The organism is Corynebacterium sp. HMSC077G07 (assembly GCF_001809225.1).
Taxonomy (GTDB): domain Bacteria; phylum Actinomycetota; class Actinomycetes; order Mycobacteriales; family Mycobacteriaceae; genus Corynebacterium; species Corynebacterium jeikeium_D.
Genome location: NZ_KV796527.1, coordinates 1 through 57,671, shown reverse-complemented (window position 1 = coordinate 57,671; position 57,671 = coordinate 1). Strand labels below are relative to the sequence as shown.

Sequence of the window (57,671 nt, the reverse complement as noted above, 5' to 3'; positions counted from 1 at the left end):
ATGAAGCCCGAGGTAGGCCCAAGGCGATGACCGGTAATAAGCAAAATAGCCGGGGTCTTCTTCTCACCTTTCTGGCTTCAAGGTAGACTACACGGACGAAACCGCTATCCACAGCGTTAATCCCTATAGCACCAATTTTGGAAGGACCAATTCGCAGTGCTTCGTACGCATCTTGCCGGAGACCTCCGCGCTGACCTCGCCGGCAGCACAGTAACCCTGACCGGTTGGGTAGGACGCCGCCGTGACCATGGTGGCGTGATCTTCATCGACATGCGTGACCGCTCCGGTTACGCCCAGGTTGTGTTCCGCAACAGCGAAGTTGCTGAGCGTGCACACCACCTGCGCAGCGAATACTGCATTCAGGTCACCGGTGTCGTTGAGAAGCGCCCGGAGGGCTCCGAAAACCCGAACCTGGCATCGGGTGAAATTGAGGTCAATGTTACGGAGCTGACCATCCTCAACGAGTCGGCGGCATTGCCGTTCCAGCTCGAGGATGTTGGAACTTCTGGCACTGTCGGCGAGGAAGCCCGCCTGAAGTACCGCTACCTAGACCTACGCCGTGAAGGCCCGGCCAAGATTATGCGTCTCCGTGCGGCTGTCAACCGCGCAGCCCGTAAGGTGCTGGACAGCCACGACTTCACCGAAATCGAGACCCCGACGTTGACTCGCTCTACGCCGGAAGGTGCTCGTGACTTCGTGGTGCCGGCTCGTTTGAAGCCGGGCACTTTCTACGCACTGCCGCAGTCCCCTCAGTTGTTCAAGCAGCTGCTTATGGTCGCTGGCATGGAGCGCTACTACCAGATCGCCCGCTGCTACCGAGATGAGGACTTCCGCGCTGACCGCCAGCCGGAGTTCACTCAGCTCGACGTTGAGATGAGCTTCGCCGAGCAGGACGATGTCATTGCGCTGGCAGAAGAGATTCTGGTTGCTATCTTCGCCGAGGCCGGTGTCACTGTTCAGACCCCGATTCCACGCATGACCTTCAAGGAGGCCATGGAGAAGTACGGTTCTGACAAGCCGGACCTGCGCTTCGACATTCCGCTGGTGGAGTGCACCGAGTTCTTCAAGGACACCACTTTCCGTGTCTTCCAGAACGATTACGTCGGTGCAGTTGTTATGGACGGTGGCGCATCGCAGCCTCGTCGTCAGCTCGACGCTTGGCAGGATTGGGCCCGCCAGCGCGGCGCAAAGGGCTTGGCCTACATCCTTGTTGGGGAGGACGGCACTCTGGGCGGCCCGGTTGCCAAGAACATTACTGACGCAGAGCGTGAAGGCATCGCGGCGCACGTAGGCGCGAAGCCGGGTGACTGCATCTTCTTCGCTGCAGGTGACGCTAAGAGCTCCCGTGCACTGCTGGGTGCTGCTCGTGGAGAGATTGCCAAGAAGCTCGGCCTTATCAAGGAAGGCGACTGGGCATTCACCTGGGTCGTCGACGCACCGTTGTTCGAGCCGGCTGCCGACGCTACCGCTTCCGGTGACGTTGCCCTGGGCCACTCGCAGTGGACTGCTGTGCACCACGCCTTCACCTCGCCGAAGCCAGAGCACATGGATACCTTCGACAAGGATCCTGGCAACGCACTGGCTTACGCCTACGACATCGTCTGCAACGGTAACGAAATTGGTGGCGGCTCCATTCGTATTCACCGCCCAGATGTCCAGAAGCGCGTCTTCGATGTTATGGGCATCGGCGAGGAAGAGGCACAGGAGCAGTTCGGCTTCCTGCTGGATGCCTTCCAGTACGGCGCTCCGCCGCACGGTGGTATCGCATTCGGTTGGGACCGTATCGTTTCCCTGCTGGCCGGCGTTGACTCCATTCGCGAAGTTATCGCCTTCCCGAAGTCCGGTGGCGGCGTTGATCCGTTGACTGACGCCCCGACTCCGATTACCGCTCAGCAGCGCAAGGAGACCGGTATCGACTTCAAGCCGAAGCCAAAGCAGAAGGCAGACGGCGTTAAGGCAGCAGCCGACGCAGGCGACAGCAAGTAAACAAAGAAATCACATTGCGAGGAATGTGATCTGCCACTCCAGCGTGAACAGCGCGAGTGGCGCCAATTCCTCCTAACCAAGGCGGTACTGGCCACAACGCAACATCCGTATCGCCTGACTGAAACTGGCTCATTGAAAGGGCATTCAATGGAGTACTCGGACGACGCTGCAGCAGAAGTTGACAGCGTAGTTAAAGATGCAGAGACACTGCTTTCCGCACGATTCGGCGGCACTCCAGTGTTGTCGGATCCAGAAGTACTTACAGGTCAGTCAAACGCTCTTGTTGTCCGCGTACGGGTCGCCACAAATCCCTTTATGCAGGAACGCACGGTCGTCGTAAAGCAAATTCCTACGACGACTGAAGGCGTCGATCCCGCCGTTTTACGGGAAGTCGTGGCGTACCAGTTCATCAATACACTGCCTGACGACGTCCGCCCGGGGCCTCAGCTTCTTGCTTACGATGTTTCAAAGCAGCTATTGGTTCTCAGCGACGTCGGTGTCGTGGACACTCTTGCGGACGTACTCTTTCGTGGCGATGAAGAGCGACGATTGCGCGCATTCCGCAGCCTCGGCGCTTCGCTGGGTCGGATGCATATTCACACGCATACTCGTGAAGAGGGATTTGAGACCCTGCGTCGTCGTATGTGGGTGAAGAACAAGGTCGATCGCGAGGCTCTCGAGGCGCGTGACCACGGCATTGTGTCGGGGATTCGCTTTGGTATGCGAGCTGTCGAGGGGTCCGGCATTCCTGTTCCCGACGCTGTGCGCTCTTTCGGTGAGGATGCTGCTCGTCGAATTGAGAAGGGCACGCATAGGGCGTTTACTCCGTTTGACCTCGCCCCGGACAACATTCTGCTGGCGGATAAGGTCCAGTTCCTCGACTATGAGTGGGCTGGTTACCGCGATGTCATCTTCGACGTGGCCAGCGTCGTCGCAGGCTTCCCGCTGCACGTTTTCGTGGAGCGTCCATCGGAGGCAGAGGTCGACGTGTTTGTCCGTGCCTGGATGGAAGAGATTCGTGACCATTGGTATCGCGGCACGAGCGACCGCCGTTTGATGGCGTTCATCGCTGCGGCGTTGCTCGGTTGGTTTTTCATCTCCGCAACGGTTTCCTTCTTCGGTTCTCCAAAACAAGCGCTGTGGGTGGGGCATGAAGGACGCACGGACCTGAAGCCGGAAGTTGGCGGCTCAGCACTGGAGCGGCGCGACATGGCTAACACGGCTCGCGCGATTGCACAGTTCGCCCATAAGTGTGAGGACGATCGTGCCGACGAGCTGGAACAGTTCGCGCATGCAGTCATCGATTTCTTAGAGCAAGAGGAAGGCTAGGGCACACGTGGCGGATCCGAATAAGCTGCCGTCAGGCGGTGCAAACGGCTCCGCCGATGACGCTCCAGGGCTTTTCGACGAGCCTTCGGTCGCCGGACCTACAGCGGCCAAGAGCCAAGGTCGGAGTGCGGGGCCAGCAAGCACTGGCCTGAACTCCGATGCGAGCGCCTATTTTCACCCAGGTGCACACGCGCCGTTGGCGGTTCGGATGCGACCGCGAAACCTCGATGAAGTCGTTGGTCAAGACCACCTGTTAGCCCCCGGAGCACCGTTGCGCCGTCTGGTCGAAGGTGGCGGCGACACCTCCGTTATTTTGTTTGGCCCTCCCGGAACTGGCAAGACCACTCTCGCCAGTTTGATTTCCGCGGCGACTGGACGACACTTTGAAGCGCTTTCCGCGCTTAATGCCGGGGTAAAGGAAGTGCGTGCGGTTATCGACACTGCTCGTCGCACGCTCGTTAACCAGGGCATTCAAACGGTGCTCTTCATCGACGAGGTGCACCGTTTTTCCAAGACCCAGCAGGATGCCCTGTTGGGTGCCGTGGAAAACCGGATTGTCCTTCTCGTCGCGGCAACGACGGAAAACCCATCCTTCTCAGTGGTGTCCCCGCTGCTCAGTCGGTCACTGCTGTTGCAGTTGCAGTCACTGGACGACGAAGCCGTCGGCACGCTCATTGATCGAGCACTTACCGATGAGCGCGGCCTGAATGGTCGCGTCAGTATGACAGACGATGCACGTAAACAGCTCATTGCGCTGGCAGCTGGTGATGCTCGTCGTTCCCTCACGTACCTCGAGGCAGCCGCAGAAGCCGTCGCCGATGGTGAGCAGATTACCGCTGAGTCGCTTGCCAATTCGATCAACAGAGCCGTGGTTCGCTATGACCGCGACGGCGACCAGCATTACGACGTCACCAGCGCGTTTATTAAGTCCGTTCGCGGATCTGATGTCGATGCTGCCCTGCATTACCTGGCGCGGATGATTGAGGGTGGGGAAGACCCTCGGTTTATTGCCCGCCGAATCGTTATTCTGGCCAGCGAAGACATCGGTATGGCCGACCCGACAGCTCTGCAAACCGCCGTCGCCGCGGCGCAGGCAGTTGCCTTGATAGGGATGCCGGAAGCCCGGCTGACGCTGGCGCAGGCCACGATTCACTTGGCAACAGCACCGAAGTCGAATTCGGTCATAAGCGCAATCGACGGGGCATTGAAGGATGTTCGTTCCGGGAAGACCGGACCGGTGCCACCACATTTGCGGGACGGACATTACAGCGGGGCTAAGGACCTTGGTCACGCGGTGGACTATATCTACCCGCACAATGACCCCATGGGTGTCGTCGCCCAACAGTATCCACCAGATCAGTTGGTGGGCACTGATTATTTCGTCCCATCCAATCACGGTCGTGAAAACGGCATGGCTGAATACCTCGGACGCATTCGCCGAATTATCCGGGGGAGCCGCCGGAAATCGAAGTAGGCGAGATCGGTCGGAATCTACGGGGTGCCGGTGGGGTGGTTTTAAAGTTGCTCGAACCGAGCGGGTAGACTGCTAGTTTTGTATTAAACATCTCGGACGCTCGACGTGAAACGAGGAAGTAGAACACCGTGCAGACTCATGAAATTCGAAATCGCTTCATCCAGCATTTCGTAAAGGCGGGACACACCGAGGTCCCCAGTGCCTCCCTGGTTTTGGATGACCCGAACCTGCTGTTCGTTAATGCCGGCATGGTGCCGTTCAAGCCCTACTTCCTCGGCAATGAGACTCCGGACTTCTCCACCGCGACCTCAATTCAGAAGTGCGTGCGCACACTGGACATTGAAGAGGTGGGTATCACCACCCGCCACAACACCTTCTTCCAGATGGCGGGTAACTTCTCCTTCGGAAATTACTTCAAGGAAGGTGCCATCACTCATGCATGGAGCCTTCTGACTGGTGCTGTTGAGGACGGCGGCTTTGGCATCCCGGCTGAGAAGCTGTGGGTGACGGTTTTCCTCGATGACGATGAGGCCCATGACATCTGGCACGAGAAGGTTGGTGTGCCGGAAGAGCGCATTCAGCGCCGAGGCATGGCGGACAACTACTGGTCCATGGGTGTGCCTGGCCCGTGTGGCCCGTGTTCAGAGATTTTCTACGACCGCGGCCCGGAGTACGGTGCTGACGGTGGCCCAGAGGCGGACGAGGATCGCTACATCGAGATTTGGAACCTCGTCTTCATGGAAAACGAGCGTGGCGAAGGAACAGGCAAGGACTCTTTCGAGATTCTTGGCCCACTGCCGAAGAAGAACATCGATACCGGTATGGGCATCGAGCGCGTTGCTTTCCTGCTACAGGGTGTCGACAACGTCTACGAAACCGATCTGCTGCGTCCGGTTATCGACGAAGCTGAGCGGCTCACCGGTTCGAAGTACAGCTCCAACCACCAGGACAACATCCGTTTCCGCGTCATCGCCGACCACAGCCGCACCGGCTTGATGCTGATGCTCGACGGTGTCACCCCCTCGAACTCCGATCGTGGCTATATCCTGCGTCGCCTGCTGCGCCGCATCATCCGCTCTGCGCGTCTGCTCGGCGCTAACGGTCCAGTGCTGGAGAAGCTGATTGGTATTGCGGCCGAGACCATGACCCCGTCGTACCCAGAGATCGCGGAGAACTGGAACCGTATTCGCCGCGTCGCCGTCGCCGAGGAAAAGACCTTCACCAAGACTCTGTCCGCCGGTGAGGAGCTGTTCGAACGTGCTGCCACCAAGGCCAAGGCAGAGGGTAAAACCGTTCTATCCGGTCACGACGCCTTCACCCTGCATGACACCCACGGCTTCCCAATCGACCTGACCATCGAGATGGCCGAAGAGGCCGGCCTGACCATCGACCGCGAGGAATTCGATCGCGAGATGGCTGAGCAGCGTGCGCGCGCAAAGGCCGACAGCCAGGCAAAGAAGCAGTCTCACACCGACCTGCATGTCTACCGCGAGTTCATCGATGAACACCCGACGTCCTTCACTGGTTACGATCGGCTTGCCGACGAATCCACGATTCTTGGCATCATTGCCGATGGCCAGAAGCAGTCGTTTGCCGCAGAGGGCGATGAGATTGAGGTTATCCTCGATCGCACTCCGCTCTACGCCGAGGCCGGCGGTCAGCTGGCTGACCGTGGTCGTATCGTGACTGATTCCGGCGCTGTGGTCCACATCAACGATGTTCAAAAGGTGGGCAAGAAGCTGTGGCTGCACAAAGGCATTGTCACCGCTGGTGAATTCACTCCGGGTGTCTCCGCTGAAGCTTTGGTCGACGAGCAGTGGCGTCACGGTGCTCGTCAGGCGCACACTGCAACTCACTTGATTCACGGTGCTCTGCGTCAGGTACTGGGGGATACTGCAACTCAGGCTGGTTCCATGAATAAGCCGGGCTACCTCCGTTTCGACTTCAAGTACGGTGAGCAGCTCACACCGGAACAGCTCCGTGAGATTGAGCAGATCACCAATGAGGCTGTCGACAACGACTGGGCTGTCAATACTGCCGAGATGCCTTTGGAAGAGGCCAAGGCAGCTGGTGCCATGGCATTGTTCAACGAGAACTACGGCGACATCGTCCGCGTTGTCGAGGTCGGTGGCCCGTTCTCAATTGAGCTGTGTGGCGGTACCCACGTTTCGCATTCTTCGCAGATTGGTCCGGTAGCTGTGCTGGGCGAGTCCTCGGTCGGATCGGGCGTGCGCCGTATTGAGGCTTACTCGGGTATGGATTCCTTCCGCTACCTGTCCACCGAGCGTCTCCTGGCTGAACGACTGGCCACTGAATTCAAGGCTCCTTCTGCTGAGCTGCCAGACCGCATTGCAGCACTGGCTGAAAAGCTCAAGGCTGCAGAGAAGCAGCTCGCTGATTTCAAGGCCGGACAGCTGCTGGCCAATGCCGCGTCTCACCTGGAGTCCGCTCGCACCATCGGCGATGTCACCTACCTCGGCCTTAAGCTTCCCGACGGTACGGAGATGAAGGACATCCGTTCGCTGGCTAATGACTTGGCGAAGCGCCTTGCGGATCGCCCAAGCGTCATTGCGTTGATTTCCAACGCTGGCGGCAAGGTTCCGTTTGTGGCCTCGGTTTCGGATGAAGCCGTCAATCGCGGTATTAAGGCCGGCGATTTGGTGAAGCTGATGGGCGCTGAGGTCGGCGGCAAGGGCGGCGGTAAACCGGCAATGGCACAGGGCTCCGGCTCTGATGCTTCCGGAATCGACGCAGCATTGGCCGCGGTTGAGGCCGAACTGTCCAAGTAGCCAATTAACGGCTGTGCTATCGGAAGAGCAGTAAACAATGGCTAAGCCCCGTATTGATACCCCCGGTCAGGATGATCCCGGTCGGGGTCGACGGCTCGGAATCGACGTCGGCGATGTCCGCGTTGGCGTCGCGGTCTCTGACCCCGACTGTATCCTGGCGACCCCGGTTGAAACAGTCACTCGAGCAACGGGGCGAAAAGATCCTGACGGGCCGGATATTGACCGGCTCGTGGAACTTGCCACTGAACTTGAGGTCGTCGAGATTGTTCTCGGCATGCCCCTCATGCTCGACGGCTCGTTCGGGACTTCTGCGCGGAAAGCTACTGACGTTGGATTCCGGCTGCAGCGCCGACTCGGTGACCGAGTCGTAGTGCATTACGCCGACGAGCGGATGACGACGGTAATGGCCCAATCACGGCTGCACGCAGCAGGTATTGATGTTAAGTCCGGGCGGAAGATTATTGACCAGGTTGCGGCAGTAGAAATTCTGCAGTCCTGGTTGGACAGACGGGCAAAAGCTTTGGACGGAAATACCGACTAAGGGGGCACACAAAAGTTACCGAAAGGTGACAATTCACCCACCTTTGCGCAATTATTAAGTGTGTAATACCTAAGCACGTTTGTCGCGTGCATAGGATTTGAAAAGTTGAAGTGGCGATTCACACCTACAATGCAACCTAGTGCTACGACTTCGTCGTAAAGCTATGTCGCACCAGTCGTTATCAGTCGCGTGTCGTACCCGAACGGGAAGACTCCTTGCTGATACCGATGGGAGAGTGAGCTGCATTCGAGGAGATTATTGATGAGTAAAGACGCGCAGACTGCGCGCCGCACTGATAGCGGCGGTGCCGACCGGGACCGCGCTGGTGCTCGCAGCGGTGGGACAAAGTCTCGAGTTCGTCACCGCCAAACGGCAGTGGCAATCAATGTGACTTCTGTCCTGTTATGCGTGTTGGTCCTCGGAGTGATTGGCCTCGTCTGGAACCGTGGCGGCATTGTTGACGATTACGATGGCAAAGCTGAGGGTCCATTGACGATTGTTGAGGTCAGTGAAGGCACGTCACTTACTGATTTGTCCAACCAGTTGGTGGAAAGCGGCGTCGTCAAGTCTTCCCGTGCGTTCATCCAGGCCGCGAATGAGAACTCTCATTCAAGTGAATTGCAGCCTGGTTTCTACCGACTCCATCAGCGGATGAAGGCCGACGAGACCGTCGAGGCTCTTCTGGATGTCGAAAATCAGGTCGGTACCGTTGACATTCCGACTGGCGCCCGTTTCGCCGATACCCGCATTGTGTCCTCATCGGATGTACGTAAGGGAATTTTCTCGCTTATTTCTGAGGCCACTTGTGTTGAAGACAATGACTGCGTATCCAAGGCCGATCTCGAACGTGCTGCTGGCGAGGCCGATTTGGCCGCGCTGGGTGTTCCAGAATGGGCACGGGACGCGGTAGCTGCGCGTGGCAACGACCCTCGTCGTCTTGAGGGACTCATTACGCCGGGTATTCATCACCTTGACCCGCAGCAGACGCCCGAACAGATGCTTGCAAAATTGGTCAAGGAATCGGTGAAGAATTATGAGGACACGGGTCTCATGGCTTCAGCGGACATGGTTGGTCTTACTCCATACGAGCTGATTACCGCAGCTTCTTTGATCCAGATGGAGGCGCCAGATGGCGACTTCGATAAGGTCGCTCGCGTTATTCTCAACCGTCTCGACGAACCGATGCAGCTGCAGTTCGACTCGACAGTCAACTACGACCTGCCAGATCAGGAAATCGCAACCACGGATGAGGACCGCGCGCGAAAGACCGCGTGGAACACCTACGCCAAGGAGGGGCTGCCGGAAACCCCCATTGCTTCGCCCTCCATCGAGGCGATTCGTGCCATGGAAAATCCGGCTGACGGCACCTGGCTGTACTTTGTCACGGTGGACAAGGAAGGAAATACTGTCTTTAGCACGACCTTCGAAGAGCACGAGGCCGCTATCGACGAGTCACGCAACAATGGCGTGCTGGATTCCAACCGCTAAGAGGTAGAACTCCTATGCCTATAACTCATCGCGCAGCCGTGCTGGGAGATCCGATTGATCACTCGTACTCGCCGGCTATTCACAACGCCGGTTACCGCGCTGCGGGAATGAATGACTGGCACTATGACCGCATCCGATGCAACGCCGAAGAGCTTGCCGACGTCGTTGGTGGCGCAGACCCCAGTTTCCAGGGGTTTTCCGTCACGATGCCCGGCAAGTTTGCCGCGCTGGACTTCGCCGATGAAGTCAGTGAGCGCGCGAGGCTCATTGGTTCAGCGAACACTCTGGTCCGTCGCGATTCGGATTGGTTTGCCGACAACACCGATGGCGACGGCGTACTGGGAGCACTGCGCGAGATAGACTGCACGAACGCACCACGTGGCCGCGCCGTTGTTGTTGGTGCCGGTGGCACAGCACGGCCGGCACTTTGGGCGCTGTCGCAGCTGGGGGTCAATCATGTGACCGTGGTAGCGCGCTCCGAGCGCGCATATGACATTGAACCATTAGCTGCCGCGCTGGGGATGGAATTTGTTTGGGTGACTTTTGATGTTCCAAACCTGGCAGATATTGCTGGTAATGCCGACGTGCTGGTCTCTACGGTGCCGTCAGCCGCAATTGAGTCGGTTGCTGGCTACCTCGCTCGAGCACCGAAGATTCTCGACGTCATTTACAATCCCTGGCCAACCCCACTTGTGAAAGCAGCGGAACGCGGAGGGACACAGGCGGTCGGTGGATTGTCCATGTTGCTACATCAAGCGGTGGGACAGTTTGAGCAGTTTACTGGACGCACTCCCGATGTCGAGGCGATGCGTGCAGCGCTGCCGAACTAGCTCACAACCGTTACAATCCCAAAGTTATGGGGTGGGGAATAACTGAGATAGGGCTGTCTCCGATTGGACAGCACAGGATTGCCCCGGTCTACCTTGACCGGGTTTTCTATTTCCTAGTCGTGATGCTTGTACTCGGCTGGGGCGGTATTGGCTGCTGGTTGGATGTGACTCGGCGAAGACTACCGAACTGGTGGTTAGTGCTAGGGGCAGTGGGTCTGATAGCAACCACTGGAATGGTGCTCCAGCAAAAGAGCACCTTGGCTGACAATCTCGCCAGTGCAGTCGCAGCCATAGGAACAGGAATAGGCCTCTGGTTTGGCCTCTATGTAGCAGTCTTCATCTTCAACCCACGCTCTATGGGGGCTGGAGATGTGAAGCTCGCAGCAATTCTCGGGGGCGGTGTCGGTCTGGTATCGGGCGAGCCAGTGGCGACAGCAATTTGGATTGCAGTGGCAATTCTGTTGGCTGCCGGACTCACTCTCCTCATGGCAGGAGTCACCGCGGGAAAGCGGGGCTGGGGTGACCGTCGTAAAGCAAAAACAGCGCCTGTACCGGCGAGCGTGCCTCATGGGCCTGCGATGCTTGCAGCAACCGCCATTGTGTGGGGGATAAGCGGAGGGTACCTACAAGTCCCCTGAAGCGGTAGACCAGGGGCGATGAAATGGGGCATATTTGAAACTTGTATGCCCCCAAATGCACAAGAAGTACGGCAAACGTGACATTATGATACCTATGCTTCGTTGGACTACCGCGGGTGAATCTCACGGCAAAGCGCTTATCGCTCTCGTAGAAGGCGCGCCAGCCGGACTTCCCCTGACTACAGATGACGTATCACGCCACCTCGCACGCCGCCGCCTCGGCTATGGTCGCGGGGCGCGAATGAAGTTTGAGGCTGATGAGGTCACCCTGCTGACTGGCATTCGACATGGTGAGACGCTGGGATCGCCGATTGGCATTATGGTCGGCAACTCCGAATGGCCCAAGTGGACTGAGGTCATGAGCCCGGATCCAGTTGACCCAGTTGTTTTGGATACAGCTCGTGGCGCCACCTTAACCCGCCCGCGCCCGGGGCATGCCGATTTCAACGGCATGCTGAAGTACAACCACACCGATGCTCGAAACATCCTGGAGCGTTCATCGGCTCGCGAGACTGCAGCACGTGTGGCGGCATCGGTTGTGGCACGCTTAATTCTGCGTGAGACTCTCGGTGTGGAAGTTGTCAGCCACGTTATTTCCATCGGTCGTTCGGAGCCCTACGAGGGGCCACTGCCGACCTTCGCTGATCAGGACAAGATTGACGAGTCGCCAGTGCGTGCATTCTCCGCAGCTGCGGAGGAGTCGATGATTGACGAAATCAAGGCCGCCAAGAAGCAGGGCGACACCCTCGGTGGCATCGTCGAGGTCGTTGTCCACGGTCTGCCGGTGGGTCTGGGATCGCACATTTCCGGTGATGCCCGTCTGGATTCGCAGCTTGCGGCTGCCTTGATGGGAATTCAGTCCGTCAAGGGCGTGGAGATCGGCGACGGTTTTGAGGAAGCCCGTCGCCGTGGCACCGAGGCTCACGATGAAATGGTGCGTACCGACGACGGCGTGGATCGGGAAACTAACCGCGCCGGTGGCCTGGAGGGTGGCATGACTAATGCTCAACCTCTCGTTGTGCGTGCTGCGATGAAACCAATTTCGACCGTTCCGCGTGCGCTGAAGACCGTCGATATGGCCAGCGGCGATGCAGCTACCGCAATCCACCAGCGCTCTGATGTCTGCGCGGTCCCGGCCGGCGGTGTTGTCGCAGAGGCAATGGTCGCGCTGGTACTGGCGCGTGCAGTGATGGAAAAGTTCGGCGGCGATAGCCTGGAGGAAACCAAGCGTAACGTTGAGGGCTACTTGGAGCAGACTCGACGTCGCCTTGATTGGAAATAGCGCCACAGTCGCGCACACGAAGAAGGGTAAAACGAGGGGAATGTCCGTTCCTACTATTGTCCTTGTCGGACCGCCCGGATCGGGAAAGTCCACCATCGGTCGTCGACTGTCTCGTGCATTGAGCACAAGACTCACCGATACCGATGAGATGATTGAACAGCGCATGGGCAAGACTTGTGGGGAAGTCTTTTCCGAGCTGGGAGAGCCGGAATTCCGCCGTATCGAGGAACAAATCGTGGCGGAGGCTCTGACCCACGACGGAATCGTCTCACTTGGCGGTGGTGCCGTGATTTCGCAGGCGACCCGTGACCTGCTGGCAGACCATAACGTCGTCTACCTCGAGATCAGCATTGCAGAGGGGGTCCGTCGTACAGCGGGTAACAATTCGCGCCCGGTGCTCCAGGCGGATGCCCCTGAGGCTCATTACCGCGCGCTCTATGAGGCTCGCCGAGCTTTTTACGAAGATGCAGCCACTTTCAAGGTGCGTTCCGACGAACGTTCCCCGCAGCGCGTTGTGGCCGAGATCCTCAGCTACCTCGATGAAACCTGCGACGAGGCTTAACTGGCGACTCTTAAAAGGCGGCAGCTAATCACTGCCGTATAACCAGCAACTCCATACATTTCTTACGCTAACGACTAGGGACTGACAATGAACTCAACCCGCACAATCCGTGTTGAAGGCCCATCCCCGTACACGGTGACCATGGGGCATGGACTCACCGAGCAGATTGCGGAGGCCGCTACCTTTGCCTCCCAGGTTGCGGTAATTCACCAGGGGAGCGTTCAAGAGCTGAGCTTCGGCGTCATCAAGGCACTGGCGGACAAGGGAGTCGACGCTTTCAGCATCCAGATTCCGGATGCGGAGGAGGGCAAGACGCTCGCAGTTGCTGAAACAGTTTGGGACACTTTTGGTGAACGCGGTCTGGGCCGGCGTGACGCGGTAATCGCGATTGGCGGCGGTGCAGCCACAGACTTCGGTGGATTCGTCGCCGCCGCGTGGATGCGTGGAGTGAAGGTTATCCAGGTCCCGACGACGCTGCTCGGCATGGTCGACGCGGCTGTCGGCGGTAAGACCGGTATCAACACTGCAGCCGGCAAGAACCTGGTCGGCGCTTTCCACGAGCCTGCCGCGGTGTTTTGTGACCTTGACGTCCTGCGCACCTTGCCGAAGGCCGAGCTGATTGCGGGCTCGGCAGAGATTATCAAGGCTGGATTTATCGCGGACACGAAGATTCTCGATCTTTACGAGGCAAACCCGCAGGCCTGCCTCGATGTTGACGGTGACCTGCCAGAACTGGTCGAGCGCGCGATTGCTGTCAAGGCACGCGTTGTCGTTGAGGATCTGAAGGAATCTGGCCTCCGTGAGATCCTGAACTATGGCCACACTTTCGGTCATGCCGTTGAGCACTTTGAAAACTACCGCTGGCGCCATGGCCACGCCGTAGCTGTAGGCATGGTTTATGTTGCTGAGCTGGCCAAGATCACCGGACATATTGATCAGGAACTCGTAGACCGCCACCGTCGCATCCTAGAGTGCATTGGGCTGCCAACGACCTACCAGGCAGGTCGTTTTACCGAGCTCTACGATGCTATGACCAGGGATAAGAAGAACCGCGATGGTGCGATCCGATTCGTTATTCTGGACAACCCCGGTGAAACAGCCCGTCTTGAAGGCCCGGGAATGGATGACCTCGAGCGTGCATACGAACTGCTCTGCAACAATGGGCACGCCGCATCGGAGGAGTCAGCCCGCTCATGACCTCTCTTCGCGCAGCAACTGATGCCACAACGGCGATTCCGACCGTGCTTGTTCTGAACGGCCCGAACCTCGATCGTCTAGGCAAGCGTCAGCCAGAAATTTACGGTGCCACTACTTTGGCCGATGTCGAATCTGAACTTCGCACCCTAGCCAAGGAGCTTGGCGTCGTAGTGGATTGCCGCCAATCCAACTATGAAGGTCAACTCATCGAGTGGGTTCACGAAGCTGCCGACTACGGTTGGCCAGTCATTATCAATCCAGGGGGGTTGACACACACCTCCGTCGCCCTACGTGACGCGCTTGCCGAAATTGCCGACGGCGCGGGCTTCCACGAGGTCCATATTTCAAACATTCACGCCCGGGAGGAGTTTCGGCACCACTCGTACCTGTCGGCGCTTGCCGCGGGCGTTATCGTCGGATGCGGAACTGATGGGTATTCCATGGCACTGAGAAGGGTGAGTACGAAACTATGACAGATATCTCCACGAACTACGCCGCCCGCCGAGCCGCTCTTATCGACGCATTGTCCGACAACGACTGCGACGGTTTCCTCACAGTCGATCCGACGCATGTTGGTTGGCTTACAGGTTTCCACGGCTCGAATGCTGGTTTGATTGTTGCGGCCAGTGGGGAAGCGCTGCTTTCCACCGACGGCCGCTATACGGTTCAGGCTGGCAAACAGGCACCGGACGTGGAGTTACTCACCGCCCGCAACACCGGCGTGGCACTCGTCGGTCAATGCCGAAAGCTGGATATCTCGCGTCTTGGTGTTGAATCTGAGTTCCTCACTATGGCCGCTTATCAAGAGCTAGAGGATGCCCGGCCACAGGCACTCGAGCTGGTATCGACTACGGGCGTCGTCTCTAAACTGCGGGAGGTCAAGTCCGATACAGAACTCGTCGCTCTGCGCCACGTCGCTGACATCGCGGTCCGCGCATTCGAGGACTTGCTTCACGACGGCATCGTGGTCGCCGGCCGCACGGAGCGCGAAGTCGCCGCAGAGTTGGAGTACCGCATGCGCATGCATGGCGCCGATCGGCCTAGCTTCGACACGATTGTCGCGAGCGGCCCGAATTCCGCCAAGCCACACCACGGAGCGGAAGATCGCGTAATCGAGGCAGGTGACCTGGTCACTATTGACTTTGGCGCCTTTGCCGGGGGCTACAACTCAGATATGACACGTACCCTCTTTGCCGGTGAGGCGGGAACGTCGTCAAGCGAAAGCGATTCGAACAATACGTCGTCAGATTTGGACGGCGCGATTGTTGCCGGGGTGGAGTTCGCAGACGAGAAGGCCCGAGAGATTTACAATGTCGTGCTGGAAGCCCAGCTGGCTGGCGTAAAAGCGGCCGTGCCAGGGGCTGATGTTGTGGCTGTAGACGCAGCATGCCGGGACATTATTGAAAAGGCTGGTTATGGGGAGCACTTCGTTCATTCCACCGGCCACGGAATCGGTATTGAGGTGCATGAGGCTCCATTTGCTGGTCGCACCGGCAAGGGGAAGTTGGCAGCTGGCATGACGTTGACCATCGAGCCTGGTATTTATGTGCCGGGGTTCGGCGGTGTGCGCATCGAAGATACGTTGATTATCACCGACACCGAGCCGGAAATTATTACGCAGCTGTCGAAACCGCGAGCCTAACATCACGGCGTTTTATTTTTCTCTCGATGAGATACGGAGTATCGTGGTTTCGTCAGAGAGCTTTTTAACAATTTCAGGAGAGTTTAGTTGGCTACCACCGCAGATTTTAAAAACGGTCTAGTTATCAAGCACGACAACAAGCTTCAGCAGATCGTGGAGTTCCAGCACGTCAAGCCAGGTAAGGGTCCGGCATTCGTCCGCACCAAGCTGAAGGACGTTCTGACCGGCAAGGTTGTTGACAAGACTTTCAACGCTGGCGTCAAGATTGAGACTGCTACCGTCGACCGTCGCGACATGACGTACCTGTACCACGACGGTGAAGGATACGTCTTCATGGACGACAAGACCTACGACCAGATTTCCATCCTGGACGCTCAGATGCCGGAGGGTGCTAAGTTCCTGCTTCCGGAAACCACCTGCCAGGTGTCCTTCCATGAGGGCAACGTTCTTTTCGCTGAAATGCCTGTTTCGGTTGAACTGAAGGTTGAGCAGACCGACCCGGGTCTGCAGGGCGACCGCTCCACCGGTGGCACCAAGCCGGCAACTTTGGAGACTGGCGCTGAGATTCAGGTGCCGCTGTTCATCGAAACCGGCGACGTACTGAAGGTCGACACCCGTGACGGCTCCTACCTGTCCCGCGTCAACCACTAATTCCCTCATCTAGTTCACCCTTTTGTTGAGAGCGATACATACACATCCATGACTGAAAAGGATCACAAGTCCGTCGAGACCCCGGATGCGCAGGAGTCCGCGAAAGTTCGCGAACCTAACTACAAGCGCCACGGCGCGCGCTACCGTGCGCGCCGTCGTGCGGTAGATCTGCTATTTGAGGCCGAGCAGCGAGGCGTCGACGTCGTCAAGCTTCTTGAAGAGCGGCTGGAAATGGTCCGTAATCCAGATCTGGATGTGAATCCAATTGCGGAGTACACCGAGCAGATCGTGCGCGGTGTAGCTGCGGAAATTATCGGTATCGACTCGACGATTTCCTCGTACCTGACGGAGGAGTGGCCGCTGCGTCGCCTACCGGCAGTCGACCGTGCTATCTTGCGTCTTTCCACCTGGGAGCTGTTCTACAACTCCGACGTGCCTCCGCGTGTGGCCGTGGTGGAAGGCGTTGAGCTGGCATCGGAATACTCCACTGATGTGGCGGCACCGTACATCAACGCAGTTCTCGATGCCGAGGCCAAGATTGCCGACCAGGCACGCCTGGCAGCAGCAGCTGTTAGCACTTCGGTGGGCGAGTCCCAGTTCGACGAGGCTATTCAGGCACAGGCTGCTGCAAATGAGGAAGCTGACAAGGCACTGGCTGACTCCGATGAGATGGCTAAGATTACCGGCCTGGACATGAGCGATATTGCCAAGCTGGTGGCTGAAGACGTGGCTAAGAGCGAGAACGGGTCCTAGCCAATCAAAGCGGCCGGGCTCACTGCGAGCCGATCACAGTCGGTTCTCGCGGATTGTCTGAAACTCCAAGTCCCTTTTTTGGGGGCTTGGAGTTTTGTTGCATTTAGAGGCAATTTAAGTGTGAGTGCTATTCTGGTCAGCGGAAGTTTGCACCGCGCCCGTAGTTGCGAGTCATGCAAACTGATAATTAAATATCCACAATCAAGACATCCTTTAACGGACCGCACTGAGAGGCGGGGAAGGAGGTCACGATGAGCGAAGGAACGCCGCAAACAACCGAGCTGCTCAATGCAGACGAAGTTGCACGTACCATCGCGCGCATCGCGCACCAAATTATTGAAAAAACTGCGCTGGATAGCCCAAATGCTGGGCGCGTAGTTCTCCTCGGCATTCCATCTGGTGGCGTACCGCTGGCGGAGAAGCTAGCCGATTTGATTGAACAGTTCTCCGGCATTCGCCCGGAAACTGGATCGCTTGATATCACCCTGTACAGGGATGACTTGCGCAAGGGCCCGCACCGCGCCCTGCAGCCCACGAACATTCCAAACTCCGGAATCGACGGCACCACCGTTGTTCTCGTAGACGATGTCCTCTTCTCAGGTCGCACGATTCGCGCCGCACTCGACGCTATTGCTGACATCGGTCGCCCGCGAGTAATTCAGCTTGCAGTGCTGGTTGATCGTGGTCATCGTCAACTACCAATTCGCGCCGATTACGTCGGTAAGAATCTGCCAACTTCCCGCGACGAAGACGTCGATGTGCTGGTAGAGGCACTTGACGGCCGTGACGCGGTTATTCTCACCCGGGCGGAGGAACAGTGAAACACCTGATTAGCATTGCGGATTTGACCAAGGATGAAATTGTCGGCCTGATGGATGAGGCCGATCGTTTCAAGGAGGTCATCCGCGGTCGGGAAATTAAGAAGCTGCCGACCCTGCGCGGCCGCACTATTTACAACCTCTTTTACGAGAACTCCACGCGTACCCGCTCTTCTTTTGAGACTGCGGGTAAGTGGATGAGCGCCGATGTTATTAATATCTCGGCTTCCTCTTCCTCTGTGAAGAAAGGCGAAAGTCTGAAAGACACCGCGCTGACTTTGGATGCTATCGGCGGCGATGCCATCGTCGTTAGGCACCCATCGTCGGGCGCGGCACAGCTGATCGCCAAGTGGACTGAGGAATTTGGCAACGGCCCATCGATCATCAACGCGGGTGACGGAAAGCACCAGCACCCGACGCAGGCTCTCCTGGACGCAGTGACGTTGCGTCAGCGCCTCGGTGGAATTGAGGGGCGCAAGGTCGTCATCGTTGGCGATATTTTGCATTCTCGCGTCGCTCGCTCTAACGCCGATCTGCTGAGCAAGCTCGGCGCCGAGGTCGTGTTCGTCGCGCCACCGACGCTGCTGCCGTTTGGCATCGAGACCTGGCCGGTGCGTGTTGCCTACCGCATGGAAGACGAGATCCGCGATGCTGATGCCGTGATGATGCTCCGCGTTCAGCAGGAGCGCATGAACGGAGGCTTCTTCCCATCCCATCGCGAATACGCCACTCGCTACGGGCTGTCGAAGGCTCGCGAGAAGATGCTTCGCGACGACTGCATCGTGATGCACCCAGGTCCGATGCTTCGTGGCATGGAAATTAACGACGCCGTCGCTGATCTGCCGCGCACCGCCGTGCTGCAGCAGGTAGCCAACGGTGTCCACGTCCGCATGGCAGTTCTTTTCACACTGCTGACCTCAGGTGTTTCCGCCAACTTGGAAGGGCAGGCATAAATGTCGAATCGCAATGAGTATGACGAAGCCTCGTACCCCGAGGTAGGACCATTGGCAGCACCCGCACGGGGACAGCTGCTGCTGAAGGGTGTGCGTCCCTACGGTGAAGGCGAAGACGTCGACGTCTTGATTGAAGATGGCGTCATCGCTGAGATTGGCGAAAACCTCACGGTTGAGGACGGGGTAGAGGTCCTGGAGTTCGACTCCCTCGTTCTCTTGCCAGGCCTGGTTGACATCCATGTGCACCTGCGGGAGCCGGGCCGTGAAGATACGGAAACCCTGGCCACTGGTTCCGCTGCCGCAGCACGCGGTGGTTTCACCGCAGTGTTCACTATGGCCAATACCGCGCCGGTAACCGATGACCCCTCGATTGCTGAGTCGGTGTGGCTCAAGGGCCAGGCGCTGAACCTCTGCGACGTTCACCCGGTCGGATCCATTACTAAGGGGCTGAAGGGCGAGACGCTGACTGAGTTCGGCATGATGGCAGACTCGCAGGCGAAGGTACGCATGTTCTCCGATGACGGTAAGTGCGTTGACAATCCGCTGATTATGCGCCGCGCGATTGAATACGCCCGCGGCGAAGACGTATTGCTGGCGCAGCACTGCGAAGATCCGCGTCTGACCGCAGATGCATCGGCTCACGAAGGTCCGACCGCCGCACGACTCGGCCTGACCGGGTGGCCGCGCGTAGCTGAGGAGTCCATCGTGGCCCGAGATGCCATTATGGCTCGCGACTACGGCGGACGCATGCACATCTGCCACGCTTCCACCGAAGGCACGGTTGAGCTGGTCAAGTGGGCAAAGGAGCATGATATTCCGCTGACCGCCGAGGTTACCCCGCATCACCTGATTCTCACCGATGAGAAGTTGGAGACCTACGACGGCGTCTACCGCGTCAATCCGCCGCTGCGTGAGCAGCGCGACACCCTGGCTCTGCGTCAGGCTCTGATTGACGGGATCATTGACTGTGTCGCTACCGACCACGCTCCGCACGGCTCTGAAGAAAAGTGCTGCGAGTTCGAGCACGCTAAGCCCGGCATGCTTGGTCTGGAGACCTCGATGCCAATCATCGCCGAAGAGTTCGTTTTGAAGGGCGATTGTGATTGGCGCTGGCTGGCCAAGGTCATGAGTGAGCGTCCCGCTCAAATCGTGAAGCTACCGGGGCACGGCCGTCCGATTGCTGTCGGTGAGCCTGCCAACCTGACCGTTGTTGACCCGGGCAAAAAGTGGACGGTCCGCGGCGAAGACCTGGCGTCGAAGTCTGAGAACACTCCATATGAGGAAATGGAGATGCCCGTGTCCGTGGCAGCTACCGTGCTGCGCGGTAAGGTGACCGCTCTTAACGGAGAGGTCGCTGGATAATATTCATGTCAACGCATAAACATTCACATGCGTCCCGTATGATTAATGTAAATTCCTCGCACGCTACCCAACTGAAAGGCAATAACGTGAGCAACGAGTCGCAGGCCGCGGCCGCTACAGCGGCAGTCCTGGTATTGGCAGATGGCCGAGTGTTCCGCGGACGCGGTTTCGGCGCCACCGGTACAACCCTGGGTGAGGCAGTTTTTACCACCGCTATGACGGGCTACCAGGAAACCCTGACGGACCCGTCCTACCACCGCCAGCTGATTGTGGCTACCGCACCACAGATCGGCAACACCGGTTGGAACGATGAGGACTACGAGTCCCGCGGAAACCAGATTTGGGCAGCTGGCTTTATTATCCGCGATTTGTCGCGCATTCCCTCCAACTGGCGCTCGGAGCGCAGCTTGGAAGATGAACTGAAGGCACAGGGCATCATCGGTATCCGCCAGATTGATACCCGCGCGCTGGTTCGCCATTTGCGCGACAATGGCTCGATTGCCGCTGGTATTTTCTCCGGTGAGGACGCACAGCAGCCCGTCGATAAGCTGGTGGAAATCGTTCGCGCTCAGCCTGCGATGAAGGGCGCGGACCTGGCTCGCGAGGTCAGCACCGATGAGGCCTATGTCGTGGAACCACAGGGGGAGAAGAAGGCACGTGTTGTGGCCTACGACCTGGGCATCAAGTCCAACACCCCGCGTGAGCTGGCTAAGCGTGGCCTGGAAGTCGTAGTTGTTCCGGCTAACACTCCGTACGAAGATATTAAGAAGGAATACCAGCCGGACGGTGTCTTCTTGTCCAACGGCCCGGGTGACCCGGCAACCGCTGATGAGATGGTTGCGGTCGCCAAGGCTGCCCTCGATGACGGTATGCCGCTATTCGGTATCTGCTTCGGTAACCAGATTCTTGGCCGCGCACTCGGCCTGAGTACCTACAAGCTGGTCTTCGGTCACCGCGGCGTCAATGTTCCGGTGAAGGACCACCACACTGGCCGTATTTTTATCACCGCTCAGAACCACGGCTTCGCACTTGAAGGCAAGGCCGGCGAGAGTTTCGATACCCCGTGGGGCGAGGCAGAGGTTACGCACACCTGCCTTAACGACGACGTCGTGGAAGGTGTCGCACTGAAGAACGGCATGGCCTTTTCTGTGCAGTACCACCCGGAGTCCGCAGCCGGCCCGCACGATGCGCACTCTCTCTTTGATGACTTCCTGGCGCTGATCCAGAAGGTCGATTTCAACAAGTCCGCAACCGGAAACTCGAACAAGTAGGAAAGGGCTAAGGGACCTAACACCATGCCACGTCGTACAGACATCAACCACGTACTGGTTATCGGCTCCGGCCCGATTGTTATCGGTCAGGCCTGCGAGTTCGACTACTCCGGCACCCAGGCTTGCCGCGTGCTACGCGAAGAAGGCCTGCGAGTCACGCTGGTCAACTCCAACCCGGCAACGATTATGACTGACCCGGAGTTCGCAGACTCCACCTATATCGAGCCGATTGAAACCAAGTACATCGAAAAGATCCTGGCCAAGGAAGCTGCAGAGGGCAACCCGATTGACGCTGTCCTGGCAACTCTCGGTGGCCAGACTGCTCTGAACGCAGCTATTCAGCTGGACCGCGAGGGCATTCTGGAGAAGTACAATGTCGAGCTGATTGGTGCTGATATTCCGGCCATTCAGCGCGGTGAGGATCGCCAGATGTTCAAGGACATCGTCGCCAAGATTGGTGGCGAGTCCGCTCGTTCCCGCGTCTGCCACAACATGGAAGAAGTCCATGAGACTGTTGCAGAGCTCGGTCTTCCGGTCGTTGTTCGCCCTTCGTTCACCATGGGCGGTCTGGGTTCCGGTCTGGCCTTCAACCAGGAAGACCTCGACCGTATTGCAGGTGGCGGCCTGGCCGCATCGCCCGAGGCCAATGTTCTGATCGAGGAGTCCATCCTCGGCTGGAAGGAATTTGAGCTCGAGCTCATGCGCGATGGCGACGACAACGTCGTCGTGGTCTGCTCCATTGAAAACGTTGATGCCCTCGGTGTCCACACTGGTGACTCGGTGACTGTCGCCCCGTCGATGACTCTGACCGACCGCGAGTTCCAGACCATGCGTGACCAAGGCATCGCAATTCTGCGTGAGGTCGGCGTTGACACCGGTGGCTGTAACATCCAGTTCGCCATCAACCCGAATGACGGCCGCATCATCACCATTGAGATGAACCCGCGTGTCTCCCGCTCGTCGGCGCTTGCTTCCAAGGCAACTGGTTTCCCGATTGCAAAGATTGCTGCCAAGCTGGCTATCGGCTACACCCTTGATGAGATCACCAACGACATCACCGGTGAAACCCCGGCAGCGTTTGAGCCGGTGCAGGACTACGTGATTGTCAAGGCTCCACGCTTTGCTTTCGAGAAGTTCCCAGGTGCTGACGATACGCTGACCACCACCATGAAGTCCGTCGGTGAGGCCATGGCTATCGGCCGTAACTACATCGGCGCGCTCGGTAAGGTCATGCGCTCGCTGGAGAACAAGCCAGCTGGTTTCTGGACTGTTCCGGATGAGGACTTCGCAGGTGAGCGCGCAAACGATGTCAACGCTGTCCTTGAAGATCTGAAGCGTCCGACTGAAGGCCGTATCTACGACGTTGAGCTGGCTCAGCGTTTGGGTGCTTCCATCGAGCAGATCCACGAAGCTTCCGGCCTGGATCCGTGGTTTATCGCCGAGATGGAAAACCTGCAGGATATCCGCAAGGAGCTTATCGACGCTCCGGTGCTGACCTCCGACCTGCTGCGTGAGGCTAAGTATTGGGGCCTGTCCGACGCTCAGATTGCTGCGCTGCGTCCGGAGTTGGCCGGGGAAGACGGCGTGCGCGAGCTGCGCTGGCGCCTGAACATCCACCCGGTATTCAAGACTGTCGATACCTGCTCCGCCGAGTTCGAAGCACAGACTCCGTACCACTACTCGGCATACGAGCTGGACCCGGCTGCTGAGTCCGAGGTCGCCCCGCAGACCGAGAAGGAAAAGGTCATCATCCTCGGTTCTGGTCCGAACCGTATCGGCCAGGGCATTGAGTTCGACTACTCCTGTGTCCACGCGGCCCTCGAGCTTTCCCGCGTTGGCTACGAGACCGTCATGGTCAACTGCAACCCGGAAACGGTTTCCACCGACTACGACACCGCAGATCGCCTCTATTTCGAGCCATTGACCTTCGAGGATGTCCTCGAGGTCTACCACGCTGAGAGCCAGTCCGGAAAGGTCGCAGGCGTCATTGTTCAGCTCGGTGGCCAGACCCCGCTGGGCCTGGCGGAGCGTCTGCAGGCCGCAGGCGTTCCGATTGTCGGCACTAGCCCAGAGGCAATCGACCTGGCTGAGGACCGCGGTGAGTTCGGCAAGGTGCTGGCTGAGGCCAAGCTGCCGGCGCCGGAGTTCGGTACCGCCACCTCCTTCGCAGAAGCTCGCCAGGTTGCCGCTGGTATCGGTTACCCGGTGCTGGTCCGTCCGTCCTACGTCCTCGGCGGCCGTGGCATGGAAATCGTCTACGATGAGGCCACTCTGGAGGACTACATCAACCGCGCTACCGAGCTGTCCAATGAGCACCCGGTACTGGTTGACCGCTTCCTGGACAGCGCCATCGAGATTGATGTTGATGCACTGTGTGATGGGGAAGAGGTCTACCTCGGCGGCGTTATGGAGCACATCGAGGAAGCCGGTATTCACTCCGGTGACTCCGCGTGTGCGCTGCCTCCGATGACTCTGTCGGCAGGCATCATCGACAAGGTGCGTGAATCCACCAAGGCACTGGCACATGGCATCGGTGTCAAGGGCCTGATGAACGTTCAGTACGCACTCAAGGACGAGACCCTCTACGTCATCGAGGCCAACCCGCGTGCATCTCGCACCGTACCGTTTGTCTCCAAGGCAACCTCGGTTCCGCTGGCTAAGGCCGCGTCCCGCGTCATGATGGGCGCTACTATCGCGGAACTGCGCGAAGAGGGCATGATCCCGTCCAACTTCGACGGTGGCTCCCTGCCTGCTGACGCTCCGATTGCGGTTAAGGAAGCGGTCCTGCCGTTCAACCGCTTCCGCGACTTCGAGGGCCGCGCTCTCGACAGCCTGCTGAGCCCGGAGATGAAGTCCACCGGTGAAGTCATGGGCCTGGCCGACAACTTTGGTGCCGCTTTCGCCAAGGGCGAGCTGGCCGGTTTCGGTGAGCTGCCGACCGAGGGCACGATCTTCGTCTCGCTGGCCAACCGCGATAAGCGCACTCTGGTCTTCCCGATCCTCACGCTGGCGGATATGGGATTCCGCATCCTGGCAACGGAGGGTACGGCCGGTATGCTGCGCCGCAACGGTGTTGAGTGTGAGGTCGTCGCAAAGCGTACGACTGATTCCGAAGCACCGACGGACGAGCGCGACATCGTCGACATGATTCGCGACGGTGAGGTTGACATCATTATCAACACCCCGTCCGGTTCTGCTGGCGCACGCTCTGACGGATATGAGATTCGCGCTGCTGCTGTGAGCCAGGGCGTAACTTGTGTGACCACCGCTCAGGGGGCCGTCGCCGCACTGCAGGGCATTCTGGCACTGCGCAACGGTGAGATGAGCGTTAAGGCTCTGCAGGAACTCCACCCGGCAGAGTTGGCTGCTCAGGAGCAGGCCTAACATGACCGCGAAGGCTGAAGGTTCCGCAGTGCGGACAGTCAAAGGTTTCGGCGATCGCCTCAGCGAGGTTGTCGCCGAGCGCGGTCGGCTCTGCGTGGGCATCGACCCGCACCCGGGGCTGCTGGATGCCTGGCAGTTGCCGCATTCGGCTGACGGTCTAGAGCGTTTTGCCGCCACATGCGTCGAGGCGTTCGGTGACATCGTTGCCGTCGTCAAGCCCCAGGTGGCGTTCTTTGAAGCCTACGGTTCCAAGGGCTTTGCCGTCCTGGAGCGGACGTTGGCAGATCTGAAGGACGCCGGTGCGCTGTCGATTGCAGATGCCAAGCGTGGCGATATCGGTTCGACGATGGCTGCATACGCTGATGCCTGGCTATCGGATGGCTCGCCGCTGGCAGCCGACGCTCTGACGGTTTCTCCGTACCTCGGGTTCGGTGCTCTTGATCCGGCGGTTTCGTTGGCGTTGGAGAACGGACGCGGCCTGTTCGTGTTGGCCGCAACGTCCAATCCGGAAGGTGCGTCCGTACAAAAGGCGACCGTTTCGGGTGAGAGTCTGGCTCAGACCATGGTCAACCAGGCAGCCGCTATTAATGCCCGCCAGATTGACGCTGGTGCAAAGGCGGGCAGCATCGGCGTTGTTGTTGGCGCAACGCTTGACGACGCCCCGGTGCTCAGTGACCTGCGCGGTCCCATTCTCATGCCCGGTGTGGGAGCTCAGGGTGGAACCCCGGCCGATGTAGATCGTCTGGCAGGGGAATCCAAGGGGCTTGCACTGCCAAATATTTCGCGTGCAATTCTCTCCGCTGGGCCTGATCCTGCTGCGCTGCGGCGCGCAACTATTGAAGCTGCGGCTCCGTTCCTATCCGAGAGTTAGCAGCGAATCGACGATTTGGCAGAGGCCCGCAGGGCGCACCTCATAGAACAGGTGCCCCTGCGGGCTTCTTCCGTACCTAGCTGCCGAGATTTTCCTAATGAGCCTCAGGTGGCGGCGGAGTAGGTATGGGCAAGTTACTGTGACGATTCCTGGGAGATTTCGTACAAAAACCGTGGTCAATTTCCATTCTCCTGGGCAAACGGTGCTACAATCGCCGGAGTTGGTTGACCACGACCGAAAGGTGGGGCGGATAAAGCCCTGGTGTCATTTTTATCGACACCCCGTCAGCATTTGCCTCAACAACCGGTAAGTGCGGTACGGTCTCCAATCGTTAAGCACGGTGTCGTTGCCTGCCCTTGGTGGACGCGAGGCTCGTGCAAGTAAATAAGAAGCTAACCAATCTATTTTTACGGAGGAACACGTGGCCCTTCCGCAGTTGACCCCGGAGCAGCGTGCAGCAGCACTCGAGAAGGCAGCTCAGGCCCGCAAGGTACGCGCAGAGCTCAAGGACAAGCTGAAGCGTGGCGCTATCGACCTGCCAGAGGTTCTCAAGCAGGCTGACGAGAACGAGATCATCGGCAAGATGAAAGTCTCCGCTCTGCTCGAGGCTCTGCCGAAGGTCGGCAAGGTCAAGGCACAGGACATCATGAATGACCTGGAGATTGCTCAGACCCGCCGCCTGCGTGGCCTGGGTGACCGTCAGCGTCGCGCTCTGCTGGAGCGCTTCGGCTACGCAGTGGAGGACTAGTCGCAGTGGCCGGGAATGAAAACGGTCAGCTGGTAGTCCTTGCCGGCCCTGCCGGTGTGGGAAAATCCACTGTTGTCAGTCGGCTCCGTGCCGAGGTTCCCGGACTGTACTTCAGCGTTTCCATGACCACCCGCGCCGCACGGCCGGGTGAGGTCGATGGCCGCGACTATTTCTTCGTGACCCCGGAGAAGTTCCAACAGCATATTGATGCAGGAGAGATGCTCGAGTGGGCTGAAATCCACGGTGGTCTGCAGCGTTCTGGAACGCCGCGTGGCCCGGTGGATAAAGCTCTCGCCGAGGGACGTCCGGTACTCGTTGAGGTGGATCTGGCGGGAGCCCGCTCCATCCGTAAGGTAGCGCCGAATGCTCACCTGCTGTTCTTGGCTCCGCCAAGCTGGGAGATTCTCGTCAGCAGGCTCACTGGTCGTGGCACGGAAACCGAGGCGCAAGTCAAGCGTCGCCTGGAAACCGCGCGAGTGGAAATGGATGCTCAGCACGAATTCGATGAGGTTGTTGTCAACGACAATGTCGATGATGCTGTGGCGGCCATCGCTCAGGCGCTGACTACTGGCAAGTAACAGGGCGACTCCACATCATCGATAGTAGAAATCGTTTCCAAGCAATGGTGTTTCTATTGCTCCGACGGTTTCTATTGTCACCCCAGTAACTCACGTTCTATTGAGGAAAGATTTCTCGTGACCCAGGAAAATACCGCCACCGAGGCAGTGTTCGACCCGCCAATTGGTATTACCAATCCGCCGATCGATGAGCTGCTTGGTAAGGCTTCTTCGAAGTACGCTCTGGCTATCTTCGCTGCCAAGCGTGCACGCCAGATTAATGACTACTACCAGCAGATTGACGAAGGCATGCTGGAGTACGTTGGCCCGCTGGTTACTCCGGGGGTCGCTGAGAAGCCTCTGTCCATCGCTCTTCGTGAAATCAACGCTGGTCTGCTGGACCACACTGAGGGCTAGAGCATTTCCTTAAGGGGAGATATCTGTATGCATGCCGCCGGTAATGCTGACGTATCCGAATGTTTAAAGGTTGTCGTCGGGGTTGCCGGCGGCATCGCTGCATATAAGGCCGCACACGTTGTTCGTGGCTTCAAGGAACTCGGTCACGATGTTCGCGTCGTTCCCACCGAGTCCGCATTGAATTTTGTAGGTGCGGCTACTTTCGAGGCGCTGTCGGGGAACCCGGTGTCGACTACGGTTTTTGACGCAGTCGATGAAGTTCAGCATGTCCGCGTGGGGCAGGAGGCCGACCTCGTCGTCGTGGTTCCCGCGACTGCCGACTTTATGGCGCGTGCCGCACACGGGCGTGCCGACGACCTTCTCACCGCAACTTTGCTTGTGGCGACCTGCCCGGTGGTTCTGGCTCCTGCCATGCACACTGAGATGTGGAACCATCCAGCTACGCGCGATAATGTCGCGATTCTTCGTCGCCATGGCACTATTGTCCTCGATCCGGCCCATGGCCGTTTGACTGGTAAGGACACTGGTCCAGGTCGTCTGCCGGAGCCAGAGCAGATAGTTTCGCTGGCATTAGCGGCAGTCGAGAATCCGCGCCACTTCCGCCGCGACTTCGAGGGCGTGCGCTTCATGATTACTGCCGGTGGCACCCGTGAGGCTATCGACCCGGTACGTTTTATCGGCAACCACTCCTCAGGGCGTCAGGGCTTCGCGCTAGCTGAGATGGCAGCACAGCGTGGCGCTCAGGTCACTGTGGTGGCAGGACATACAGATCAGTTGCCGACACCGCTGGGCGCGAATGTTGTAAAGGTTGATTCCACTTTGGAGATGGCCAAGGCCGCCCACGAACACTCCAAGTTGGCCGATGTCTGCATTTTTGCCGCTGCCGTCGCCGACTTCCGTCCGGCATCGACCGCTGGGGCCAAGATGAAGAAGGGCGTCGCAGACGACGCTTTGAGCAACATCCAGCTCGTAGAAAACCCTGACATTCTGGCTACCACTGTGGAGCGGCGTAAAGCGGGCGAGATTCCGGCAACCACGACGATGGTGGGCTTTGCGGCTGAGACCGGCGACGAGACGACGACGCCACTCGAGCTTGCGAAGCAGAAAATTGTGCGCAAGGGCTGCGATTTGCTCATGTGTAACGACGTCTCAGGTGGGCAAACTTTCGGTGCGACGGACAATGTCGGATGGTTGTTGTCTCTCGATGGCGAGCAGTGGGACGTGCCGCGGGGCTCAAAATTCTCGGTGGCCGGTTCGATTTTGGATGCAGTTTCCGAGCTGCGACAGGAACCTCAGCCAGCGGAGTAGCGGAGGCCTACTACGGCGACTGAACCGCTTGGTCTATAATTATCGAATCAAACGAAAACCCACGCCGCAGCGACACCGCAGGCGTGGGGAAATGATCTAGAAGAAAGTTGTACTGCTCGTGGCCTCTAATCTTCGGCTGTTTTCCAGTGAATCTGTTACCGAGGGGCACCCAGATAAGATTTGCGACTCGATTTCGGACTCCATCCTTGACGCTATGCTCGCGCAGGATTCTGCATCGATGGTCGCCGTTGAGACTGTGGTGACTACCGGTTTAGTCCATGTTGTTGGCGAAGTTCGCACGAAGAGCTACGTTGACATCCCCGGTATTGTCCGGAGTCGACTGAAGGAGATCGGTTTCGATTCTTCTGAAAAGGGCTTTGACGGCAAGACCTGCGGCGTCTCCGTTTCGATCGGTGAGCAGTCCTCAGATATTCACGACGGTGTGCACACTTCTCTGGAAGCACGCAGCTCTGATGGCGAAGTCGAAGCAGAAGATCTCAAGGGCGCTGGCGACCAGGGGCTGATGTTCGGCTACGCTACCAACGAAACTCCGGAGTACATGCCGCTACCGATTGCGCTGGCACACCGCCTGGCTCGCCGCTTGACGCAGGTACGCAAGGAAGGCATCGTCCCATCGCTTCGACCGGATGGTAAGACTCAGGTCACCTTCGCTTACGACGAAGACAATAACCCGGTGTACTTGGACACTGTTGTGGTGTCCACGCAGCACGACCCGGATGTGACCCAGGAGTGGATTACCGAGCAGATTAAGACTCACGTAGTCGATTGGGTGCTCGACGACGCTAACTTGCGCGAGCGCTTTGTTACCGATGAATTGAAGCTGCTGGTCAACCCGTCTGGCCAATTTATTATCGGTGGGCCGATGGGCGATGCCGGCCTGACCGGCCGCAAGATTATCGTCGACACCTACGGCGGTATGGCTCGCCACGGTGGCGGCGCATTCTCGGGTAAGGACCCGTCAAAGGTGGACCGCTCCGGCGCTTATGCCACCCGTTGGGTTGCGAAGAATGCCGTGGCTGCGGGTCTGGCTGACCGCCTGGAGATTCAGGTCGCCTACGCTATCGGCCGCGCTCGCCCGGTAGGCCTTTACGTCGACTCTTTCGGCACCGGTCACGTTTCAGACGACGCCATCCGCGAGGCTATCAACAAGGTCTTCGACCTTCGTCCGGCCGCTATTATTCGTGACCTGGACTTGCTGCGCCCGATTTATGCGCAGACCTCCACCTACGGTCACTTCGGCCGAACTGACTTGGACCTGCCGTGGGAGCAACTCAACCGTGTTGAAGAGCTCCGCGCAGCCGCTGGCCTGGGATAAACACCACCCGCCAGCATGACCCTGGGGTGGGGAAGTAGAGTAAGACTCTATGACCGACGCCCCCTTCGCACCCGCCGCCGCAGCTGAGAAGCTGCCAGTCGCGCGGGTGCTTCCACTTTTGGGGCTGCCGCAGTTGGATCGCCCCTTCGATTACCTGGTTCCGCGCGCGCTAGCGGAGGAAGCGGTTGTCGGTTGCCGGGTGCGGATTCGATTCCACGGCCAATTGGTCAATGCGCTGGTGCTGGAGCGCTGTGCCACGCCCACTCACGACGGCAAACTGTCCTATCTCAAGGATGTCATCAGCACTGAGGTTGTCTATCCGCCACAGCTTCGACGGTTGGTGGATTCTCTGGCGGAGTATTACGGCGCAACACGCTCAAACATCATTCGCTCCGCCATCCCAACCCGCCATGCACGGGCCGAACGTGCCCGCAAGGAGAACATGCCCCCGACGTGGGAGGAATTGGGAAAGCTTGCCACCGAGGATCCGGATCTTTCCGCTTGGGGCAACTATGTCTTCGGCGAATCCTTTGTCGATTCCGTCCGCAAGGGCGCCCCGGCACGCGCAGCGTGGCAGCCAGTTCCAGGGGAACAGGTGGCAGCCATGCTCGCCGCGCTCAGCGTTTCGGTCGCCCGCGATGGTGGCGGTGTTCTCATCATTGTGCCGGACGCACGCATGCAGGCGCGCTTCGAGAGCGCTTTTCGCGAGCTCATTTCTGCCCGTCAGCTCACTCTTCTCGGGGCTGGTCTCGGGCCCGAGTCCCGCTATCGCCGGTACCTGGATATCCTGCACGGCCAGGGGCGCATAGTCGTCGGCACGCGTTCGGCAGCGTACGCCCCAGTGCAGAATCTGCGTTTAGCAGTGATTGTCGATGATGGCGATGACAACCTCGTAGACCCCCGCGCACCCTACGTCCACTCTCGCGAGGTGCTGGTCACGCGAAGTGCGCAGGAGGGATGCGCTCTTATTTTTGCATCGTATAGCCGTACAGCAGAGGTGCAGCTGCTGGTCTCCTCAGGTTGGGCGCACAATCTGGTTGCAGGCGCCGACGCCCTCGCTGAATCCATGCCGGAGATGATTGCCTCCACGGACACTTCCGAAGACCCGGATGACGTCAGTAGGGGACGCCTTCCTGCCATCGCTTTTCGACGGGCAAAAGCCGCGCTGCGCGAAGAGCTTCCGATTCTGGTCCAGGTACCCCGCAAGGGATATGTACCGACATTGTCGTGTCGTTCCTGTGGTGCTCCTGCGCGCTGTCGCTGGTGTAACGGTCCACTGGGAATTCCACCGTCCGATAACCCGGACGATCCGGCGCCGCCGACCTGTCGGTGGTGTGGCCGCATCGACATCCACCACCGTTGCCATAGCTGCGGTTCCACCAAGATTCGGCCAGTCGTGGTCGGCAGTGAACGTACGGCGGAAGAGTTTGGTCGTATTTTCAGTCCATTCCCAGTCGTCGCTTCCTCTGGCGAACGGATTGTTGACGACATTCCCGAAGGCCCGAGGGTCGTGGTGGCCACGCCGGGAGCCGAGCCTTATGCGCCGGAGGGCTACGGTGCAGTGATGCTGCTGGACACTTGGGCGATGCTCGGCCGGCAGGACTTGCGCGCTCATGAAGAGGCCTATGCGCATTGGTCTCGAGCTGTCACGCTTGCGCGACCGCGGGAGCGAGGAGGGGCAGTGGTTATCGATGCGGATGCTGCAGTCCCGACTGTGGCCGATCTTCTGGCATGGGACGCGGTAGGCGCTGCGAACAGGGAATTGGCCGACCGTACAGCCGCCACTCTGCCTCCGGCCTTTCACGTGGCAGCGGTGGACGGGACTGAAGAGGGCCTGCGTAACTTCATGGAGTCCCTGGAGGTTCCATCGGGCGCGGAAATCCTGGGGCCGGTAGACCTTCCCCGCAACGCCAGACCACCAGCAGGCGTGGAACCGGGTACACCTATTCAGCGGATGTTGGTGCGCTGTGACCGTCGGCAAGCACGGGCGGTGGGAGCGGCGTTGAAGGCAGCACAGGTCGTTCGAGCGACCAGGAAGGACCCGACGCCGGTGCGCGTTGTCGTCGATCCGATTAATTTCGGCTAGCTGCTAAAATGAGCGCGTTATCGCTTGATTCACACCAGTTTTCTTGGAGGCTCTAAGTTCATGGCAGTTCGTGAGGTACGTCTTTTCGGCGATCCGGTGTTGCTGTCCAAGGCGGATACCGTCACTGATTTCGACGCGACGCTGTCGCACCTGATTGATGACATGTTCGACACGATGGACGAGCAACAGGGCGTCGGGCTCGCGGCAAACCAGGTCGGCGTGCTGCAGCGCGTTTTCGTCTACGACTGCAACGGCACCCGCGGGCACATCGTCAATCCGGAATGGGAAGCCATCGGCGACGAGACTGTCCACGAAATCGAAGGATGCCTATCTATCCCGGGTATTAATGGACCCGTGACTCGACACGCACGTGTGCGCGTTACTGGCCAGGATCGCCACGGCACACCGGTGAGCTTCGAAGCTGATGATTTGCTGGCTCGCTGTGTGCAGCATGAAAGCGACCACCTGGATGGTGTGCTGTTTTTGAAGCGTCTCGAGGGCGACGAGCGCAAGACCGCGATGCGTTCTCTGCGTGAGCAGGACTGGTTCCTCAACCGCGGTTAACTCACCTGCGCCTAGACCCCTGGGTGTGGCGCCCCGAGTTTCATCACTAGATTAACTAGAACAACTAGGTCCACCAGGAAGGAATCCACTTACTGTGCGCCTGATTTTTGCCGGAACCCCGGAACCTGCTGTCGTTGCACTGAAGAAGTTGCTAGAAGACTCCCGTCATGAAATCGTCGCTGTTCTCACTCGCCCCGATGCCCGCCGTGGCCGCGGTAAGTCGCTTTCGCCCTCGCCGGTGAAGGCTCTGGCCTTGGAACACGACATTCCCGTGCTCACCCCGACGACCCTGCGCGATGAAGAGATCCAGCAGCAGATCCGCGAGTTAAACGCCGACTGCATCCCGGTGGTCGCCTACGGCAATCTCGTGCCGGAGGAATTGCTCGATGTACCGACGCACGGCTGGGTCAATCTGCATTTCTCACTGCTTCCTGCTTGGCGAGGTGCCGCGCCGGTGCAGGCAGCTATCGCTGCCGGCGATGAAGTCACGGGTGCCAGTACCTTCCGGATTGAAAAGGGCCTGGATACCGGACCAGTTTTCGGTACCGTCACCGAAGCGATTCGCCCGACCGATAATGCCGACGGCCTTTTGACCCGCCTCGCATACTCCGGCGCGGATCTTCTAGCCGCCACCATGGACGGCATCGAAGCCGGTGCGTTGCGTCCGACCGCTCAGCCGGAACAGGACGTCAGCTACGCCGCTAAGTTCGGGCCGGAGGATGCCCGAATCGTTTGGACTCAGCCGCGACATCTTCTCGACCGCCGCGCTCGCGCGTTCACGCCTGCCCCAGGTGCGTGGACGACCCTCGACGGCGCACGTTTGAAGGTCGGAGAGCTCACCCCGCTTTCCGACGAGGACAGCGCCGCGGTCGACGAGGTGCGAAAGGCAGCTGCTCCGGAGGCTGCAGCCGCCACACCGGGTGAGTTGGTAGTGGAGAAGCACCGGGTATCCGTGCGTTGTGCCGATGGCTATGTGCAGCTGGTGAAGGTGCAGCCACAGGGTAAGAAGATGATGGATGCGTCCGACTGGGCGCGAGGTAGCCAACCCGGCGGAAAGGTCTGCGAGTAAATGGGCAACGACAAACCCCGCCACACCGGTGGCGGACGGCAGCGCAGCAACCGCGGCGGACAGAACCGCAATGACCGCAACCGTAACCGTGACATCCGAGGTGGGGATAATCGCGGTGGCATTGACCAGCCGCGCAAGGTCGCACTGAAGGTACTAGCCGACGTTCGCGAGAAGGATGCTTACGCAAACCTCCTGCTGCCCAAGTTGCTGAAGACACACAAGCTCAAGGGGCGGGATGCTGCTTTTGCAACGGAGCTGACGTACGGCACACTGCGGGCGGAAGGCCTGTTGGACGCCGTGATTGAGGCATCGTCGTCACGCCCGTTAAGCGATATTGCTGGACCGGTGATGGACGTGCTACGCCTGGGCACGTACCAGCTGCTGCGTACGCGCGTCGACGCCTACGCGGCGGTCGATACCTCGGTGCGGGCAGTGGCGAAGGTGGCGGGACCTGGCGCGCGCGGCTTTGTCAATGCCATTTTGAGGAAGGTCTCCTCGAAGACCGAAAGCGAATGGGTGGCTGAGATTGCGCCGGATCCTGCGACCGATCCGATTGGCTACGTGGCAATGAAGCATGCCCACCCGCGCTGGATTGCGATGGAGTTTGCCCGCGCACTCGGTGCACAAGCCGGTGAATTGCAGCAGGCACTCGCTGCTGACGATGCCCGCCCGCTGGTGCACTTGGTCGCTCGTCCGGGCGAGATCACCGCTGAGGAATTGGCACTGATCACCGGCGGTGAAGAGGGACCGTGGTCGCCGTACTGCGTGCGCTTGGACTCCGGTGCCCCAGGAGAGTTGGAGCCGGTACGACAGGGCTTGGCTGCGGTGCAGGACGAGGGTTCTCAGCTCATTGCGCGTGCCGTCACCATGGCACCCGTTGCCGGTGAAGACAGCGGCCGCTGGTTAGATCTGTGTTCCGGCCCCGGTGGTAAGTCAGCTTTCATCGGCGGCATTGCAGCTATTGAGGGCGCGGAGCTCGATGCTGTTGAGGTATCGGCGACTCGCGCAGAACTGGTGAAAAAAGCCACGGCCGGGCTGCCAGTGACTGTAACGGTTGCGGATGGTCGTGATACCGGGCTCGAGGCAGGCTTTGACCGCATTTTGGTAGACGCGCCCTGCTCTGGCTTGGGCTCGCTCCGCCGTCGCCCGGAATCGCGCTGGCGGAAGTCGCCGTCCGATCTCAACTCCTTGACTACGCTGCAGTTTGAACTGCTCAGCGAAGCTGTGCGTCTGGCACGGCCGGGTGGCATCATCGTCTACTCCACGTGTTCGCCGCATCTGCGGGAAACCAGGGGCATAGTCGATAGAGCAGTGGCGGAATTGCCGGTGACTGAGCTGAATGCACACGAGTTGGTAGCGCCGATGACTGATGTCGGGCCGTATCCATCTGTGCAGATGTGGCCACACCGCCACGGGACCGATGCGATGTTCTTCTCAGTTTTGCGCAAGAACGACTAGGCTCAGAGGTTATGAGCGCACCAATTATTGCCCCGTCCATTCTCGCTGCTGACTTCGCTCGCCTCGACCGCGAGGTTGCGGCTGTAGCCAATGCAGATTGGCTGCATATCGACGTTATGGATGGCCACTTCGTTCCCAACCTGTCCTTCGGCGCTCCGGTGCTGGAGGCCGTAGCTGCGGTGACGGACAAGTACTTGGATGTCCATCTCATGATTGAAAACCCGGAGAAGTGGGCCGACACCTACATCAAAGCGGGGGCGAGCTCCGTTATTTTCCATGTTGAAGCCGCCGACGACGCCATCGCACTGGCCCGCCACATTCGTTCCCAGGGCGTGAAGGCCGGGTTCTCGCTGCGCCCGGGTACCCCAATTGAGCCGTGGCTGGATCACCTCGCCGAATTCGACGAGGTGCTGGTCATGAGTGTCGAACCCGGTTTCGGGGGCCAGTCCTTTATGCCGGATCAGCTGGCCAAGGTCGAGAAGCTGCGTCAGCGTATTGATGCCGATGGTCTGGATACTCTGATCGAGATTGACGGTGGTATCTCCGCCAAGACCATCGAATCCGCTGCCGCCGCTGGTTGCGATGCCTTTGTCGCAGGCTCGGCCGTATTCGGCGCTGAGGATCGTGCCGCGGCTGTCGATGAGCTGCGCGCATTGGCAACCGCTGCTGCAACAAAGTAGACGGCGGTGAGAAACGGTGGCACAGTTTCCGGATCTCGTCTCCGCACAGCCGCTGACTGACGCCCAAGCTATGGCATTGGCCATAGAAGCCGGCCAGCGGGTTCAAGGCACCACCTATCCCAATCCACCGATTGGTTGCGTCATTCTCGATACCGCAGGGATCGCGGTCGGTGTGGCCGGAACTGAGCCTGTAGGCGGGCGACACGCAGAGCCACAGGCATTGGAGATGGCTGGGGCACGAGCTCAGGGCGGCACTGCAGTGGTCACACTAGAGCCGTGCAATCATATCGGCCGTACACCACCGTGCACCGAGGCACTTGCGGCAGCCGGTGTTTCCCGCGTCATATTTGCGGTCGCCGATCCTAATCCCGTCGCCGCTGGCGGCAGCGAGTGGTTGCGTTATAAAGATATCGAGGTCGTTGAAGAATTCCAGCGTGACCGAGTAGCCGCCGGCTACTTACGTCCATGGTTACACTGGCAGCGCACTCGGCGCCCACACATCACGTTGAAGACAGCGGGCACGCTGGATGGTTTCGCCGCCGCTACCGACCGCACCTCGCAGTGGATTACGGGGGAGCAGGCGCGGGCACGGGTACATGTAGATCGTGCACGTCGGCAAGCGATTGTCGTCGGAACGGGAACAGTGCTCGCCGACAATCCGCGATTGACCGCGCGCACACCAGACGGCGAGGAGCTGTCAACGCAGCCTCTGCGCATCGCGATTGGTACATCGGAGGTCGCCGCCGATGCGAATATCCGTGGCGATAACTTCCGCCACATTCGCACTCACGATGTGGAAGTGGCGCTGGAGACAATGGCGGATATGGGGCTTATTGACGTGCTGGTAGAAGGCGGCCCACGGCTCGCCGGCGCTTTCTTAGAAGCCGATGCTGTCGACGCGATTGAGTCCTACATTGCCCCGGCGTTTCTCGGCGCTGGCCTGCCAGTGACATCGGCCAACCACGAGACCTCCATCACTGACATCTCCCGTTTCCGTACCGTCGCGGTCGAGACTCTGGGGGACGACATCTTGATCACGGCACTCCGCAGTGGCAAAGATCGCGGGTAGACCGGCTAGAGTTAGTTTTGTAAAAATCTTTCAATTTATAACAAACGGTAAAGGATTTTCCTGACCACTATGTTTACGGGAATTGTTGAGGAGCTCGGCGAAATTCGCGAAATCCACCGCGAAGCCGATTCCATTACTCTGACCATCCGCGCGACCACCGTGCTTGACGACGTGCACCACGGTGACTCCATTGCTGTCAATGGCGTTTGTTTGACCGTCGTGGAGTTTGGCGATGACTTCTTTACCGCTGATCTCATGCAAGAGACTCTGGATAGGTCGAGTCTCGGCCAGGTTGAGGTCGGTTCCAAGGTCAACCTCGAACGTGCAACCGCAGTAGGGCAACGCCTCGGCGGCCATATCGTGCAGGGACATATCGATGGCACCGGCGAGGTTATTTCGCGCACGCCAGGGGAACGCTGGGAAGTAGTGCGGATTTCTCTGCCGGAGCAGCTCTCCAAGTATGTCGTGGAAAAGGGCTCAATTGCCGTGGATGGCACCTCGTTGACTGTCTCTGCAGTAGGCGAGGGGTTCTTTGAGGTCAGTCTGATACCGACGACGCTGACGGACTCCGTTATTGGTTCGACCACAGTAGGCACCAAGGTCAATTTGGAAGTCGATGTGCTAGCCAAGTACGTCGAGAAAATGTTGGAAAGATAAGCTACAAGACTGTGATTAAGTTCGATTCTGTAGAGCGGGCCATTGCGGACATCGCAGCCGGTAAGGCCGTGGTCGTCGTCGACGATGAAGATCGTGAGAACGAGGGCGACATTATCTTCGCCGCAGAGAAGGCAACGCCTGAACTTGTTGCCTTTATGGTTCGCTATTCCTCTGGTTACATCTGTGCACCGCTGACCGCCGAGGACTGCGAGCGTCTCAATCTGCCACCGATGGTGTCGGAGAATGAGGATGCCCGCGGTACCGCATATACAGTGACCGTGGATGCCAACACCGGTACGACCGGCATTTCCGCCACAGATCGTGCGAACACCATTCGTACTCTGGCTGACCCCACGTCCAGCCCGCACGATTTCACCCGACCGGGACACGTGGTTCCGTTGCGAGCTCGCGATGGTGGCGTCCTCGTCCGTGCCGGCCACACCGAGGCTGCGGTCGATCTCGCCCGCCTGGCAGGGCTTCGTCCTGCCGGTGTGCTGTGTGAGGTTGTCTCCGAGGAAGACCCGACCGGCATGGCTCGCGCGGAGGAACTACGTCGCTTCTGCGACGAGCACGATTTAGCGCTGATTTCCATCGAGCAGCTCATCGAATACCGTCGCCACAACGAGCACCTGATTGAGCGCGTTGTCGAAACCAAGCTGCCGACCGACTACGGCGAGTTCCGTGCCATTGGTTACCGCAGCCTTATCGACGGTGTCGAGCATGTCGCTCTCGTTGTGGGGGATGTGTCTTCCAACGATGGCCAGGATGTCCTCGTGCGTGTGCACTCCGAATGCCTCACCGGCGACGCATTGGGATCTCGCCGCTGCGACTGCGGTCAGCAGCTGCACAACTCCATGCGCATGGTCCACGAGGCAGGGCGCGGCGTCATTCTCTACATGCGCGGTCACGAAGGCCGAGGCATTGGTCTGATGCCGAAGCTGCAGGCCTACCACCTGCAAGATGAAGGCGCTGACACCGTTGATGCCAATCTCGCACTCGGTTTGCCGTCGGACGCCCGCGAGTACGGCACTGGTGCACAGATTCTGCAGGATCTTGGGGTCACCTCTATGGCGCTGCTGACGAACAATCCGACCAAGCGTGCCGGCCTAGGTGGTTATGGACTGGAGATGAGCCGCCGGGTACCGGTGCCAGTTGAGGTCAACGAGGATAACTTGAAATACTTGTTGACAAAGCGCGAACGCATGGGCCATGAACTTCCTTGGTTGGATGAGTACATGGAGACCCACGGCATGTCGACAGAAGGAGCACAGTAGATGAGTGGCGCAGGTCTTCCTGAAATTACCGTTCCCGATTCCACTGGTGTGACCGTCGGTCTGGTCACCTCTCACTGGAACGAGGAGATTACTGGGCAGCTTCGTCGTGAAGCGCTGTCCCAGGCCGAGGAGGTCGGCGCTGTAGTCACGGATGTGACTGTCGTCGGTGCTCTGGAGATTCCGGTTGTGGTGCAACAGCTCGCGCGAACTCACGACGCCGTGGTGGCGCTGGGGTGCGTTATCCGCGGTGGTACGCCGCACTTCGACTATGTCTGCGACTCGGTGACTGAGGGCCTGACGCGGATCGCACTGGACTGTGAAACGCCAGTTGGCAATGGTGTGTTGACCTGCAACACTGAACAGCAAGCAATTGATCGTGCCGGCGGTGAGGGCGCCGCGGAGAATAAAGGTCGCGAGGCCATGGCCGCAGCGCTGCACACCGTCGCAGTGTTGAAGTCCCTTCGTGAAGGTGGAGCTGAGTAAGAATGGGTAACTCCGAACGCCACAGCAATTCGACTGCCGTCGACACCGGTAGCGAAGACAAATGGCTGTTGGAAATCACCTCGCAAAAGCTGCGTCTGTGGGCGATTATCGCTGCAGTTGTGGTTTTCGCTATCCATATCTTCATGGGTATCGTGGTGGACTTTGGTAACACCGGAGCTTCGGTGACCGCTATCGACCAGCTGGCTTTCCCAATGATTGGTTTGATCATCGCCGGGGTAATCCTGCTGCTGACTCGGGCTCGCGTTCGCGTCAATGCCAGGGGTGTGGAAGTCCGCAATCTACTCAATGCGAAGTTTTACCCGTGGGTCGATATCTACGGCCTGAGTTTTCCAAAGAAGTCCCGCTGGGCTCGCTTGGAGCTGCCTGACTTTGAGTTTGTGCCGATGCTCGCGATCCAGTCGGCCGACGGCAGCCGCGTCGTGGAAGACATCCGCCGGTTCCGTGAACTTGAAGACGAGTTCATGCCGGAGGACTAACCCAAGGACACGTTTTAAGGACACCGTAAGTGACTGACCCTTCTCAGTACCGTCCCGCCCCCGGCACCATTCCCACGGAGCCGGGGGTGTACCGTTTTCTCGATTCAACCGGGCGCGTTCTCTACGTCGGCAAGGCGAAGAATCTCCGTGCGCGTTTGTCTAACTATTTCCAGGACTTAACTCGGCTTCATCCCCGCACCCGCCAGATGGTGCAGTCCGCTTCGAAGGTGACGTGGACTGTCGTCCACAATGAAGTCGAAGCGCTGCAGTTGGAGTACACCTGGATCAAGCGCTTTAATCCGCGGTTCAACGTGATGTACCGCGACGACAAGTCGTATCCGATGTTGGCCGTCAGCGTTGGAGAGCTGTACCCGCGGCTCTTTCTCTACCGAGGACCGCGCCGGAAGGGCGTGCGTTATTTCGGGCCTTATTCACACGCGTGGGCTATCCGAGAAACGCTCGACTTGCTTACACGAGTTTTCCCAGCCCGCACCTGTTCAAAGGGAGTCTTCAACCGGCAGCAAGCCCTGGGGCGGCCCTGTTTGCTCGGCTATATCGACAAATGCTCGGCGCCTTGTGTCGGCCGTGTCAGTGCCGAGGAACACCGCGAAATTGTCCGTGGTTTTACCAGCTTCATGTCGGGAAATACGGGCCCGGTCACGAGGCGCTTAAAAAAGGAAATGGAGGAAGCTGCCGGCGAGTTAGACTTCGAGCGCGCCGCTAGTCTGCGCGACAACCTCGCTGCCATCGACAAGGTCATGGAGCGGCAGTCAGTCGTGCTTTCCGACGCCGCCGATGCCGACTTTATTGCGCTGGCAACCGACGAACTGGAAGCGGCCGTGCAGATTTTCCATGTTCGGGCGGGACGTATTTACGGTCAGCGCGGCTGGGTAGTGGAGAAGTCCGGCGAGTACGCGACTACGGAGTTTCGAGAGGGAGAAACTGACCCCAGCTTGGGTGGGCTGCTAACGCAGTTCCTGACACAGTTCTATGGCGACGCCGCCAAGCACGCGGATGTCGACGGCGATGAATCAACCACTGCCGCCCAGGTTGTGCCACGCGAAATTCTCGTTCAGGCCACGCCCGACGATCTTGACGAGGTTACTGCATTTTTGACCGATATTCGTGGCACCAATGTAGATATTCGCGTCCCACAACGCGGTGACAAGCGGACGCTCATGGAGACCGTGCAGAAAAATGCAGCTGAAGCGCTACGCCAGCACAAGCTAAAGCGAAGTGGAGATCTAACTACTCGATCGCAGGCTCTCTCCGAACTCCAGGACGCGCTATTTATGGATGAAGCGCCGCTGCGCATCGAGTGCACTGACATCTCGCATATTCAGGGCACCGATGTGGTGGCCTCGTTGGTGGTCTTCGAGGATGGATTGCCCAAGAAGTCCGACTACCGCCGCTACCGAATCAAAGATGCAGCGGGTGACGGTCGCTCGGACGACGTCGGTTCTATCGCTGAGGTGGTGCGCCGTCGTTTTCTGCGCCATAACGAGGACAAGCTCGCCATGCCCGATGATGCAAGCGAGATGTTCGTCGAAGAGACGACTGATGCCGTCGATGAGCAGTCGCGGAGTAACCGCAAGTTTGCCTACCCGCCACAGTTGTTCATCGTCGACGGTGGTGCACCGCAGGTCGCAGCCGCACAGGCGGTCCTCGATGAACTCGAGGTCACCGATGTGACGTTGGTGGGGATTGCCAAGCGCTTAGAAGAGCTGTGGATTCCCGACGATGATGAGCCACTCATTCTGCCGCGCAATTCGGAGGCGATGTACCTTATTCAGCGAATTCGTGATGAGGCGCACCGCTTTGCCATTAATTATCACCGCCAGCAGCGCTCTAAACGCATGCGTTCTTCGGTGCTTGATGGCATTAAGGGGCTGGGGCCAGCACGCCGCAGTGAGTTGGTCAAGCACTTTGGTTCCGTTGCGGCGCTGAAGAAGGCCAGCGTCGAGCAGATCGAAGAAGTGGCTGGTTTCGGGCCGATGCTCGCGAAAACTGTTTACGATTACCTCCATCCAGACGAGAAGCCGTCAGATCCAAACTCGGATGTCGGTCCGGGAGAGTAGGCGTAGAAGTAGGTAAACAAGTGGCTAAAACCGCACTTGAAACAGTGCTAGGGGGTTTACTTCCGCTAGTAAAACCGAGAGCGGTTGGGCGGAATTGTATTAGAGTGATGGCATGATTACTTCGGGTTATTCCCCTCAGGCTGAAAAGTCACTTGTGTTGATTACCGGCATGTCCGGTTCCGGACGCAATACGGCCGCCAGCGTCTTGGAGGAGATGGGCTGGTATGTCGCAGACAACCTGCCACCGGAGTTAATTATGCGCATGGTCGAGTTGTCGTTTGAGGCGGACTCTCCAGTAGAGCGCCTCGCTATCGTCACCGACGTGCGCTCGCGCGCGTTCGCCGGCAGTTTGGGGGAGGTGCTCGACGGACTCCGCAATGAGGGGCGCCAGCCCTATGTCATCTTCTTTGATGCCAACGACGACACCCTCATCGCCCGCTACGACTCTGTCCGCCGCACCCATCCGCTGCAGGAAAATGGCACGCTTTCACAGGGTATTGCCGCTGAACGTCAGATGTTGCTGCCAATAAAGGGCATGTCGGATTTAGTAGTGGATACCTCTGACATGAGCGTGCACGATTTGCGCCGTGAGTTAGAGCATCAGTTGTCGGATACCGCTAGCAAGATTCAGCAGATCACCATCGAATCCTTTGGGTTTAAGCACGGTGCGCCGCGCGATGCCGACATGCTTTTCGACGTCCGTTTTCTCCCCAATCCCTATTGGGTACCTGAGCTGCGTGCGGGCCGCGGTACCAACAAAGCCGTGGCCGACTACGTGCTGTCCCAACCTGAGTCTCAGGGGTTTTTGGACAACGTCACAAACTTGATTGAATTGGTTTTGCCCGGGTACCGCCGTGAGGGCAAGGGTTTTATGACTATCGCTGTGGGATGCACCGGAGGCCATCACCGAAGTGTGGCCATGTCGGAGGCGCTGGCTAAGAAGCTCGAGGGAGTTTCCGGGATCAACGTCAACGTCGTCCACCGCGATATTGACCGCAACTAGCGGTTTTCGTGGAGGTGTAGAAATTGACATCAATTACCAGTCTGGGTGGCGGTCATGGTCTATTTGCCACGCTGAGAGCTGACCGTCAGGTTGCGGACCATGTCACAGCGGTGGTCACAGTTGCCGACGACGGCGGATCCTCGGGTCGCCTTCGTCGTGAGCTGGGGCAGATTCCCCCTGGAGACCTTCGCATGGCACTCGCCGCGCTTTCCGCAGATACGGAAAAAGGCGATCTGTGGGAAAAGACACTGCAGCACCGCTTTGGCGGAACTGGCGCACTGGCAGGGCATGCGATTGGCAATCTGATTATCGCTGGCCTCACCAGTGTGATGGGAAATGAAGTCGACGCGCTTGACGAAATTGGCCGGTTGCTGCAAATCCGGGGTCGCGTCGTGCCCATGTCGCCGATCCCGCTAGAGATTGAGGCCGAAGTCGTTGGCTTGGAGCAGGATGCTCGCGTTGTGCGTCAGGTCCGTGGCCAGGTCGCAGTGGCCACGACACCTGGCCAGGTGCGCCGAATCCGGCTGATTCCTGAGACTCCGCCGGCATCCGAGGAGGCCATTGAAGCTATCCTCAATGCCGATTTGGTGACGCTGGGTCCGGGTTCGTGGTTTACTTCGGTTCTGCCACATCTTCAGGTGCCCGGGCTGCGGGATGCTCTGCAAGAAACCAATGCCACAACCGTCGTGGTGCTGAATCTTGTCGCCGAGCCGGGGGAGACCGCCGGTTTTTCTTCCGAACGACACATCCATATGCTCACGCAGCATGCACCTAACTTGAAGCTCAATTACGTGCTTGTCGACGACAACACGCCGCTCGCGGATACCGAACGAGAATACCTGCAGCGAGCGGCGGATAGCCTAGACGCGCAGGTTGTCTTCGCCGATGTGCAAGAAGTTGATGACCACGGAGCTTTGACAGGTCGACATTCGCCGGAGAAGCTAGCTGTCGCACTTCGTCAGTTCCTCTAAAGCGTCCTGTCAATCGAGGGTTTTTATGCATTCTCCTGCGGGGATGCAGCAGGCAATCAACTAATTGCCACTCGATTGGTTCCGGATACTATCCTTGAGGTTTATTGCTAAAGCTCAAATGGGGTTAATTTCACCTAAATTAACCAGGCCCAAACCCAGCTCGTACACATGAAATGAGGATGGACAGCATCGTGGCATTGACGGCGAAGGTCAAAGACGAACTAGCCCGCGTGTCAGTTTCGCAGGAAAGCGCTCAGGCAGCGGAGATTGCGACCCTGTTCCGCTTCGCAGGAGGACTCCACCTGGTGGCAGGTTCGATTGTGCTGGAGGCTGAGTTGGATTCCGGCGCTGTCGCACGCCGCCTACGCTCCATGCTGGCCGAACTCTACGATGTCAAAGCCAGCCTCAATGTCTTGTCTCCCGGTGGCTTGCGAAAGACCTCGAAGTACATCGTGCGGGTAACCGATGGCGCGGAACTCGTCGTTAGGCAAACTGGCCTGATTGACTCTGCGGGACGTCCCGTACGTGGGCTACCACGCAAGCTGATTATGGGGCAGAAGATTGATCAAGAAGCTGCATGGCGGGGTGCTTTTTTGGCACATGGTTCGCTGACTGAGCCGGGGCGTTCCTCAGCTTTGGAAGTCACTGCTCCCTCTGCAGAAGCGGCACTTGCATTGGTGGGATGTGCTCGTAGACTCGGAATTACGGCTAAGAGCAAGGAGAATAAATCCCGCGGTGGCGATCGTGTAATCATCCGGGAGGGCGATGCAATCGGTGCGCTGCTGACGCGAATGGGAGCCCAGACTACTCGCCTGCAGTGGGAAGAACAGCGAATGCGTCGTGAAGTGCGAGCGACGGCCACTCGTTTGGCAAACTTCGACGATGCCAACCTGCGGCGCTCGGCTCGTGCGGCCGTTATTGCAGCAGCGCGAGTAGAGCGTGCTTTAGAGATTCTCGGTGACGATGTACCAGACCATTTGGTGTCTGCAGGACAGCTGCGCATCGAGCACAAGCAGGCTTCACTGGAAGAACTTGGGCAGCTGGCAAATCCGCCAATGACCAAGGACGCCGTCGCAGGACGCATCCGCCGTTTGCTCTCCATGGCGGACAAAAGAGCAAACGAACTCGGAATTCCCCCCACAACTGCAGTCGTTACAGACGAACTTTTTGACAAAGAAGTTGACGAGTAAAGCACCTGTTATGCCTAGTCAGGTGCGTAATTTTTGATAAATCTCCGTTTATTTGGGATTTTCGCACCAAACCACCGCTGCGCGAATGAAAAACCCAACGTACACTTCTGTAGTGAACCTGTTGGAGCGCAATCAGCGCCCTGACAAGTGGCATCGATTCGCCAATCCATTAAGGAGATTATTGTGACGGTTCGTGTAGGTATTAACGGTTTTGGTCGCATCGGCCGCAACTTCTTCCGCTCCCTGCTCGCTGCGGGCGCTGACCTGGAAGTCGTTGCTGTAAACGACCTCACTGATAACAAGACCCTGGCTCACCTGCTCAAGTACGACTCCATCATGGGCAAGCTTGACGCAGAGGTCACCTACGACGATGAGTCCCTCACCGTCAACGGCAAGCGCATCGCGGCATACGCTGAGCGCGACCCGAAGGACCTGCCGTGGGGCAAGCACGAGGTCGACATCGTCATTGAGTCCACCGGTTTCTTCACCGATGCCAACGCTGCCAAGGCTCACATCGAGGCTGGCGCCAAGAAGGTCATCATCTCCGCTCCGGCTAAGAACGAAGACGCAACCTTCGTTGTCGGTGTTAACCACACTGACTACGACCCGGAGAAGCACAACATCATTTCGAACGCTTCTTGCACCACCAACTGCCTGGCTCCGATGGCTAAGGTCCTGGACGACAAGTTCGGCATCGAGCGCGGTCTCATGACCACCATCCACGCATACACCGGTGACCAGCGTCTGCACGACGCTCCGCACAAGGACCTGCGTCGCGCCCGCGCTGCTGCACTGAACATTGTTCCGACCTCCACCGGTGCTGCAAAGGCAGTCGCTCTGGTTCTGCCGCAGCTCAAGGGCCTGCTGGACGGCTACGCACTGCGTGTTCCGACCCCGACCGGCTCTGTCACCGACCTGACCTTCACTGCGAAGAGCGAGGTCACCGTCGAGTCCGTCAATGCTGCCATCAAGGAAGCTGCTGAGGGCGAGCTCAAGGGTGTTCTGGGCTACAACGAGGACCCAATCGTTTCCAAGGACATCGAGGGCGACCCGCGTTCCTCGATCTTCGACGCACCGCTGACCAAGGTCATCGGCGATCAGGTCAAGGTTGTCTCCTGGTACGACAACGAGTGGGGCTACTCCAACCGCCTCGTCGACCTGGCTGTCTACGTCGGTGAGCGCCTCTAATAACTCACCTGGTTAATCCCAGACCCCGAACGGGCCGGGGTGGGTGCGCCTGAGTAGGGCACGCCACCCGCGGCCCGTTTTTTACACACTTTCACAAGGATTTCATTGAGATGACTGTTAAGACTGTCAAAGACCTGATCAACGAAGGTATTGAAGGCCGTTACGTCCTCGTCCGCTCCGACTTTAACGTCCCACTGAAAGACGGCGTTATCACCGATCCGGGTCGAATCGATGCTTCGCTGCCCACCCTGTCCGCGCTTGTCGAGGCCGGCGCCAAGGTCGTTGTTATGGCTCACCTGGGTCGCCCGAAGGGCGAGGTTAAGTCCGAGTTCTCCCTGGCCCCGGTCGCTGAGGCGCTATCTGAGCGCCTGGAGCAGTACGTCGCGCTCGCCGGTGATGTCTCCGGTGAGGACGCGCACGAGCGCGCTAATGGCCTGACCGAGGGCGATGTACTCTTGTTGGAGAACGTCCGCTTCGATCCGCGCGAGACCTCCAAGGACGAGGCAGAGCGCGCCGAGTTCGCAGCCGAGCTGGCTGCACTAGTTCCGGACGGAGCGTTTGTTTCCGACGGTTTCGGTGTTGTTCACCGCGCCCAGGCTTCCGTCTTCGACGTCGCTAAGAAGCTGCCGCACTACGCCGGCAATCTGGTTCAGGCTGAGCTTGAGGTTCTGCGCAAGGTTGCAGAGACCCCGGAGAAGCCGTACACCGTCGTGCTCGGCGGTTCCAAGGTTTCCGACAAGCTGGGCGTTATTGAGGCTCTCGCGCCGAAGGTTGACTCCCTGGTCATCGGCGGCGGCATGTGCTTCACCTTCCTGGCTGCCAAGGGCTACGCCGTTGGCGCATCCCTGCTGCAGGAAGAGATGATTGACACCTGTAAGGATCTGCTGGACCGCTACGGCGATAAGATCGTTCTGCCAACCGACGTAGTCGTGGCTGACAAGTTCGCTGCAGACGCTGAAAACAAGGTGGTAGACGCCACCGAGATTCCGGAAGGCTGGATGGGCCTGGACATCGGACCGGCTTCCGCCGAGGCATTCGGCAAGGTGCTCGCTGAGTCCAAGACTGTGTTCTGGAACGGCCCGATGGGCGTGTTCGAGATGGAGGCTTTCGCAGCTGGCACCCGCGAGGTTGCACAGGCCATCATCGATGCCACCACTAACAACGGTTGCTTCTCCGTCGTCGGTGGCGGCGACTCCGCAGCAGCAGTACGTACTCTGGGGTTGAACGAGGACGGCTTCAGCCACATCTCCACTGGTGGTGGCGCTTCGCTGGAGTTCCTCGAGGGTAAGACTCTGCCGGGCGTCTCCGTCCTGGAAGACTAAGATTTTTCCACCACCGGATTTTCATCGCTTAAAAATCCGCTAATTGATAGGGAAGTGAATTCCACCACTATGGCACGTACACCATTTATTGCTGGTAACTGGAAGATGAACCTGAACCATCTCGAGGCTATCGGTGTGGTGCAGAAACTCGCGTTCGCTCTGCCAAAGGAGTACTACGACAAGGTTGACGTCGCTGTCATCCCGCCGTTTACCGACCTGCGTTCGGTCCAGACTCTGGTTGAGGGCGATAAGCTCGGCGTCACTTACGGCGCGCAGGATGTCTCAGTCCACGAGTCCGGCGCTTACACCGGCGAGATTTCCGCATCGATGCTGGCAAAGCTCGGCTGCACCTGGGTCGTCGTCGGTCACTCCGAGCGTCGCGATATGCACGCAGAGGACGATGAGCTGGTCGCAAAGAAGGCCAAGGCAGCACTGCGCGAGGGCATGAACCCAATCGTCTGTGTCGGCGAGCCGCTGGAGGTCCGAGAGGCCGAAGAGCACGTCGAGTACGTTGTCTCTCAGGTCAAGGGCTCCCTGGCTAATCTGACCAACGCTGAGCTGGCCAAGACCGTCATCGCTTACGAGCCTGTCTGGGCTATCGGCACCGGTAAGGTCGCATCGGCTGCAGACGCGCAGGAAGTCTGTGCAGCTATCCGCGAGACCGTCGCAGAAATTGGGGACGCGAACATCGCAAAGGAGATGCGCATCCTCTACGGTGGTTCCGTCAAGGCCGAGAACGTCGCTGAGATCGTCGGCAAGCCCGACGTCGACGGCGGCCTCGTCGGTGGCGCTTCGCTCGACGGTGAAGCATTCGCGAAGCTCTGCGCACTTGCTGCAGATGCCGCTCAGAACGCCTAAGTGCATATAAATTCAGAACAACTGATAAGATAGGCGCCATGCGCGACCCCGGATTGGTTTTATTGATTCTCATAAAACCGATTCGGGGTTATTGCCTTTAGGCGGACTCAATCCAGGCACACCGACTGGCAATAAGTCAGCGCAATACATTTCCCGAGGCTTTCCACTTCGAATGCCCGGCAATTTTCAAAGGACGTGCTCAATGAACGAACAAGTACATGGTGACACTGACCGACACACTGCAAGCAATGAGCAATCCTCTTCGACCGCTACCGCGAAGCAGCAGGACTTGCTCTGGGAGGATATTCGCCACCTGGGTCGAATTCTTGGGCAGGTAATCCGCGAGCAAGAGGGTGACGAGGTCTTTAACCTGGTCGAAAATGCTCGCCGTGCAGCCTTCGAACTCCATCGTGGCGATGGCGACATCGAGAAGCTCACCGGCCTCTTCCGCGATATTGACCCTGCCGAGGCAAGCCCTGTCATCCGTGCTTTCACGCACTTCGCACTTTTAGCTAACCTCGCTGAGGATTTGCACGAGGAGCTGGGCATCGAGGCATCTCTCGATGCTGGCGATCCGCCGCAGGACTCCACGCTGGAAGCAACATGGCAGAAGCTTCGCGACGCCAAGGTTTCCAGCAGCGCCATTGCGGATATGATGGACCACATTGAGGTCGTCCCGGTTCTGACCGCACACCCAACGGAAACTCGTCGTCGCACAGTGTTCGATGTGCAGAAGCACATCACGGCCGCAATGCGGCGCCGCCACGAGATCCAGGCAGCCCCGATGAATGCGCGCACCGCGGACCGACTCGCTGAGATTGATGCCGATATCCGTCGCCGGATCCTGACGCTGTGGCAAACGGCTCTGATTCGCATGAACCGCCCGGATATTCGCGACGAGGTCGAAGTTGGTCTTCGCTACTACCAGCTTTCTCTGCTGGAAGCTGTGCCACAGATTAACCGAGACGTCGTCAAGCACTTGCGTCAGCTCGGCGGCGACAAGCTGCCGGCTAATCCAACCATTCGCATGGGTTCGTGGATCGGCGGTGACCACGACGGCAACCCATACGTGACGGAGGAGACGCTGCGCTACGCCTCCGATAGGGCAGCGGGTACGATCCTGCGTCACTACTTCTCGCAGTTGCACCTGCTGGAGCGCGAGCTCAGTCTCAGCGACCGCCTGACCAAGGTCACCGTAGATTTGGTCGGCTTGGCCAGCCGCGGCCACAATGACGTACCAAACCGCGAAGATGAGCCGTACCGTCGTGCGGTTCACGGTATCCGCGGTCGCGTGGCGGCAACAGCGGTGAACTTCTTCGACGAGTCCATCATTGAGGGCGACTGGTCGGAATTCACTCCGTATGACAGCGCCGAGGAGCTACTTGAAGAGCTCTCGATTATCGACGACTCCCTGCGGTCCAGCCACGATGACCTCATCGCCGATCACCGCCTGCGCGACCTGATGGATTCAGTGGAGGTATTTGGTTTCCACCTGTACTCGATTGATATCCGCCAGAATTCGGACTCTCATGAGGAAATCCTCACCGAGCTGTTCTCCGCTGCCGGTGTGGTGGACAACTACGCGGGATTGAAGGAAGCCGACAAGGTCGAACTGCTGACCAAGGAACTGCAGTCCTCCCGTCCGCTGGTTTCGACTTCCGCAGATCTTTCCGAAGCTACGGCTCGCGAGCTAGGCATTATGCGTGCGGCATCTCGTGCGGTGCGCAAGTACGGTCACGACGCGGTACCGCACTGCATCATTTCGATGTGTACATCGGTCTCCGACCTGCTGGAGCCGATGATTCTGCTCAAGGAAGTCGGTCTGATTCGCCCGAATGGCTCGCAGCCGACCGGTTCTGTTGACGTCATCCCGCTGTTCGAAACCATCGAAGACCTGCAGGCTGGTGCCGACGTCCTGCGTGCTGCGTGGGACATTCCGGTCTACCGCGCATACGTGTCCGCACGCGGAGATCTGCAGGAAGTCATGCTCGGCTACTCCGACTCCAACAAGGACGGCGGGTACTTCGCTGCAAACTGGGCGCTTTACGACGCGGAGGTCGCCATCGTGGCAGCCGCGAAGGACAACGACATTCGCCTGCGTCTCTTCCACGGCCGCGGAGGTACCGTTGGCCGTGGTGGCGGACCGTCCTACGAGGCAATTCTGGCGCAGCCGTCGGGTGCAGTCCAGGGGTCGGTGCGTATCACCGAGCAGGGCGAGATTATCTCTGCCAAGTACGGTCACCCTGCAGCGGCACGCAGGAACCTCGCCGCACTTGTTTCGGCAACGATTGAGTCGACTCTGCTCGACGTCGATGACCTGAAGAACCCAGCTCGCGCCCACGAGATTATGTCGGAGATTTCCGACATGTCTCGCGAGGCCTACTCGAAGCTCATGCACGAGGACCCGGGCTTTATTGACTTCTTCACGTCGTCGACCCCGGTCGATGAGATCGGCAGCCTGAACATCGGTTCGCGTCCGACTTCACGCAAGCAGACCCAGACCATTTCTGACCTGCGCGCAATTCCGTGGGTACTGTCCTGGTCGCAGCAGCGTTCTATGGTGCCGGGCTGGTTTGGTGTCGGCTCTGCACTGCAGGAGTGGATCGGCGAGGACGAAGACGGTTCCCGCCTGGCTGAGCTCCGTCAGCTCAACGAGATTTGGCCGTTCTTCAATTCGGTGCTGTCGAACATGGCGCAGGTCATGTCCAAGGCTGACCTGAACCTGGCGCGCGCCTACGCTAGCCTGTGCCAAGATAAGACCGACGGTGAGCGCATCTACGGCATCATCAAGGCTGAGTTCGACCTGACTTTGGAGATGTTCCTGAAGGTAACCGGGTACAAGCACCTGCTGGAGGACAACCCGCTGCTCAGGCGCTCGGTGGACATGCGCTTCCCGTACCTCATGCCGCTGAACATCATCCAGCTGGAGATGCTGCGTCGCTACCGTGCCGGCGATAATCGCGACAAGGTGCGTCGGGGCATTCAGCTGACCATGAATGGTCTGGCAACTGCACTGCGCAACTCCGGCTAGGAATTCGCCTAGGGATACGGCTAGGGATACCTAGCCAGCGGAGCAATTGCGCTAGTATAGTTGGAGTTCTTAAAGAAGCGACGTTTCAAAAGGAAGTGCGCGTGTACCTCGCCATTCAGATTGTCCTGGTCATCACATCCATCCTGATGACGCTGTTCATCCTGCTCCACAAGGGTAAGGGTGGCGGACTGTCCAGCCTCTTTGGTGGCGGCATGCAGTCGAATCTGTCCGGTTCGACTGTGGTGGAGAAGAACCTTGACCGCGTCACTATTGTGACCGTGATTATCTGGTTGCTCTGCATTGTCCTGTTGCTGCTGTTCAATACTTTCGGCTGGTAGGTTCCGCACGCAGCACGCCCCACCGCAGGCCTTTAAGCAATAAAAATTCCCGTCGATAGCATTTCGCTTATCGGCGGGAATTTGCTGTTTCTGGGCTGTTAGCGGTGAAGCGGAAGCCTAGAGCTGCGCAGCCGCAGCATCGTCAACAAAGACAACGGTTTCTTGTGCACCGCGAACCCCGGCCGCCGGCCACTGCGCTGGGTCGTCCTGGTGAGCGATAGCTGCAATTGCCTCAGCCTTTTCACCGCCCGCTACAAGTAGCCACACACGCTGAGAGCTGGCGATGGCCGGCATCGTCAACGTGATGCGGGTCGGCGGTGGCTTCGGGCAGTTATGCACGTCCACGACCAAGCGTTCCTGCTCAGCCAGCGCTGCGGTATGTGGGAAAATCGAGTTGATGTGTCCCTCTCCGCCCATACCGAGAAGGTGAAGGTCAAAGCCATTTGGAGCCTTCTCCCGAACGATAGCTTCGTAGCTTTCGGCGGCCTCCGTGGTGGTCACGCCGCTGTCGGCAGCGGCAAACTCGAAGATGTTTTCCTCCGGTACGCCGACAGGAGACAAGAGACGCTTACGAGCAGCCAACGCATTGCGATCTGCCGAGTCGGCAGCGACAAAGCGTTCATCTCCGAAGAACACCAGGACTCGGTTCCAGTCGATGTCTCCGGAATCGTCGGCAAGCGCACTGAGCAAAGCGGTACCCGCGCCGCCACCGGTGAGAACGACGCGTACGAAACCGTCATCGGTGACCGGAGAGGCGTTGCCATGTAGGACGGCGACAACCGCATCGATGAAGCGCTGACGTGCAGCCTCGACGATGCCCGCCTGGTCAGCGGCGCGGTGGAACTGAGGGGCAGGGACGGTATTCGACGCGTTATCGGTGGTCACTTGTCAGAGACTCCTGGTTCGTTAGCGAAGCTAGTTGTTGTGGACGTCGGAGGTTGCATTCCCACCGTGTGAATCTGGCTGAGGCCACGCAGGGCACGTCCGTAGGCAGTATCGTGGTCGAGGTGACGCAGCTCCTCTGCCAAACATTCGGAGCGTATTGGACGCGATACTGCAACCTTGAACGGGGGCTTTTCTCCGTTGGTGACCGATGCAGTGGTGGCGCTTTCAATATCGATACGCAAAGTCTGGCCATTTTCACGCTCAAAGGCGACGGAGGTCACCGGTGGCTTGGCGCGGCCCTTTTCGTCCACCGGAATCTTCTTCTCACCGGTGGAGTAACGGTTGACCGGCAGCCCCAGGCGATCTGCCAACCATCCGGCGGCGACCTCGACCGATGGCGAGTCCTGTGGGCCGTAGATGGACACGGAGGTCACCGGCGAGTGCGGCGGCAAGTCGAAAGCGGATGCCAACACACCGCGCCAGTTCGTCAGCCGCGACCAGCTCAGGTCGGAATCGCCGGGCGTGTAGCCCGTACGGCGCGTGTAGATAGCGTTGCTATTCGGGTCACACAGTGAATCGGTGATACGGCGCTGGGCAATCCGGCCGATTGGTGTCGCCGCTGGGACCTGCGGCGCCTCAGACGGCCACCACGCCACGACCGGTGTATCCGGCAGCAACAGAGGAGTCACCACAGAGCTGTGGTGCTGACCAATCTCTCCGGACATGTGCATAACGACGATCTCAGCGGCACCGGCATCACCACCGACGCGGAGCTCCGCGTCAAGGCGATTGTCCAGGCGTGGATCATCGGAGACCAATACCAGCACACGGGATGGGTGCTCGCGGGAAACGGAGTTGACCGTGGAAATAATGTTTTCCAGGTCGTCTTCGCTTTTGGCCAAAACAATCAGGGTGAGGACACGGCCCGTGGTGACGATGCCGCCCTGCTCTCGAAGCTGCACCAACTGACGAGCAATGCTCGCAGTGTCAGTGTCTGGCAAATTGACAATCATGAAAGTGTTCTTTCTGTCAGAAAATTCTTAAGAACTGAGAGGTCGGCAACCTATGGCCGTCGCCAAGCGCGACCGTCGCGCTCGAGCATGTGGTCGGCGGAGGAAGGCCCCCACGAACCTGCGGGGTAGCCCTCGGGACGACCGCGCTTGGCCCAGTACTCGATGATGGGGTCAAGAATCTTCCAGGACAGCTCGACTTCCTCGTTGGTGGGGAAGAGGCTGGCCTCGTCGAGAAGCGCATCCAGAATTAGGCGCTCGTAGGCCTCTGGCGACTGCTCGGTAAACACCTCGGAGTAGGAGAAGTCCATGTTGACATCGCGCACTTCCATGGCCGAGCCCGGGACCTTCGAGCCGAAGCGCATGAGCACGCCCTCGTCTGGCTGAACACGGATGACCATTGCGTTCTGGCCGAGTGCGGCAGTCATTGTCTCTGCGAAGGGCAGGTGAGGTGCGGACTTAAAGACAAGCGCAATTTCAGTGACGCGGCGGCCGAGGCGCTTGCCGGTGCGCAGGTAGAAGGGGACACCGGCCCAGCGACGGGAGTTGATCTGCAGCGTACAGGCGGCGTAGGTCTCGGTCGTGGATTCGGGGTCGAAGCCTTCCTCATCGCGCAGCCCTGGCACGAAGTTGCTGCCCTGCCAATCCGCCGTGTACTGGCCACGAGCGGTGTATTTCGAAAACGGACGCACTGGCTCGACGGCACGCAGAACCTTGATCTTTTCCGCTTGCAGCTCTTCCGGGGTAAAGGCGATGGGCTCTTCCATTGCCACCAGCGCCAGGAGCTGGAGTAGGTGGTTCTGAATCACGTCACGAGCTGCACCAATACCGTCGTAGTAGCCAGCGCGACCGCCCAAACCAATGTCCTCGGCCATGGTGATCTGGACGTGGTCAATGTAGTGAGAATTCCACATCGGATCGAACAACTGGTTGGCAAAACGCATGGCCAGAATGTTCTGGACGGTTTCCTTGCCCAGGTAGTGGTCGATGCGGAACACAGCGTCTTCTGGGAAGACCGAGTTCACAATCCGGTTGAGTTCCTGAGCGGAGGCTAGGTCGTGTCCGAATGGCTTCTCAATAATCACGCGACGCCAATAATCCTCGCCCGACTGCGCCAGCCCCGAACGATCGAGCTGATGACAGACATCGGGGAAGTTAGCTGGCGGAATGGACAGGTAGTAGGCCCAGTTGCCAGCGGTGCCGCGGGAGCGATCGAGCTCCTCAAGTTGTGCGGCCAGGCGATCGAAGGCCTCGTCATCGGTGAAGGTACCGGTGACAAAGTGAATGCCCTCAGCCAGGCGCTGCCAGACACTCTCACGGAAGTCTGTGCGGGCGCCCTGTTCCACTGCGGTGCGCACATAATCCTCAAAGTCCTGTTTCGACCATTCGCGACGACCGTAGCCAACTAACGCGAAGGAGGCAGGCAGTAGACCGCGGTTGGCCAGATCATAGATGGCAGGCAGAAGCTTCTTTCGGGCCAGATCGCCCGTCACTCCGAAAATCACCATGCCACCCGGGCCGGCAATACGCGGCAGGCGTTTATCCTGCGGGTCGCGCAGCGGGTTGATGTATCCGTCGTGGTTGGTGCTGTCGTCTCCGTTGTGCGGAGAGCTGGCAGTAGGGGAGTTCGAATCGTTGCGTTGCAGAGAATCACTCACGGTTTACATAATGTCATATCGAGAAAAGTCCGGTGGAATCGTTTCCGATTCCTCCGATGGGGCCTTGACGGACCCCTTTCTTCTGCCATAGGTTTATGACCTAGGTGGTATACCCATAAACCACGGAGGTGGATATGCAGGCGAAGGAGGCGGACCCTCGGCCCATCTACGTCCAGATCGCCGAGGATCTGAAATCAATGATTTTGTCCGGGGAGCTCTCGGCTGAGGATCGTGCCCCTTCAACCAAGGAGCTCTCGGAGTTCTATCAGGTCAACCCAACCACGGCCGCCAAGGCCATGACGGAACTGTCGATGGTGGGGCTTGTGGAGAAGAAAAGAGGACTCGGCATGTTTGTCACTCCAGATGCCCGTGAGCGCATTCGCGCTGAGCGTCGTGAAGCGTTCCAGCGCACCTACATCGAGCCATTAAAAGTGGAGGCCGGCATTCTCGGCCTCACGCTCCACGACATCATCGCCATGCTGGAGGAGGAGAAATGAGCATCTACGGCGTGATTGGCCCCAACGGCGCCGGCAAGACTTACTACCTGCGTACCCTCGCGCAGATGCCTACGGCGGCCCTGGCGAAGGCTGCACCCGACACCCAGGTCTTCGGTGCCACCCCGCGCGAATATTTCCAGATCCTGCGCACCGGCTGGGATCAGCTCGATGTGCCCCACGCGGAGTCCCTCCTCGATTTCCCCGCTGACACCCCTATCAAAAAGCTCAGCCTGGGCCAGCGCCAGCTGCTTATCGCCGCTGCCACCCTGGCATCGGGCAAGGAAGCATTGCTTTTCGACGAGCCCTTCAACGGCCTCGATGTCGAGCACCGCGCCACATTGCGCGGCATGCTTATCGACTCGGCCGAATCGGCCAACCTTGTGGTCACCTCGCAGCACTCCCAGGATCTAGCCGGCCTAGTCGACACCTTGATTGTCATCCACAAGCAGGATGCGTACGGGCCCTATGACGTCGATAAGCTGCGCGCTAGCCATCCGGTGCTGCGCGGCCCTACGGATCTCGTGGCGCAGGTGGCCGGCCCAGTGCTCGCTAAGAAAACCCTCGGCGAGCGCTGCGAGGCAATCCTGTCTACAGAGCTCAGTTCGTCTGCCGCTGCGCATGCCCGCGCCCTCGGCGTTGAGGTGAGCTACCTCGACCCCGCGGCCCTCATCGACCTCGCAAGCACCTCCTCCTACATCGAACGGAGCAAGAAATGAGCACCGGAGCTTTCATCGCGACCAACAAGAAAACCTTCCTCGGTGTTGCCGCCGTGGCCATCCTGTACTCGGCCTTCGGGCGCATGCTCGTAGGCAGCGGAACCGGCAACACCTTGCTTGGCATTATCGCGCTGGGCATCCTCTTCCTCATCACAGCCCGGCGTTCGGTCACCCTGCGTGACTACGGCGTGAGCATCGCCCGCTGGGTACGCTCCGCAATCATCGCAATCTTGGGCACATCGTTGGTGGCTACCGCCTTCATCGTCACGGCGATGGTCATCGAACAGAACAAGTCCGGTTACTACCGCGGATTCGATAGCTTCATTGTCACCTCCGGACCGGCCCTGTTTCCGGACACTAACGGGGAGCTGTACATGATTGAGGATTCCGGGCAGAACTACACCACAGTTCTGCTCACCGCGCTGTGCGTCTTCTTGAGCTTCCTCATGGCTACCGTGGCGAGCACCGCAGTCGGCACCGTCGCCGGCGCGAAGGGCACTCGTGCAGGATCGATCACCATTGGCCTGGCCCTGGTCACGCTCTTCCTCTTCAGCTATCTGCTGGACGTGACCGACTCCGTACCGGGCGCCCCCTGGCCGGCTGTGCCGATCTTTGCCTCAATCATCACCGTAATCTCTGCGTTCGTGATGGCCTGGGCATTAAAGGAAGAGAAACGCCCGCTGCCCACTGTGCGCCCCGCCTTCGCCGCGTCCTAGCTCCATTAAAAAAGCTCCCCTGCGCGGGGAGCTTTTTCATGTCCAACGTTGAACATGCGGGTTAAGTAACACAACAGGCGAACCGAAACTGACAACCCCAAAAGTTACGGGCTGCAGATGTGAAACTGTGCAAGTTTATGACACCTTCAGGCTATTTTTCGGGCGGTAGGGTCAGGCGGTCATTGC

General features: G+C 58.9%; 50 protein-coding genes and 1 pseudogene. 48 read left to right on the top strand and 3 right to left on the bottom strand.

Features of this window, described 5'->3' with window-relative positions; all coding sequences use genetic code 11:
- Positions 1–156 precede the first annotated feature (156 nt).
- From aspS to secG, 45 genes and pseudogenes are all read left to right on the top strand, one after another.
- Positions 157–1,986, top strand: a complete 1,830-nt coding sequence (gene aspS, locus HMPREF2562_RS03165) for an aspartate--tRNA ligase (protein WP_016422693.1) — start codon at positions 157–159, stop codon at positions 1,984–1,986.
- Positions 1,987–2,133: 147 nt separating this feature from the next.
- The gene (locus tag HMPREF2562_RS03160; RefSeq protein ID WP_016422694.1) at positions 2,134–3,315 is read left to right on the top strand and encodes a phosphotransferase family protein; all 1,182 of its coding nucleotides are present in this window, start codon (positions 2,134–2,136) and stop codon (positions 3,313–3,315) included.
- Positions 3,316–3,463: 148 nt separating this feature from the next.
- Positions 3,464–4,789: a replication-associated recombination protein A gene (locus HMPREF2562_RS03155; protein WP_224433708.1), complete on the top strand. Its 1,326-nt coding sequence runs from the start codon at positions 3,464–3,466 to the stop codon at positions 4,787–4,789.
- Between the two features lie 128 nt (positions 4,790–4,917).
- On the top strand, positions 4,918–7,578 hold the full coding sequence (gene alaS / locus HMPREF2562_RS03150) for an alanine--tRNA ligase (RefSeq protein ID WP_016422696.1): 2,661 nt from the start codon (positions 4,918–4,920) through the stop codon (positions 7,576–7,578).
- Positions 7,579–7,615: 37 nt separating this feature from the next.
- Positions 7,616–8,119, top strand: coding sequence for a Holliday junction resolvase RuvX (gene ruvX, locus HMPREF2562_RS03145; RefSeq protein WP_016422697.1), 504 nt, complete (start codon positions 7,616–7,618; stop codon positions 8,117–8,119).
- Positions 8,120–8,380: 261 nt separating this feature from the next.
- Positions 8,381–9,607 carry an endolytic transglycosylase MltG gene (gene mltG / locus HMPREF2562_RS03140; protein ID WP_048731838.1) on the top strand — a complete coding sequence of 409 codons (1,227 nt, stop codon included), beginning with the start codon at positions 8,381–8,383 and terminating at the stop codon, positions 9,605–9,607.
- Between the two features lie 14 nt (positions 9,608–9,621).
- Entirely contained in the window at positions 9,622–10,437 is an 816-nt protein-coding gene (locus tag HMPREF2562_RS03135) for a shikimate dehydrogenase (RefSeq protein ID WP_016422699.1), read from the top strand.
- A 26-nt stretch (positions 10,438–10,463) separates the two neighbouring features.
- Positions 10,464–11,075: a prepilin peptidase gene (locus HMPREF2562_RS11160; RefSeq protein ID WP_016422700.1), complete on the top strand. Its 612-nt coding sequence runs from the start codon at positions 10,464–10,466 to the stop codon at positions 11,073–11,075.
- A 94-nt stretch (positions 11,076–11,169) separates the two neighbouring features.
- On the top strand, positions 11,170–12,357 hold the full coding sequence (gene aroC / locus HMPREF2562_RS03125) for a chorismate synthase (RefSeq protein ID WP_187269731.1): 1,188 nt from the start codon (positions 11,170–11,172) through the stop codon (positions 12,355–12,357).
- 40 nt (positions 12,358–12,397) lie between these two features.
- Entirely contained in the window at positions 12,398–12,919 is a 522-nt protein-coding gene (locus HMPREF2562_RS03120) for a shikimate kinase (protein WP_016422702.1), read from the top strand.
- A gap of 87 nt (positions 12,920–13,006) precedes the next feature.
- A complete protein-coding gene (gene aroB, locus HMPREF2562_RS03115; RefSeq protein WP_016422703.1) occupies positions 13,007–14,116 on the top strand; it encodes a 3-dehydroquinate synthase in 1,110 nt (369 codons plus the stop codon).
- Positions 14,113–14,589, top strand: coding sequence for a type II 3-dehydroquinate dehydratase (gene aroQ / locus HMPREF2562_RS03110; RefSeq protein WP_016422704.1), 477 nt, complete (start codon positions 14,113–14,115; stop codon positions 14,587–14,589). Before aroB ends, aroQ begins: the two co-directional genes overlap by 4 nt.
- Positions 14,586–15,758, top strand: coding sequence for a M24 family metallopeptidase (locus HMPREF2562_RS03105; protein ID WP_070438375.1), 1,173 nt, complete (start codon positions 14,586–14,588; stop codon positions 15,756–15,758). The genes aroQ and HMPREF2562_RS03105 overlap by 4 nt, the downstream gene beginning before the upstream one ends.
- A gap of 87 nt (positions 15,759–15,845) precedes the next feature.
- Positions 15,846–16,409, top strand: a complete 564-nt coding sequence (gene efp, locus HMPREF2562_RS03100; RefSeq protein WP_016422706.1) for an elongation factor P — start codon at positions 15,846–15,848, stop codon at positions 16,407–16,409.
- Positions 16,410–16,457: 48 nt separating this feature from the next.
- Positions 16,458–16,979 (top strand): annotated as a pseudogene (gene nusB, locus HMPREF2562_RS03095) (transcription antitermination factor NusB); the annotation flags it as partial.
- Positions 16,980–17,413: 434 nt separating this feature from the next.
- On the top strand, positions 17,414–17,983 hold the full coding sequence (gene pyrR, locus HMPREF2562_RS03090; protein WP_016422708.1) for a bifunctional pyr operon transcriptional regulator/uracil phosphoribosyltransferase PyrR: 570 nt from the start codon (positions 17,414–17,416) through the stop codon (positions 17,981–17,983).
- Positions 17,980–18,933: an aspartate carbamoyltransferase catalytic subunit gene (locus tag HMPREF2562_RS03085; RefSeq protein ID WP_016422709.1), complete on the top strand. Its 954-nt coding sequence runs from the start codon at positions 17,980–17,982 to the stop codon at positions 18,931–18,933. The genes pyrR and HMPREF2562_RS03085 overlap by 4 nt, the downstream gene beginning before the upstream one ends.
- Positions 18,934–20,295 carry a dihydroorotase gene (locus HMPREF2562_RS03080; RefSeq protein WP_070549605.1) on the top strand — a complete coding sequence of 454 codons (1,362 nt, stop codon included), beginning with the start codon at positions 18,934–18,936 and terminating at the stop codon, positions 20,293–20,295.
- A 38-nt stretch (positions 20,296–20,333) separates the two neighbouring features.
- Positions 20,334–21,566, top strand: coding sequence for a glutamine-hydrolyzing carbamoyl-phosphate synthase small subunit (gene carA / locus HMPREF2562_RS03075; protein ID WP_370550218.1), 1,233 nt, complete (start codon positions 20,334–20,336; stop codon positions 21,564–21,566).
- 24 nt (positions 21,567–21,590) lie between these two features.
- Positions 21,591–24,950, top strand: coding sequence for a carbamoyl-phosphate synthase large subunit (carB, locus tag HMPREF2562_RS03070; protein WP_048731855.1), 3,360 nt, complete (start codon positions 21,591–21,593; stop codon positions 24,948–24,950).
- Between the two features lies 1 nt (position 24,951).
- Positions 24,952–25,821: an orotidine-5'-phosphate decarboxylase gene (pyrF, locus tag HMPREF2562_RS03065; protein WP_049193725.1), complete on the top strand. Its 870-nt coding sequence runs from the start codon at positions 24,952–24,954 to the stop codon at positions 25,819–25,821.
- A 421-nt stretch (positions 25,822–26,242) separates the two neighbouring features.
- A complete protein-coding gene (mihF, locus tag HMPREF2562_RS03060) occupies positions 26,243–26,569 on the top strand; it encodes an integration host factor, actinobacterial type (RefSeq protein ID WP_016422714.1) in 327 nt (108 codons plus the stop codon).
- Positions 26,570–26,574: 5 nt separating this feature from the next.
- On the top strand, positions 26,575–27,147 hold the full coding sequence (gmk, locus tag HMPREF2562_RS03055; RefSeq protein ID WP_070438382.1) for a guanylate kinase: 573 nt from the start codon (positions 26,575–26,577) through the stop codon (positions 27,145–27,147).
- Between the two features lie 117 nt (positions 27,148–27,264).
- Positions 27,265–27,543, top strand: coding sequence for a DNA-directed RNA polymerase subunit omega (gene rpoZ / locus HMPREF2562_RS03050; protein ID WP_005510796.1), 279 nt, complete (start codon positions 27,265–27,267; stop codon positions 27,541–27,543).
- Between the two features lie 27 nt (positions 27,544–27,570).
- On the top strand, positions 27,571–28,851 hold the full coding sequence (gene coaBC / locus HMPREF2562_RS03045; protein WP_070547083.1) for a bifunctional phosphopantothenoylcysteine decarboxylase/phosphopantothenate--cysteine ligase CoaBC: 1,281 nt from the start codon (positions 27,571–27,573) through the stop codon (positions 28,849–28,851).
- Positions 28,852–28,969: 118 nt separating this feature from the next.
- Entirely contained in the window at positions 28,970–30,187 is a 1,218-nt protein-coding gene (gene metK, locus HMPREF2562_RS03040) for a methionine adenosyltransferase (protein ID WP_016422717.1), read from the top strand.
- A gap of 49 nt (positions 30,188–30,236) precedes the next feature.
- The gene (locus tag HMPREF2562_RS03035) at positions 30,237–32,273 is read left to right on the top strand and encodes a primosomal protein N' (RefSeq protein WP_016422718.1); all 2,037 of its coding nucleotides are present in this window, start codon (positions 30,237–30,239) and stop codon (positions 32,271–32,273) included.
- 60 nt (positions 32,274–32,333) lie between these two features.
- Positions 32,334–32,837: a peptide deformylase gene (gene def, locus HMPREF2562_RS03030; RefSeq protein ID WP_016422719.1), complete on the top strand. Its 504-nt coding sequence runs from the start codon at positions 32,334–32,336 to the stop codon at positions 32,835–32,837.
- 94 nt (positions 32,838–32,931) lie between these two features.
- The gene (gene fmt, locus HMPREF2562_RS03025; protein WP_049190757.1) at positions 32,932–33,906 is read left to right on the top strand and encodes a methionyl-tRNA formyltransferase; all 975 of its coding nucleotides are present in this window, start codon (positions 32,932–32,934) and stop codon (positions 33,904–33,906) included.
- A complete protein-coding gene (locus tag HMPREF2562_RS03020; RefSeq protein ID WP_049190754.1) occupies positions 33,907–35,364 on the top strand; it encodes an RsmB/NOP family class I SAM-dependent RNA methyltransferase in 1,458 nt (485 codons plus the stop codon). It begins immediately after the preceding gene.
- An 11-nt stretch (positions 35,365–35,375) separates the two neighbouring features.
- Positions 35,376–36,044: a ribulose-phosphate 3-epimerase gene (gene rpe, locus HMPREF2562_RS03015; RefSeq protein WP_049190752.1), complete on the top strand. Its 669-nt coding sequence runs from the start codon at positions 35,376–35,378 to the stop codon at positions 36,042–36,044.
- A gap of 70 nt (positions 36,045–36,114) precedes the next feature.
- Complete coding sequence (gene ribD, locus HMPREF2562_RS03010; protein ID WP_222865347.1) at positions 36,115–37,113, top strand: bifunctional diaminohydroxyphosphoribosylaminopyrimidine deaminase/5-amino-6-(5-phosphoribosylamino)uracil reductase RibD; 999 nt, start codon at positions 36,115–36,117, stop codon at positions 37,111–37,113.
- A gap of 69 nt (positions 37,114–37,182) precedes the next feature.
- Complete coding sequence (locus HMPREF2562_RS03005; RefSeq protein ID WP_049190748.1) at positions 37,183–37,770, top strand: riboflavin synthase; 588 nt, start codon at positions 37,183–37,185, stop codon at positions 37,768–37,770.
- Between the two features lie 11 nt (positions 37,771–37,781).
- Positions 37,782–39,044, top strand: coding sequence for a bifunctional 3,4-dihydroxy-2-butanone-4-phosphate synthase/GTP cyclohydrolase II (locus HMPREF2562_RS03000; protein ID WP_049190747.1), 1,263 nt, complete (start codon positions 37,782–37,784; stop codon positions 39,042–39,044).
- On the top strand, positions 39,045–39,527 hold the full coding sequence (ribH, locus tag HMPREF2562_RS02995) for a 6,7-dimethyl-8-ribityllumazine synthase (RefSeq protein WP_049190744.1): 483 nt from the start codon (positions 39,045–39,047) through the stop codon (positions 39,525–39,527).
- 2 nt (positions 39,528–39,529) lie between these two features.
- The gene (locus tag HMPREF2562_RS02990) at positions 39,530–40,024 is read left to right on the top strand and encodes a PH domain-containing protein (protein WP_016422727.1); all 495 of its coding nucleotides are present in this window, start codon (positions 39,530–39,532) and stop codon (positions 40,022–40,024) included.
- A gap of 29 nt (positions 40,025–40,053) precedes the next feature.
- Positions 40,054–42,102: an excinuclease ABC subunit UvrC gene (gene uvrC / locus HMPREF2562_RS02985; RefSeq protein WP_016422728.1), complete on the top strand. Its 2,049-nt coding sequence runs from the start codon at positions 40,054–40,056 to the stop codon at positions 42,100–42,102.
- Positions 42,103–42,214: 112 nt separating this feature from the next.
- Positions 42,215–43,105 carry an RNase adapter RapZ gene (gene rapZ / locus HMPREF2562_RS02980; RefSeq protein ID WP_005510809.1) on the top strand — a complete coding sequence of 297 codons (891 nt, stop codon included), beginning with the start codon at positions 42,215–42,217 and terminating at the stop codon, positions 43,103–43,105.
- Between the two features lie 23 nt (positions 43,106–43,128).
- Positions 43,129–44,076, top strand: coding sequence for a gluconeogenesis factor YvcK family protein (gene yvcK, locus HMPREF2562_RS02975; protein WP_048731879.1), 948 nt, complete (start codon positions 43,129–43,131; stop codon positions 44,074–44,076).
- A 191-nt stretch (positions 44,077–44,267) separates the two neighbouring features.
- Entirely contained in the window at positions 44,268–45,266 is a 999-nt protein-coding gene (gene whiA / locus HMPREF2562_RS02970; RefSeq protein ID WP_049190810.1) for a DNA-binding protein WhiA, read from the top strand.
- Between the two features lie 183 nt (positions 45,267–45,449).
- Positions 45,450–46,454, top strand: coding sequence for a type I glyceraldehyde-3-phosphate dehydrogenase (gene gap / locus HMPREF2562_RS02965; RefSeq protein ID WP_048731894.1), 1,005 nt, complete (start codon positions 45,450–45,452; stop codon positions 46,452–46,454).
- A 110-nt stretch (positions 46,455–46,564) separates the two neighbouring features.
- Entirely contained in the window at positions 46,565–47,776 is a 1,212-nt protein-coding gene (gene pgk, locus HMPREF2562_RS02960; RefSeq protein WP_049172950.1) for a phosphoglycerate kinase, read from the top strand.
- Positions 47,777–47,845: 69 nt separating this feature from the next.
- Positions 47,846–48,634, top strand: coding sequence for a triose-phosphate isomerase (gene tpiA, locus HMPREF2562_RS02955; protein ID WP_049172948.1), 789 nt, complete (start codon positions 47,846–47,848; stop codon positions 48,632–48,634).
- 202 nt (positions 48,635–48,836) lie between these two features.
- On the top strand, positions 48,837–51,665 hold the full coding sequence (ppc, locus tag HMPREF2562_RS02950) for a phosphoenolpyruvate carboxylase (RefSeq protein ID WP_070549604.1): 2,829 nt from the start codon (positions 48,837–48,839) through the stop codon (positions 51,663–51,665).
- 101 nt (positions 51,666–51,766) lie between these two features.
- A complete protein-coding gene (gene secG / locus HMPREF2562_RS02945; RefSeq protein WP_005510775.1) occupies positions 51,767–52,003 on the top strand; it encodes a preprotein translocase subunit SecG in 237 nt (78 codons plus the stop codon).
- A gap of 117 nt (positions 52,004–52,120) precedes the next feature.
- Here the strand turns inward: secG and pgl are convergent, their stop codons facing one another.
- The 3 genes from pgl to zwf are packed head-to-tail and all read right to left on the bottom strand — an operon-like array spanning position 52,121 to position 55,556.
- Positions 52,121–52,888 carry a 6-phosphogluconolactonase gene (pgl, locus tag HMPREF2562_RS02940; protein ID WP_070549603.1) on the bottom strand — a complete coding sequence of 256 codons (768 nt, stop codon included), beginning with the start codon at positions 52,886–52,888 and terminating at the stop codon, positions 52,121–52,123.
- Entirely contained in the window at positions 52,885–53,901 is a 1,017-nt protein-coding gene (locus tag HMPREF2562_RS02935; RefSeq protein ID WP_070549602.1) for a glucose-6-phosphate dehydrogenase assembly protein OpcA, read from the bottom strand. Before HMPREF2562_RS02935 ends, pgl begins: the two co-directional genes overlap by 4 nt.
- A gap of 50 nt (positions 53,902–53,951) precedes the next feature.
- Entirely contained in the window at positions 53,952–55,556 is a 1,605-nt protein-coding gene (gene zwf / locus HMPREF2562_RS02930; RefSeq protein WP_016422737.1) for a glucose-6-phosphate dehydrogenase, read from the bottom strand.
- Between the two features lie 134 nt (positions 55,557–55,690).
- On the opposite strand from zwf, the gene HMPREF2562_RS02925 reads away from it, so the two are divergent.
- Genes HMPREF2562_RS02925 through HMPREF2562_RS02915 form a run of 3 tightly spaced genes read left to right on the top strand, consistent with a single transcriptional unit; the run spans position 55,691 to position 57,485 of the window.
- Complete coding sequence (locus tag HMPREF2562_RS02925) at positions 55,691–56,053, top strand: GntR family transcriptional regulator (protein ID WP_070549601.1); 363 nt, start codon at positions 55,691–55,693, stop codon at positions 56,051–56,053.
- A complete protein-coding gene (locus HMPREF2562_RS02920) occupies positions 56,050–56,769 on the top strand; it encodes an AAA family ATPase (protein ID WP_049193710.1) in 720 nt (239 codons plus the stop codon). Before HMPREF2562_RS02925 ends, HMPREF2562_RS02920 begins: the two co-directional genes overlap by 4 nt.
- Positions 56,766–57,485, top strand: coding sequence for a hypothetical protein (locus HMPREF2562_RS02915; protein WP_049193708.1), 720 nt, complete (start codon positions 56,766–56,768; stop codon positions 57,483–57,485). The genes HMPREF2562_RS02920 and HMPREF2562_RS02915 overlap by 4 nt, the downstream gene beginning before the upstream one ends.
- The last annotated feature ends 186 nt before the right edge of the window (positions 57,486–57,671 follow it).

Excerpts from the sequence above, each read along its gene's own strand:
- HMPREF2562_RS03160 (WP_016422694.1), top strand. The coding sequence starts at position 2,134 with ATGGAGTACTCGGACGACGCTGCAGCAGAAGTTGACAGCGTAGTTAAA.
- ruvX (WP_016422697.1), top strand. The coding sequence starts at position 7,616 with ATGGCTAAGCCCCGTATTGATACCCCCGGTCAGGATGATCCCGGTCGG.
- mltG (WP_048731838.1), top strand. The coding sequence starts at position 8,381 with ATGAGTAAAGACGCGCAGACTGCGCGCCGCACTGATAGCGGCGGTGCC.
- HMPREF2562_RS03135 (WP_016422699.1), top strand. The coding sequence starts at position 9,622 with ATGCCTATAACTCATCGCGCAGCCGTGCTGGGAGATCCGATTGATCAC.
- HMPREF2562_RS11160 (WP_016422700.1), top strand. The coding sequence starts at position 10,464 with ATGGGGTGGGGAATAACTGAGATAGGGCTGTCTCCGATTGGACAGCAC.
- aroC (WP_187269731.1), top strand. The coding sequence starts at position 11,170 with ATGCTTCGTTGGACTACCGCGGGTGAATCTCACGGCAAAGCGCTTATC.
- HMPREF2562_RS03120 (WP_016422702.1), top strand. The coding sequence starts at position 12,398 with ATGTCCGTTCCTACTATTGTCCTTGTCGGACCGCCCGGATCGGGAAAG.
- aroB (WP_016422703.1), top strand. The coding sequence starts at position 13,007 with ATGAACTCAACCCGCACAATCCGTGTTGAAGGCCCATCCCCGTACACG.
- aroQ (WP_016422704.1), top strand. The coding sequence starts at position 14,113 with ATGACCTCTCTTCGCGCAGCAACTGATGCCACAACGGCGATTCCGACC.
- HMPREF2562_RS03105 (WP_070438375.1), top strand. The coding sequence starts at position 14,586 with ATGACAGATATCTCCACGAACTACGCCGCCCGCCGAGCCGCTCTTATC.
- pyrR (WP_016422708.1), top strand. The coding sequence starts at position 17,414 with ATGAGCGAAGGAACGCCGCAAACAACCGAGCTGCTCAATGCAGACGAA.
- HMPREF2562_RS03080 (WP_070549605.1), top strand. The coding sequence starts at position 18,934 with ATGTCGAATCGCAATGAGTATGACGAAGCCTCGTACCCCGAGGTAGGA.
- carA (WP_370550218.1), top strand. The coding sequence starts at position 20,334 with ATGATTAATGTAAATTCCTCGCACGCTACCCAACTGAAAGGCAATAAC.
- carB (WP_048731855.1), top strand. The coding sequence starts at position 21,591 with ATGCCACGTCGTACAGACATCAACCACGTACTGGTTATCGGCTCCGGC.
- pyrF (WP_049193725.1), top strand. The coding sequence starts at position 24,952 with ATGACCGCGAAGGCTGAAGGTTCCGCAGTGCGGACAGTCAAAGGTTTC.
- coaBC (WP_070547083.1), top strand. The coding sequence starts at position 27,571 with ATGCATGCCGCCGGTAATGCTGACGTATCCGAATGTTTAAAGGTTGTC.
- HMPREF2562_RS03035 (WP_016422718.1), top strand. The coding sequence starts at position 30,237 with ATGACCGACGCCCCCTTCGCACCCGCCGCCGCAGCTGAGAAGCTGCCA.
- def (WP_016422719.1), top strand. The coding sequence starts at position 32,334 with ATGGCAGTTCGTGAGGTACGTCTTTTCGGCGATCCGGTGTTGCTGTCC.
- HMPREF2562_RS03020 (WP_049190754.1), top strand. The coding sequence starts at position 33,907 with ATGGGCAACGACAAACCCCGCCACACCGGTGGCGGACGGCAGCGCAGC.
- rpe (WP_049190752.1), top strand. The coding sequence starts at position 35,376 with ATGAGCGCACCAATTATTGCCCCGTCCATTCTCGCTGCTGACTTCGCT.
- ribD (WP_222865347.1), top strand. The coding sequence starts at position 36,115 with ATGGCATTGGCCATAGAAGCCGGCCAGCGGGTTCAAGGCACCACCTAT.
- HMPREF2562_RS03005 (WP_049190748.1), top strand. The coding sequence starts at position 37,183 with ATGTTTACGGGAATTGTTGAGGAGCTCGGCGAAATTCGCGAAATCCAC.
- ribH (WP_049190744.1), top strand. The coding sequence starts at position 39,045 with ATGAGTGGCGCAGGTCTTCCTGAAATTACCGTTCCCGATTCCACTGGT.
- HMPREF2562_RS02990 (WP_016422727.1), top strand. The coding sequence starts at position 39,530 with ATGGGTAACTCCGAACGCCACAGCAATTCGACTGCCGTCGACACCGGT.
- rapZ (WP_005510809.1), top strand. The coding sequence starts at position 42,215 with ATGATTACTTCGGGTTATTCCCCTCAGGCTGAAAAGTCACTTGTGTTG.
- pgk (WP_049172950.1), top strand. The coding sequence starts at position 46,565 with ATGACTGTTAAGACTGTCAAAGACCTGATCAACGAAGGTATTGAAGGC.
- tpiA (WP_049172948.1), top strand. The coding sequence starts at position 47,846 with ATGGCACGTACACCATTTATTGCTGGTAACTGGAAGATGAACCTGAAC.
- ppc (WP_070549604.1), top strand. The coding sequence starts at position 48,837 with ATGAACGAACAAGTACATGGTGACACTGACCGACACACTGCAAGCAAT.
- HMPREF2562_RS02935 (WP_070549602.1), bottom strand. The coding sequence starts at position 53,901 with ATGATTGTCAATTTGCCAGACACTGACACTGCGAGCATTGCTCGTCAG.
- HMPREF2562_RS02925 (WP_070549601.1), top strand. The coding sequence starts at position 55,691 with ATGCAGGCGAAGGAGGCGGACCCTCGGCCCATCTACGTCCAGATCGCC.
- HMPREF2562_RS02920 (WP_049193710.1), top strand. The coding sequence starts at position 56,050 with ATGAGCATCTACGGCGTGATTGGCCCCAACGGCGCCGGCAAGACTTAC.
- HMPREF2562_RS02915 (WP_049193708.1), top strand. The coding sequence starts at position 56,766 with ATGAGCACCGGAGCTTTCATCGCGACCAACAAGAAAACCTTCCTCGGT.